At 32.9% G+C, this 57,671-nt stretch carries 48 protein-coding genes and 4 pseudogenes (2 of these 52 cut by a window edge); 46 read left to right on the top strand and 6 right to left on the bottom strand.

What is annotated here, in order from left to right:
* The 16 genes and pseudogenes from CaldiYA01_RS07955 to CaldiYA01_RS07875 form a co-directional block, all read left to right on the top strand.
* Window positions 1-1,498 carry the 3' portion of a DHH family phosphoesterase gene (locus CaldiYA01_RS07955; RefSeq protein ID WP_207178519.1) on the top strand. It extends 506 nt beyond the left edge of the window, so only the last 1,498 of its 2,004 coding nucleotides appear in the window; its start codon lies beyond the left edge, outside the window; the stop codon is at window positions 1,496-1,498.
* Between the two features lie 29 nt (window positions 1,499-1,527).
* Window positions 1,528-1,974, top strand: a complete 447-nt coding sequence (rplI, locus tag CaldiYA01_RS07950) for a 50S ribosomal protein L9 (protein WP_207178517.1) — start codon at window positions 1,528-1,530, stop codon at window positions 1,972-1,974.
* 24 nt (window positions 1,975-1,998) lie between these two features.
* A complete protein-coding gene (dnaB, locus tag CaldiYA01_RS07945; RefSeq protein ID WP_207178515.1) occupies window positions 1,999-3,342 on the top strand; it encodes a replicative DNA helicase in 1,344 nt (447 codons plus the stop codon).
* Between the two features lie 31 nt (window positions 3,343-3,373).
* The gene (locus tag CaldiYA01_RS07940; RefSeq protein ID WP_207178513.1) at window positions 3,374-4,624 is read left to right on the top strand and encodes an adenosylhomocysteinase; all 1,251 of its coding nucleotides are present in this window, start codon (window positions 3,374-3,376) and stop codon (window positions 4,622-4,624) included.
* A gap of 5 nt (window positions 4,625-4,629) precedes the next feature.
* Complete coding sequence (locus CaldiYA01_RS07935) at window positions 4,630-5,916, top strand: amidohydrolase (RefSeq protein ID WP_207178511.1); 1,287 nt, start codon at window positions 4,630-4,632, stop codon at window positions 5,914-5,916.
* A gap of 35 nt (window positions 5,917-5,951) precedes the next feature.
* A complete protein-coding gene (gene murJ / locus CaldiYA01_RS07930) occupies window positions 5,952-7,508 on the top strand; it encodes a murein biosynthesis integral membrane protein MurJ (protein WP_207178509.1) in 1,557 nt (518 codons plus the stop codon).
* 29 nt (window positions 7,509-7,537) lie between these two features.
* Window positions 7,538-8,728 carry a tyrosine--tRNA ligase gene (gene tyrS, locus CaldiYA01_RS07925; protein WP_207178507.1) on the top strand — a complete coding sequence of 397 codons (1,191 nt, stop codon included), beginning with the start codon at window positions 7,538-7,540 and terminating at the stop codon, window positions 8,726-8,728.
* A gap of 365 nt (window positions 8,729-9,093) precedes the next feature.
* Window positions 9,094-9,861 carry a hypothetical protein gene (locus tag CaldiYA01_RS07920; protein WP_238480501.1) on the top strand — a complete coding sequence of 256 codons (768 nt, stop codon included), beginning with the start codon at window positions 9,094-9,096 and terminating at the stop codon, window positions 9,859-9,861.
* Window positions 9,862-9,904: 43 nt separating this feature from the next.
* Window positions 9,905-10,264: a hypothetical protein gene (locus tag CaldiYA01_RS07915; protein WP_207178505.1), complete on the top strand. Its 360-nt coding sequence runs from the start codon at window positions 9,905-9,907 to the stop codon at window positions 10,262-10,264.
* A gap of 501 nt (window positions 10,265-10,765) precedes the next feature.
* Window positions 10,766-11,869, top strand: a complete 1,104-nt coding sequence (locus tag CaldiYA01_RS07910; protein ID WP_238480500.1) for an amidase domain-containing protein — start codon at window positions 10,766-10,768, stop codon at window positions 11,867-11,869.
* 36 nt (window positions 11,870-11,905) lie between these two features.
* On the top strand, window positions 11,906-12,655 hold the full coding sequence (locus CaldiYA01_RS07905; protein WP_207178503.1) for a hypothetical protein: 750 nt from the start codon (window positions 11,906-11,908) through the stop codon (window positions 12,653-12,655).
* Between the two features lie 470 nt (window positions 12,656-13,125).
* Window positions 13,126-16,206: an MMPL family transporter gene (locus CaldiYA01_RS07900; protein WP_207178501.1), complete on the top strand. Its 3,081-nt coding sequence runs from the start codon at window positions 13,126-13,128 to the stop codon at window positions 16,204-16,206.
* Between the two features lie 519 nt (window positions 16,207-16,725).
* Window positions 16,726-17,151, top strand: a complete 426-nt coding sequence (locus tag CaldiYA01_RS07890; protein WP_207178499.1) for a DUF5412 family protein — start codon at window positions 16,726-16,728, stop codon at window positions 17,149-17,151.
* A 313-nt stretch (window positions 17,152-17,464) separates the two neighbouring features.
* Window positions 17,465-17,737 (top strand): annotated as a pseudogene (locus tag CaldiYA01_RS07885) (MMPL family transporter); the annotation flags it as partial.
* Between the two features lie 373 nt (window positions 17,738-18,110).
* The gene (locus CaldiYA01_RS07880) at window positions 18,111-18,287 is read left to right on the top strand and encodes a hypothetical protein (protein WP_207182869.1); all 177 of its coding nucleotides are present in this window, start codon (window positions 18,111-18,113) and stop codon (window positions 18,285-18,287) included.
* A 120-nt stretch (window positions 18,288-18,407) separates the two neighbouring features.
* A pseudogene (locus CaldiYA01_RS07875) lies at window positions 18,408-18,647 on the top strand (IS110 family transposase); the annotation flags it as partial.
* 7 nt (window positions 18,648-18,654) lie between these two features.
* Here the strand turns inward: CaldiYA01_RS07875 and CaldiYA01_RS07870 are convergent.
* Window positions 18,655-19,884, bottom strand: coding sequence for an IS256 family transposase (locus CaldiYA01_RS07870; protein ID WP_207178215.1), 1,230 nt, complete (start codon window positions 19,882-19,884; stop codon window positions 18,655-18,657).
* Window positions 19,885-19,953: 69 nt separating this feature from the next.
* On the opposite strand from CaldiYA01_RS07870, the pseudogene CaldiYA01_RS07865 reads away from it, so the two are divergent.
* The 15 genes and pseudogenes from CaldiYA01_RS07865 to CaldiYA01_RS07795 form a co-directional block, all read left to right on the top strand.
* Window positions 19,954-21,009 (top strand): annotated as a pseudogene (locus CaldiYA01_RS07865) (IS110 family RNA-guided transposase); the annotation flags it as partial.
* 744 nt (window positions 21,010-21,753) lie between these two features.
* The gene (locus CaldiYA01_RS07860; RefSeq protein ID WP_207178497.1) at window positions 21,754-23,361 is read left to right on the top strand and encodes an ATP-binding cassette domain-containing protein; all 1,608 of its coding nucleotides are present in this window, start codon (window positions 21,754-21,756) and stop codon (window positions 23,359-23,361) included.
* A gap of 17 nt (window positions 23,362-23,378) precedes the next feature.
* Window positions 23,379-24,983 carry an ATP-binding cassette domain-containing protein gene (locus CaldiYA01_RS07855; RefSeq protein ID WP_013430691.1) on the top strand — a complete coding sequence of 535 codons (1,605 nt, stop codon included), beginning with the start codon at window positions 23,379-23,381 and terminating at the stop codon, window positions 24,981-24,983.
* Between the two features lie 29 nt (window positions 24,984-25,012).
* Window positions 25,013-26,629: a nucleotidyltransferase family protein gene (locus CaldiYA01_RS07850; RefSeq protein ID WP_207178495.1), complete on the top strand. Its 1,617-nt coding sequence runs from the start codon at window positions 25,013-25,015 to the stop codon at window positions 26,627-26,629.
* A gap of 272 nt (window positions 26,630-26,901) precedes the next feature.
* A pseudogene (locus tag CaldiYA01_RS07845) lies at window positions 26,902-28,114 on the top strand (MMPL family transporter); the annotation flags it as partial.
* A gap of 605 nt (window positions 28,115-28,719) precedes the next feature.
* The gene (locus CaldiYA01_RS07840) at window positions 28,720-29,892 is read left to right on the top strand and encodes an MFS transporter (RefSeq protein WP_127352160.1); all 1,173 of its coding nucleotides are present in this window, start codon (window positions 28,720-28,722) and stop codon (window positions 29,890-29,892) included.
* Window positions 29,893-29,920: 28 nt separating this feature from the next.
* The gene (locus tag CaldiYA01_RS07835; RefSeq protein WP_207178493.1) at window positions 29,921-30,184 is read left to right on the top strand and encodes a PqqD family protein; all 264 of its coding nucleotides are present in this window, start codon (window positions 29,921-29,923) and stop codon (window positions 30,182-30,184) included.
* On the top strand, window positions 30,185-31,291 hold the full coding sequence (locus CaldiYA01_RS07830; protein WP_207178491.1) for a radical SAM/SPASM domain-containing protein: 1,107 nt from the start codon (window positions 30,185-30,187) through the stop codon (window positions 31,289-31,291).
* A 9-nt stretch (window positions 31,292-31,300) separates the two neighbouring features.
* Window positions 31,301-32,386 (top strand): radical SAM/SPASM domain-containing protein, encoded by a 1,086-nt coding sequence (locus CaldiYA01_RS07825; protein ID WP_238480625.1) that lies wholly within the window; start codon window positions 31,301-31,303, stop codon window positions 32,384-32,386.
* 384 nt (window positions 32,387-32,770) lie between these two features.
* Window positions 32,771-33,886 (top strand): polymorphic toxin type 44 domain-containing protein, encoded by a 1,116-nt coding sequence (locus tag CaldiYA01_RS07820; RefSeq protein ID WP_238480498.1) that lies wholly within the window; start codon window positions 32,771-32,773, stop codon window positions 33,884-33,886.
* On the top strand, window positions 33,870-34,337 hold the full coding sequence (locus CaldiYA01_RS07815) for a DUF5412 family protein (protein ID WP_011917022.1): 468 nt from the start codon (window positions 33,870-33,872) through the stop codon (window positions 34,335-34,337). Before CaldiYA01_RS07820 ends, CaldiYA01_RS07815 begins: the two co-directional genes overlap by 17 nt.
* A gap of 25 nt (window positions 34,338-34,362) precedes the next feature.
* Window positions 34,363-34,641: a hypothetical protein gene (locus tag CaldiYA01_RS07810; RefSeq protein ID WP_238480497.1), complete on the top strand. Its 279-nt coding sequence runs from the start codon at window positions 34,363-34,365 to the stop codon at window positions 34,639-34,641.
* A gap of 313 nt (window positions 34,642-34,954) precedes the next feature.
* Complete coding sequence (locus tag CaldiYA01_RS07805) at window positions 34,955-36,154, top strand: hypothetical protein (protein WP_207182787.1); 1,200 nt, start codon at window positions 34,955-34,957, stop codon at window positions 36,152-36,154.
* A gap of 432 nt (window positions 36,155-36,586) precedes the next feature.
* Window positions 36,587-37,378, top strand: a complete 792-nt coding sequence (locus CaldiYA01_RS07800) for a septal ring lytic transglycosylase RlpA family protein (protein WP_207178487.1) — start codon at window positions 36,587-36,589, stop codon at window positions 37,376-37,378.
* Complete coding sequence (locus CaldiYA01_RS07795) at window positions 37,360-38,442, top strand: hypothetical protein (RefSeq protein ID WP_207178485.1); 1,083 nt, start codon at window positions 37,360-37,362, stop codon at window positions 38,440-38,442. Before CaldiYA01_RS07800 ends, CaldiYA01_RS07795 begins: the two co-directional genes overlap by 19 nt.
* Before the next feature lie 128 nt (window positions 38,443-38,570).
* Here CaldiYA01_RS07795 and CaldiYA01_RS07790 read toward each other — a convergent pair whose 3' ends face one another.
* Both CaldiYA01_RS07790 and CaldiYA01_RS07785 read right to left on the bottom strand, forming a co-directional pair.
* Complete coding sequence (locus tag CaldiYA01_RS07790) at window positions 38,571-39,176, bottom strand: FMN-dependent NADH-azoreductase (RefSeq protein ID WP_207178483.1); 606 nt, start codon at window positions 39,174-39,176, stop codon at window positions 38,571-38,573.
* Window positions 39,177-39,257: 81 nt separating this feature from the next.
* The gene (locus CaldiYA01_RS07785; RefSeq protein WP_207178481.1) at window positions 39,258-40,352 is read right to left on the bottom strand and encodes an iron-containing alcohol dehydrogenase family protein; all 1,095 of its coding nucleotides are present in this window, start codon (window positions 40,350-40,352) and stop codon (window positions 39,258-39,260) included.
* 154 nt (window positions 40,353-40,506) lie between these two features.
* Between CaldiYA01_RS07785 and CaldiYA01_RS07780 the strand changes: the two genes are divergently transcribed.
* The 4 genes from CaldiYA01_RS07780 (at window position 40,507) to CaldiYA01_RS07765 (ending at window position 43,944) form a co-directional block, all read left to right on the top strand.
* Window positions 40,507-40,677 carry a hypothetical protein gene (locus CaldiYA01_RS07780; protein ID WP_207178479.1) on the top strand — a complete coding sequence of 57 codons (171 nt, stop codon included), beginning with the start codon at window positions 40,507-40,509 and terminating at the stop codon, window positions 40,675-40,677.
* 158 nt (window positions 40,678-40,835) lie between these two features.
* Window positions 40,836-42,275, top strand: a complete 1,440-nt coding sequence (locus tag CaldiYA01_RS07775) for an NAD(P)/FAD-dependent oxidoreductase (protein WP_207178477.1) — start codon at window positions 40,836-40,838, stop codon at window positions 42,273-42,275.
* Window position 42,276: 1 nt separating this feature from the next.
* The gene (locus tag CaldiYA01_RS07770; RefSeq protein WP_207178475.1) at window positions 42,277-43,539 is read left to right on the top strand and encodes an NAD(P)/FAD-dependent oxidoreductase; all 1,263 of its coding nucleotides are present in this window, start codon (window positions 42,277-42,279) and stop codon (window positions 43,537-43,539) included.
* A 27-nt stretch (window positions 43,540-43,566) separates the two neighbouring features.
* Entirely contained in the window at window positions 43,567-43,944 is a 378-nt protein-coding gene (locus tag CaldiYA01_RS07765) for a DUF1667 domain-containing protein (RefSeq protein WP_207178473.1), read from the top strand.
* On the opposite strand, the gene CaldiYA01_RS07760 is transcribed toward CaldiYA01_RS07765, so the two are convergent.
* The gene (locus CaldiYA01_RS07760; protein ID WP_207178471.1) at window positions 43,933-44,496 is read right to left on the bottom strand and encodes a glycerol-3-phosphate responsive antiterminator; all 564 of its coding nucleotides are present in this window, start codon (window positions 44,494-44,496) and stop codon (window positions 43,933-43,935) included. The two genes, CaldiYA01_RS07765 and CaldiYA01_RS07760, sit on opposite strands and share 12 nt — an antisense overlap.
* 83 nt (window positions 44,497-44,579) lie before the next feature.
* Here CaldiYA01_RS07760 and lon point away from each other — a divergent pair, with 83 nt between their 5' ends.
* From lon to galE, 7 genes are all read left to right on the top strand, one after another.
* A complete protein-coding gene (gene lon / locus CaldiYA01_RS07755; protein WP_207178469.1) occupies window positions 44,580-46,907 on the top strand; it encodes an endopeptidase La in 2,328 nt (775 codons plus the stop codon).
* Between the two features lie 17 nt (window positions 46,908-46,924).
* A complete protein-coding gene (gene yihA / locus CaldiYA01_RS07750) occupies window positions 46,925-47,539 on the top strand; it encodes a ribosome biogenesis GTP-binding protein YihA/YsxC (RefSeq protein WP_207178467.1) in 615 nt (204 codons plus the stop codon).
* Window positions 47,536-47,952 carry a DUF523 domain-containing protein gene (locus CaldiYA01_RS07745; protein ID WP_207178465.1) on the top strand — a complete coding sequence of 139 codons (417 nt, stop codon included), beginning with the start codon at window positions 47,536-47,538 and terminating at the stop codon, window positions 47,950-47,952. Before yihA ends, CaldiYA01_RS07745 begins: the two co-directional genes overlap by 4 nt.
* A 23-nt stretch (window positions 47,953-47,975) precedes the next feature.
* Entirely contained in the window at window positions 47,976-48,851 is an 876-nt protein-coding gene (locus CaldiYA01_RS07740) for a PocR ligand-binding domain-containing protein (protein WP_207178463.1), read from the top strand.
* A gap of 91 nt (window positions 48,852-48,942) precedes the next feature.
* On the top strand, window positions 48,943-49,932 hold the full coding sequence (gene galT, locus CaldiYA01_RS07735) for a galactose-1-phosphate uridylyltransferase (protein ID WP_207178461.1): 990 nt from the start codon (window positions 48,943-48,945) through the stop codon (window positions 49,930-49,932).
* Complete coding sequence (locus tag CaldiYA01_RS07730; protein ID WP_207178459.1) at window positions 49,933-51,102, top strand: galactokinase; 1,170 nt, start codon at window positions 49,933-49,935, stop codon at window positions 51,100-51,102.
* Window positions 51,103-51,134: 32 nt separating this feature from the next.
* Window positions 51,135-52,118 (top strand): UDP-glucose 4-epimerase GalE, encoded by a 984-nt coding sequence (gene galE / locus CaldiYA01_RS07725; RefSeq protein ID WP_207178457.1) that lies wholly within the window; start codon window positions 51,135-51,137, stop codon window positions 52,116-52,118.
* A 56-nt stretch (window positions 52,119-52,174) separates the two neighbouring features.
* Here galE and gltX read toward each other — a convergent pair whose 3' ends face one another.
* Window positions 52,175-53,617, bottom strand: a complete 1,443-nt coding sequence (gene gltX, locus CaldiYA01_RS07720) for a glutamate--tRNA ligase (RefSeq protein WP_207178455.1) — start codon at window positions 53,615-53,617, stop codon at window positions 52,175-52,177.
* Window positions 53,618-53,781: 164 nt separating this feature from the next.
* Between gltX and CaldiYA01_RS07715 the strand changes: the two genes are divergently transcribed.
* Genes CaldiYA01_RS07715 through CaldiYA01_RS07700 form a run of 4 tightly spaced genes read left to right on the top strand, consistent with a single transcriptional unit; the run spans window position 53,782 to window position 56,714 of the window.
* Window positions 53,782-54,897 (top strand): hypothetical protein, encoded by a 1,116-nt coding sequence (locus CaldiYA01_RS07715; protein ID WP_207178453.1) that lies wholly within the window; start codon window positions 53,782-53,784, stop codon window positions 54,895-54,897.
* An 8-nt stretch (window positions 54,898-54,905) separates the two neighbouring features.
* Window positions 54,906-55,268, top strand: a complete 363-nt coding sequence (locus CaldiYA01_RS07710; protein WP_207178451.1) for a GntR family transcriptional regulator — start codon at window positions 54,906-54,908, stop codon at window positions 55,266-55,268.
* Complete coding sequence (locus CaldiYA01_RS07705) at window positions 55,255-55,878, top strand: hypothetical protein (RefSeq protein WP_207178449.1); 624 nt, start codon at window positions 55,255-55,257, stop codon at window positions 55,876-55,878. The genes CaldiYA01_RS07710 and CaldiYA01_RS07705 overlap by 14 nt, the downstream gene beginning before the upstream one ends.
* A gap of 8 nt (window positions 55,879-55,886) precedes the next feature.
* Window positions 55,887-56,714 carry an ABC transporter ATP-binding protein gene (locus CaldiYA01_RS07700; RefSeq protein WP_207178447.1) on the top strand — a complete coding sequence of 276 codons (828 nt, stop codon included), beginning with the start codon at window positions 55,887-55,889 and terminating at the stop codon, window positions 56,712-56,714.
* A 223-nt stretch (window positions 56,715-56,937) separates the two neighbouring features.
* Here the strand turns inward: CaldiYA01_RS07700 and CaldiYA01_RS07695 are convergent, their stop codons facing one another.
* Window positions 56,938-57,671 carry the 3' portion of a hypothetical protein gene (locus CaldiYA01_RS07695; protein ID WP_207178445.1) on the bottom strand. 7 nt of this gene lie beyond the right edge of the window, so 734 of the gene's 741 nt are visible here — the last part of the coding sequence; the start codon falls outside the window, past its right edge; its stop codon occupies window positions 56,938-56,940.

The raw sequence follows: 57,671 nt of genomic DNA, 5'->3' as shown, positions 1-57,671 counted from the left end.
CTTTGTTGATATTACTGACTTTGTTCTTCTTCAAAAGAAATATGAAATACAGAATGTAGTTTTTGGCTATTTGACCATTGACAACTATGAAGATGTTTTAAATTCAGCACCTGAAGTATCTAAATCTTCTATTATTTCTGAGATAGAAAAGCGTATTAATGACTGGTTTTACAATCAAATAAGATCAGATGTGTTTTTAATGAAGTATGAACGAGACAAATACTTTTTTATATGCAATAATGAAGCCTTTTACAAGATGCAGGAAAGAAGATTTAATATTTTGGACCAGATAAAGGAAGTGAATCTGTACAATAAGATAATTCCTACCATAAGTTGTGGCATAGGGATAAGGCAAGATTCGATATTTCAGGCACAAAAGGATGCAAAAACGGCTCTTGACATGGCCCTGAGCCGTGGCGGTGACCAGTTTGTAATATTCTACGACGGCAAGTTTGAATTTTTTGGTGGTAAAACAAAAGAACATGAAAAACGCTCAAAAGTGCGTTCACGTGTCATGGCACAGACAATAAAAGAGATTGTTAAACATTCTGATAAGATATTTATTATTGGTCATCAGTACTTTGACCTTGACTGTTTGGGCGCAGCTGTGGGTTTGAGTAAGTTGTGCCTGAATTTAGGCAAGGAAGTGTACATTGTACTTAATTCCTACAATCCTACAATTAAAAGTTTTCTTCAGATGCTACTTGATGACCCTCAATACCAGAATATAATAATTGACCAGCAAAAAGCTTTGAAGATAAAAACAAAAACCTCACTTTTGTTTGTGGTAGACACTCAGAGAACAAGTTATATAGATATGCCACAGATGATTTTGGAGTTTGAAAAGATAATTGTAATTGACCATCATAGAAGACCTGCCGACTGGATAGAACAGGCTCTTATTTGCTATTCAGAAACATACGCTTCATCTGTATCTGAACTTGTTGCGGAGCTTTTGAGCTATGAAGGGATAAAGCTGAAAAAATTTGAGGCAGAAATACTTTTAGCGGGTATAATGATTGATACAAGAGGATTTACAAAAAATGTTGGTGTAAGGACTTTTGAGGTTGCAACGTACCTCAGAGAGAATGATGCTATGCCGGAAGCTATAAAAGAATATTTAAAGGAAGATTTAGAAAGTTATATTTTAAAAAGTCAACTTATTTCAAGCCTTGAGATTATTCATAACAATATCGCCCTTGTGGTTGATTATTCACAAGTGTGCCGGGATAATGTTATAATAGCAAAGGTGGCGGATGAACTTTTGAATATAAAAGGGATTGATGCTTCTTTTGTTGTGTGCAAAATAGAAAACAGTGTGCTAATTAGCGGTCGCTCGAATGGCAAGATAAACGTCCAGGTTATATTAGAAAAGATTGGTGGTGGAGGTCATTTAGAAACTGCAGGTGCAAGACTTGAAAATGTAACTATTAAAGAGGCAAAAGAGATTCTTTTAAAAGCTATACAAGAATATATTGATGAGAATAGAAACTTTTAATTTAAGCAAAAAGGAGTGGGTATTCTAACATGAAGGTTGTACTTTTGCAAGATGTGAAAGGGCTAGGGAAGAAAGATTCAATAGTTGAAGTAAACGATGGATATGCCAGAAATTATCTGATTCCACGAAAACTTGCAGTTCCTGCAACAGAAGGTTTAGAGAAACACTTAAAAAAGAAGAAAGAATCTGAACAGAAAAAGAAGGAAAAAGAGCTTGAGGCTGCAAGGAATTTAGCAAATAAGCTTGAAAAGAGTCAGATTATTATAAAAGCAAAAGCAGGTGAAAATGGAAAACTTTTTGGTTCTATAACAAACAAAGAGATTGCTGAAGAGATAAAAAAGCAGCTTGGGGTTGATATTGATAAGAAGAAAATAGAGCTTGATGACCCTATAAAGCTTATTGGAAGCTACGATGTTATTATAAGACTATATCAGGGAGTTGTGGCAAAGCTTAAAGTTCATGTGACAGCAAGCTGATTGTTATGAGGAAGTGAGAGAAAGATGGAGCCCGACATTGTTCAAAATCAGGAAAGAATCCCTGAAAGTCGCGAAGCAGAAGAAGCGGTTGTTGGTGCAATGCTTTTGAGCCGCGAGGTAATTTCTGATGTTGCAGAGATTTTGACAGAAGATGATTTTGCAACACCACAGCTAAAAGAAATTTTTGCTTCTATCATGGACCTTTTTGAAGAAGGCAAGCCTATAGATGTCATAACTGTGGCTGAAAGATTGAGAGAGAGAGGGACATTCGATGCAGTTGGAGGAAGTGAGTATCTGACAAACCTTGTGATAAATACCCCAACAACTGCAAATGCTACATATTATGCTAAGATTGTTGAAGAAAAGTCTCTTTTGCGAAAACTCATAAACTCTTCAATGAAGATTATTGAAAAGTGTAAGAGCCAGACAGAGAGAGTTGAAGACATAGTCGATTTTGCTGAAAAGACAATCTTCAATGTTATTTCTCACAAAAATTCAAAAGATTTTTCGCATTTGAAAGAGATTTTAATTGAAACATACAACAAGATAGAAGAACTATATCTCAGAAAATCGCATATAATAGGGGTTCCTACAGGATTTGCCGAATTTGACAAAATGACAGCAGGTCTTCAACCATCAGATCTGATTTTGATTGCAGCAAGACCTGCAATGGGCAAGACAAGCTTTGCGCTAAATATTGTCCAACACGCAGCACTGCGTGCTGGTGTTCCTGTTGCTATATTTTCGCTCGAGATGTCAAAAGAACAGCTTGTAACTCGTATGATTTGCTCAGAAGCAATGATAGACAGTCACAAACTTCGTACTGGTAACTTAGAAGATGAAGAGTGGAAAAAGTTTGCAAAAGCTTTGGCACTATTGTCAAACGCTCCAATTTATATTGACGATACACCTGCTATAACAGTTTCTGAAATGAGAGCAAAGTGTAGAAGGCTCAAGCTCAAAGAGAAAGGGCTTGGTCTTGTGATGGTTGATTATCTTCAGCTTATGACTGCTCGTGGCAGGTTTGAAAGCAAACAACAGGAGATTGCCGAGATTTCAAGGTCATTAAAGGCCTTGGCAAGAGAGCTAAATGTCCCAGTGCTTGCACTTTCACAGCTGTCCCGCGCACCTGAAACAAGGGCTGACCACAGACCGATTCTCTCTGACCTTCGTGAAAGTGGGGCAATCGAGCAGGATGCTGACATTGTTGCGTTTTTGTACAGGGATGAGTATTACAATCCTGACACCGATAAAAAACACATAGCAGAGCTTATAATTGCAAAGCACAGAAATGGACCTACTGGTACAATTGAACTTCTTTTCCTGGACAAACATACAAAGTTCAAAGATTTGGAGAAAAATAGATAAGTAAAATAACTATGAATCGAAAAAGGGTGTGATGCTATTGTCAATTATCAAAGATTATTCTTTGTGGGAAGATGGGCTCAAAAAAATTAATTGGGCAAGAAGGTTTATGCCTATTTTGAATCAAATAAAAAAAGAATACGAAAATAAAAAACCTCTTAAAGGCTTTAATATAGCAATTTCTGTTCATCTTGAGGCAAAGACAGCAAACCTTGCTCTGCTTTTGAAAGACTTAGGCAGTAATGTTTTTGTCACAGGATCGAATCCTTTATCTACTCAAGATGATGTTGCAAGCGCTCTTGTTCATGAGGGCATTGAAGTATTTGCGATAAGAGGTGTGGATACATCCGAATATTTTAATCATCTTGAGAAAACTCTTGAAAATGATATAGACCTTATAATTGACGATGGAGGAGATTTAACATATCTTCTTCACACAAAACGCGAAGATTTAGCAAGCAGAATAATTGGTGGATGTGAAGAGACAACAACAGGTGTAATAAGGATCAAAGCGCTTGAAAGGGAAGGCAAGCTCAAATTCCCAATGATTGCTGTCAATAATGCTTTTTGCAAACATCTTTTTGACAATCGAATTGGAACTGGTCAGTCTACTTGGGATGGGATAATGAGAACCACAAATATAACAGTTGCAGGCAAGTATGTTGTTGTTGCAGGATATGGTTTTTGTGGCAAGGGAATCGCAAAAAGAGCTAAAGGACTTGGTGCAAAAGTGATAGTTGTAGAGGTTGACCCGATCAAGGCTTTGGAAGCGTATATGGAGGGATTTGAGGTAATGAGGATGCAAGATGCTGCAAAGTTTGGTGATATATTTGTTACTGCGACAGGGTGCAGGGACGTAATAAGGTACGAACATATCTTGCATATGAAAGATGGAGCTATCTTGTGTAATAGCGGACATTTTAATGTTGAAATTGATATTGATACGCTTGAGAAAAAGGCAGTCAAGAAGTACGAAGCAAGAAAGAATATCCAGGGATATGTTCTTGAAAATGGCAATGAAGTTTTTGTAATAGCAGAGGGAAGGCTTGTCAACCTTGCCGCAGCAGATGGGCACCCAATTGAGATTATGGATATGTCATTTGCTATTCAAGCACTGTCGAGTATATATGTTGCAAAAAATCACAAGCAATTGGAAAAGAAAGTATATAATGTTCCAGAGGAGATTGACAAATTTGTTGCCAAAGTTAAATTAAGGTCTCTTGGGGTTGAAATAGACAAGCTCACACCTGAGCAGGAAAAATACCTTGAAAGTTGGGAAGTGTAAGTAAAATGGATATATTAATTAAAAATGCTACAATTATTACTTGTAATGCACAAAATGAGGTTCTAAAAGGTGATATTTTTATCAAGAATGGCAGGATTGAAAGGATAGCAGAAAATATAGAACTATCTATTTATGAGCAAGCTTATGTTAAAGTCATTGAAGGAAAAGATTTGATAGCCATACCGGGACTTATAAATGCACATACACATTGCGGTCAGACAATTTTGCGTTCTTTTGCAGACGATTTGCCTTTGTATGAGTGGTTATTTGAAAAGATTTTCCCGGCAGAAGAAAAGCTTACAAAAGAGATGATTTATTTTTCTTCTCTTCTTGGTATTGCAGAGATGCTACAAAGTGGCACAACTATGTTTTTTGACATGTATTTTCATGAAGATATGACAGCAAAGGCTGTGCAAGAGACTGGTATAAAGGCAGTTTTATCGCGTGGACTTCAGACTGATGAAAAAGAAAATCTTAGACTTGATGAGACAAAAGAGCTGATTTATAATTATTCAAGTGACAAAATAAAAGTGTTTTTCGGTCCACATTCCATTTATACGTGTTCATATGAACTTTTAGAAAAGGTTGCACAGCTGGCACAGGAATTTAAAACAGGTGTGATGATACATCTTAGTGAATCAGAAAATGAAGTAGATAGCTGCTTTGAAAAATATGACATGTCACCTGTTAAGTTATGCAATCAGGCAGGACTTTTTGATACAATTTGTATAGCGGCACACTGCGTGTATGTTGATGATGAGGATATCGAAATTATGACAGCAAAAAATGTATCTTGTGTTTACAACCCGACAAGCAATCTCAAGCTTGGCAATGGTTTTGCGCCTGTGCAAAATATGATAAAGTCTGGGGTAAATGTTGTAATTGGCACAGATTCGGCAGCAAGCAACAACAACTTGAATATGTTTAAAGAGATGCATATAGCATCTTTGCTTGAAAAGGGAATGTACAGATTGCCGGATATTTTAAATGCACAGCAGGTTCTGAAAATGGCAACAGTAAATGCTAGTTTGGCAGCAGGTATCAACAACACGGGGGTTATTCAAGAAGGATTTTGTGCTGATATAGTGCTGCTGAAAGCAAATGATTTTAACATGCTACCATGTTATAACCCAATTTCTAATGTTGTTTATAGTAGCAATCCTTCGAATGTGTACGCTACAATAGTGGATGGTCAAATCCTTTACATGGATGGTAAACTTTTTACAATTGATAAAGAGGCTCTCGTGAAAGAGATAAAGAGCATAGAGAGGTTTTTGAAAGAGAGTGTTTAGAAATTTTTTTAAAGCCATGAAAGGAAGGACAAGAATTGCAGTATAAAAAGGCAACAAAAATAGCATTGCAGCTATTTATAGTAACAGTTTTTACAAAGCTTATAGGATTCATAAGAGAGGTGGCATTTGGTGCAAGGTTTGGTACAAGCGTAAAGGCAGATGCTTTTCCACTTGCACTGCAACTTCCGAACATTCTTTTTGCTTCTGTTTTTGCTGCTTTTTCAACCTCATTTATACCGTTTTACACAGATATACGTGAAAAAAAAGGTGAGGATGAAGGGATAAAGTTTACAAACAGTGTAATAAATACATTGCTTCTTGCATCAAGTATTGTTGCGGTATTAGGTTTTATTTTCTCAAAACAGCTAATTCAACTTCAAGTGCACCAAAGTAAAGAACTTCAAATAATGTATGCGTCAAGAATTTTAAAAATCACAATCTTTATGATAATATTTACAAGCTCTGCAAACATACTTCAGGGTTTTTTGCAAGCAAACGGAAACTTTACAAAACCTGTGTTATCAAGTATTCCATTTAATCTGTCTATTTTTGTTGCCATATTTTTATCCTACTTTGAACCATTCAGAAAGTTTGATGTATATATAGTAGCAGTGGGGTTTGTTATCGGATATTTTTGGAGCTTGGTTTACCAGCTTAATAATTCAAAGAAATATGGCTTTAAATTTTATCCTGTAGTCGGGCTGAAGGATGAAAACATAAAAAAAATGATAAAATTTTCTTTTCCGGTTTTCATAAGCAGCAGCATGGCTCAGCTTTATACGTTCATTGACAGATACCTTCTGACAGGGACATCGACCGGTGCTGTTGCAGCTGTTGCCTATGCAGGGAAGCTGAACGATGTGGTGGTTGGAGTTTTTTCTTCCTCAATTTCTGTTTTAGCTTTTTCAACTTTATCTAATTTTCAAGCAAAAGGAGACAAAGAAAATTTTAGGAAATTTTTTGTCTCTGCGGTAAATTCAATTATTTTGATGATGATGCCGTTTGCGGTGGGCGGTATGATTATGGCGAAAGAAATAACAAGGTTAATCTATCAAAGAGGAAACTTTACAATAGAGTCTACCATGCTAACAGCTTCACCGCTTATGTTTTACTGTTTGGGTTTTGTAGGACTTGGTCTTAGAGATATGTTAAATAGAACTTTGTATGTTTTGAAGGATTCAAAAACAGCTGTAAAAAACGGTGTTATTGCTATTGTTTGTAATATTGTACTTGACATAATATTTATTCATAAATTCAAGCACACCGGTGCTGCTATGGCATTTGCATCAGCAAACTATATTGCAGCAGTTTTGTTGTTTATTTCTCTTAGGAAAAAACTTGGGTCAATCGGTTGGAAAAGGATTGCAAGTGTATTTGTAAAAGCGCTTGTTGCAAGTTTGGTTATGGGCATTTTTGTATATGCATTTAAACAAAAGTTTATATATTTAACAATGCCATTTAAATACTTTACCGTTTATACCTCGGCAAGTATTTTGCTTGGAATGGGAATATATGCAGGGCTTATATACCTTTTAAAGGTAGAGGAAGTGGGTTTGATTGTTAAAATGGTAAGAGAAAAATTTGGGATTTGAAAAATACGGAAAGGGGAAGAAACGTCAAAATGGATATCAAGCATCAATTGAAGGTTTTCAAAAAGGGTGCAGCTGAGATAATTACTGAAGAAGAGCTCATTGAAAAGCTAAAGCAAGACAGACCTTTAAACATAAAACTTGGTCTTGACCCGAATGTGCCAGACGTTCATCTTGGACACGCTGTTGTTTTAAGGAAACTAAAACAGCTTCAGGACCTTGGACACAATATAATCTTAATAATTGGCGATTTTACTGCAATGATAGGCGACCCAACTGGGAAGTCTGAAACAAGAAAACAACTTACAAAAGAAGAGGTTCAAAAAAATGCAGAGCCTTTCAAGCAACAGGTTTTGAAGATTCTTGACCCACAAAAGACTACAATTAGATATAACAGCGAATGGCTTGAGCCTATGAATTTTTTAGATGTTATAAATTTGGCATCAAAATACACAGTTGCAAGAATGTTAGAGAGAGAAACTTTCCGCCAGCGAATGGAAAAGAACTTGCCACTTTCAATACATGAGTTTTTCTACCCGCTTATGCAGGGGTATGACTCTGTTGTTATAGAGGCCGATGTTGAGCTTGGCGCAACTGAGCAAAAATTCAATATATTGATGGGAAGGACGCTGCAAAAGGAGTATGGATGCAAAACAATCCAAGTTGCGCTTTTGATGCCAATTTTGGTTGGTACAGATGGTGTTAATAAGATGAGCAAAAGTCTTGGCAATTACATTGGTATAAACGAGCCACCAAACATAATGTATGGAAAAGTGATGTCAATTCCTGATGAGATTATGATTTCATATTATGAACTTACAACTGATTTAGAGCCAGAAGAAATTGAGGAGATAAAGAGAAAACTTGAAGAAGGGACTCTTCACCCAAGAGATGCAAAAATGAGACTTGCAAGAGAGATTGTAAAGCTTTACCATGGCAAAGAGGCAGCAAAAAAAGCTGAAGAGGAATTTATAAGAGTGTTTCAGAAAAAAGACATACCAGATAACATTCCAGAGGTTGAACTTGAGAGCCCCAAGGTTTACCTACCAAGGTTTATGGTAGAAAATAAACTATGCTCCTCTACAAGCGAGGGAATGAGGCTTATAAAAAGCGGTGCTGTTAAACTCAACGGTGAGAAGATAAATGAACTTGACATTGAACTTCAAAACGGCGATGTTTTGCAGGTAGGTAAACTAAAATTTGTGAAGATAAAGCTTTTGTAAAGGTTTTTCCTTTGCAAAAGCTTTTTTATTTTGCATAAAACAATGGTTGTATTTTTGTTACAATATTACAAGCTTCTAAATAAGAATTTAGGCAGTTTGCATATTGTTATTGTTATTGTTATTGTTGTTGTGATATAGTAAAAGTAAATAAATAGTTAAAAAGGTAATATTGTTATAAAAAGTTTTAATTTGAACTAAAGTAAAAGTGTTGCTTGTGGTAATTAAAATTATTATTTTTGCCCTTTGTGGCCTATAGAAGTTATAAGGATTTTGTTATTGGTTAGGTAGGTAGAGAAGAAATTATAATGTAAAAAATAGAAAGGAGATTTGGGGATATAAGAAAAGGCATCTTAAGACTTACAAGTATGATAGCTGTAATACTTGTATTAGTAGGAGTTTTTTGTACAGGAACTTTAGCAAATGTAGCAGATGATTTAAGAGCACAACAAGTTACTAATATTACCCAGAACTATGGCAATGAAATTTTAGGTAGTTCAGATAGCAGTTCTGAAATTAGAGAAATTCAAACTAATAAAGGCGAAGAGAAAATATTAGGAAACACATTACCAAATTATGTTATATTAAATTGGGTTGCAACTGAAGATTCAATTATTTTCGATACAAATTTAGGAATAGATTCAGTAGACTTGGTATATGGTACTGTCGATACTGGGAACACGAAGAAAAGCTTTCAATTTTCTAATGTTGGGATTGGGAAGAACAAATACACTGTAAGTGGAGTTACGCTTTTAACTTGTGAAGAAAGAATTAAAATAACATGGTATGCTAAAGATGGGGGAGAAACTTTTGGAAGTGCCACATCAACAGGAAGTCGTCAAATTCCCCAGAGTTTACTTAATCTATGGGGACCAGGAAGTTTTGGTTCAAGAGCTGAGTGTTTACATTATCATTTCAAAACACACGGTAAAGAAGTAGCAGTATCAAATATATGTGATTATGTAAGAAAGGCTGATGAATTTAGGAAAAGAGTCATTGAATTGAAATTAACGCCACAAAAACTTGTTGATGGTAAAACTCCTAATGTGTACAGATTCAGATACAATGGGTATTATTTAGATGCAGTATGCGTGAACTTAGTTCCAACCGGGGATTTAATTAGTTTTGGTAAATAATAAAGTTGTGTTAATTTATTACATTATGGAGGTGTTTTTATAAATGTACAAAGGTACAATGTGTGAATTTGGTATTATTGACGAGATAGATAGAAACAAATATTATGGTGAGTATGAGCCTGAAAAGTATGATTGTATATATGTGGATAGTGATGTTGTATTGGACTGGTGGGAGATGGGGCTGAGGAGAGTAAAAACCTATGTTGGAGGAGGTTTTGATAAAGAGTTTTATGGTATAGACGTAAATGGAGTTACATTGATACCGCCCAAGTCTCTTCCTGAATTAGAGAAAGTAGTAGAAAGTGACCCGAGGACAAAAGAAGACCAAAGTCTTAAGAAACTTTTGGAGAAGATTAAAAAAGCAAAAGAGGAGAATAAATATATGATTTGTTATGGAGTGTAAGTTTTGAAATTGACATTTAAAAGCTTTGATGCTATACAGCTAAAAGATAAAATTTGTAAAGCCAAAACTAAAGCTTTTGTGAAGGTGAAACCTTCGCAAAAGCTTTTTGTTTTTGTAAAGCTATAAAGCCGAAATTGAGGATATTTAAAATAAGTGGCAATTTTAATTAATGGCAGGTTCAAATTTTTATACCAAATTCTACTTTTTGCCCAATTATATAGATTCCACTGCAGACGATTTATCATTTTAAGTATAATCATATATTTATGACTCTAAGATATGCAACATAAACAGAATGAACATTTTACATTTATTATAGTTTCACAAATACCAAAATTAAAATTTAGGCAGTTTGTATATTGTTGTTGTTGTGCTATATTAAAAGTAAATAAATTACTAAAGAGGTGACATTGTTATGTAAAGCTTTATTTTGTACCAAAGAATAATTTTTAACTGTACTATATCAAATTAAAATTACGAAAGAGTGAGAGTGGTGTTTATTTGATAAAAAGGGTTTTAAAATGCTTATCAAGGTTTTTGGTTCTTTTAATTGTATTTTCATTAATATTTTGGTATAATAAAATTAACAGAGCATATAATGCAAGTATTCCTAATGGTATTCCTTACAAAATGGAGCAAGAAGACAATAATAGTTTTTCAACAGCAAATACTGTAAATGCGAAAAATTTAGTGATTGGGCGCATATATCAAACTACGAATTCAGTGCAGGACAAGGATTATTTTAAGATTTATTTGAATTTGGGCGAAGTGGTATCAATAAGTTTTATTAATGCGCATCAGAATGTAAATTACAATATATATCTTTACAATCCTTCCCAAAGTCTTGTGGCTTCATCTACCAATTCTACAGGTAAGAATGAGTTTATACAATACACTGTTTCAAGTAGTGGATACTACTATATTTTAGTATCAAGCTCATATGGGCATTCAGGCAGTGAGTATTATTACCTTCAGGTTATGAAAACATTATATGACACAGGTAATACAAACACAAGTTATAACAGGAACAAAGCGGTAAATTGGGCAAAGGATAATGCGAATTTTAAAGAAACTTATGTTTGCAATGGAATAACATTTGCTAATTTTTACAATCTTGGTGGGGACTGTACGAATTTTGCATCGATAACGCTTTATGCTGGCGGAATAAGTATGATTTATTCTTCAGCTACGGGGATAGAAAGTAACACAAACTATTGGTTTTACAGAACTTCTTCAAATAGATCGACTTCATGGTCTGGTGCAGAGTTTTTCAAAAGACACTGGGATAATTCAAGCAGTAAGAGGGCATATCAGATAAGGATATATCCTGTGTGGTATGCATATGAGAACTTTAACAGTGTAGTGTTAGGATTTTTAAAAGAAGGAGATATTGTACAGCATATTGATTATGATAGTGATACTTTCAAAGATTGGGTTTCATATCATTCTCAGATAATAGTAAGCAAAACATCTAATGACCTTTTGTATGCGCAACATTCTGTCGATCAAAGTGGTTTTTATTATGGTGGAAGCTTAAAAAATTATTTAAATTATAGGGATCCTAATATTGGTTGGGTAATATTATATAGAATAAGTGCAAATTAGATAAATACTTAGAGTAGTAAGAAAGGAGCTATGGAAATGAGAAGGAGAATTATAATAATTGGAATAATATGCATGTTTATCTTGACAGGCTGTGGGTTGTGTTGGTTTTTTTATGGGGGAAAGACAGAATCGAAGGGGGACACAGTCAAAGCAGGGGAGAAGGTAGTTTTGGCGTCTGAGCTAAATAATAGAGCAGAAAATACTGAAGAAGTGGTAAGTGGAAAGCAGGAAGATAGCAACCAGAGTCAGACCACATGCGATGCTGTTTATACTAATCTTGCAACTGAACTAAATGATCCAATTGCAAGAAAAGTTTTTGATTTAATTTTAATTAGTCATTCAGTTATAGCTGATAGGTATCAAGACACAAACAATATAGATAGTAATTATATGCAAAAATCTTCTTTAGCAGAAGACAGAGATGATGAATTTTATTCAATCAGGAAGAAGAAAAAAGAACTTGATAAAGAGGCAATGGCTTATTATGAATGTTTAATGGATGAACTTAAAAGAAATCCACAGAATTGGAAGAGTGTATGGAAGAGATATAAAGACTATGCTATTGAATATTATGCTAAGGTAAGAAATTTTGATTATGATCCAGAGGTTAAAAAGATAACATATTTAAAGACAGAAGAAGGTAAGGAGTTAGCAAAGCAAGGTGGAATAACCGAAAAAGTCATTGAACAATGGCAGAAGAGGTATGAAGAGGTTAAAGAATACACAAGAGAGGAAGTCAGAAAACAACTTGAGGAATCTGCCAAAGAGGCAGGTATACCAGAATAAGTAATGTATAACAACAATTTAAAAAGGGCTTACGGCAAAATTTGCAGGCCCTTTTATTAATTAAAAACTTTTGCTTTATTCAATTGTGGTGTTGAGACAAAATAAGAAAGTTTTTGAAAAAGCAGAAGTTTGGGCTGTTATATAAAGGATTTTATAATAGTCAATTGTAATACTGATAAGAATGTAGTATAATGATATCAAAAGTTATTCCAAATTTTCATAACCTAAGCTTAGGTTGTACTAATTTTAGTTAACAGAGCGATGATAGGGTTTTTATTAACATTGAACTTCAAAATGGAGATGTCTTGCAAGTTGGAAAACTCAAATTTGTGAAGATAAAGCTTTTGTAAAGGGTATATTCCTTTGCAAAAGCTAATTTTTTAATTTTTAAATTGACTTTTAGTCATTGACGTTTGGTCAGTGCATATGTTAAAATAGGCTGTGTAATATTTTAAAAAGAGGTGAGGTGTGTGAGAGTAATTTTAAAACGTCCGTGGCTGAGCACTATTATATGGGCTATTTTAACAGTAATATTTGTAGTTACTATGCCAGATATAAATAAAATAGTGCGACTCAAAGGTGAACCTAAAATTGGTCATGAATATCCTTCTCAGGTTGCAGCGGCGTTAGAAAAAGAGTATCAGGGAGTACCAAAGGATAAAAAGCTTTCAACAATAGCAATTGTATTTTATGACAAAAATGGTCTTTCGAATAAAGATATTGAAGCAATCAAGAAAATAATTTATGGACTTGGCAATAGCAAAGAAAGATACAACATTGAAAATATTTCATCTCATTTTATGAATCCAGAGTTAAAGAACTACTACGTATCAAGCAACAACAAGGTTGTCCTTGCAAGCATTCAAGCAGACAAGTCAAGAAGAGAAATTATTGAAATAAGAAATGATATTTATAAATTTATAGAATCTGTTCAAAAACCAAAGGATTTAGAGGTGTATCTTACAGGTGGAGATTTAATTACTCAAGACTTTGTAAAAGCTTCAGAAGATGGAGTTAAAAAAACAGATATCATCACTATTGTATTTATAATCATTGTGTTAGTTCTTGTTTTCCGCTCACCTATCACACCAATTGTTTCACTTTTAACAGTTGGTGTTTCGTTTTTAATTTCGCTTAGCATAGTTGGACATTTGGCAGATAAGTTTAATTTTCCAATCAATACCTTTACAAGAACATTTATAGTTGTATCCCTATTTGGAATTGGGACGGATTATAATCTATTGATTATTTCAAGGTTCAGAGAAGAGCTTGCAAATGGGAAAGATGTTGATGATGCAATAATAACAACGTTTAAAACAGCAGGAAAAACAGTGGTATTTAGCTGCCTTGCGGTTTTTACAGGTTTTGCGGCTTTTGCAGCAGCGTCTTTTAACTTTTTCAGGGCAATGTCAGCAATTGCAGTAAGTGTGCTTGTGCTTTTACTTGTGCTTTTGACACTGGTTCCTACTGTACTCAAAATTTTTGGTAAAAATCTTCTCTGGCCATTTAATAAAGAAATACAGCACACCCATAGCAGACTCTGGGAAACTGCTGCAAGATTTTCAACTAAATATCCTTATGTGGTGTTGACAACAGTGATATTAATCTTAATACCTTTTCTCTTATCAGTCAGAGGCGATTTGTCATTCAACACATTAAACGAACTTTCTGAAAAATACAAATCCGTGAAAGGATTTAACTTAATTTCAAAAAACTTCAGCAGCGGAAAGACATTTCCTGTTACCATATATTTGAAATCTAATAAAAGTTTAGCAACTTCTGACGCATTATCTGACATTGAAAAAATAACTGAAATATTAAGTAAGCAAAATGGTATAAAATATGTGTATTCAGTTACAAGACCACAAGGGGAGATTATAAAACAATTTACTTTGTCAAACCAAGCAGATACTGTTATAAAAGGTATTGATAGTTTGAGAGATGGTCTTTTGAAAGTTAACAATGCAATTGAGACTATAAACAAAAATTTAAGTATGTCAACAAAAGAATTTGATGTTCAAAAACTTGTAACTGGTATTTCACAGCTTGAGAATGGTGTATATGAATTGAAAATTTCTTTGGAAAAACTAAATAGTGGATTTGAACAGGGGTTAAATGGTTCTAAGAAGATAAATGATGGTCTTAATAAGCTTTCAATTGGGAGCAGTAAGCTGTCTGAAGGATTTAAAGAGTTTTATTCTGAGTATACAAGATCAATAAATAAGATAAAAATTGAATTACAGGGATTTGATGCAAATCAAATTGAACTTTTATTGACAGGTATTGATACTGCAAATAACAATTTAAAAGCACTTTCAAATAAGTATCCGGAAATCTCAAGGGATATCAATTATATTATGGCATCTGAGATTTTATCAAAAATTGAAACTGAAGCAAATAAGTTTGCTCCAAAGTTAAAAGAGTTTTCTTCTGAATATGAAAAGATTTCAGCCCAGATAAATGAAGCTGACAAAGCTCTGAAGCTTATTTCAAATTCTATTAATAGCATAGCTTCAGCTTCAAAACAGCTTGCTGATGCTCAAGGGAAGGTTCTAAGTGGCTACTATCAAATTGACAAAGGTCAAAGGCAAATAATCTCAGGTGTAAACCTTATGTATTCAAAAATTCAGGAATTTGACAAACAAAAAGAACAGATTCTAAAAAAAGTTGATGAACTTCAGACAGGGTTTACAAGCTTAAAATCAGCGCTTTTGCAGATTTCTGATGCACTTAACAAGATGGCAAATTCTATGAAGAGTATGAAGGGTTATTTTGAAGGATACAAAACAACAAACATCTTTTACGTCCCACCAGAGGCTATAAAAAGCAGTAGCTTCAAAAAGGCTTTAGATTCATATATGAACAAAGATAGAACAATAACAAAGATAATCTTGATTCTTGACACAAATCCGTATACAAACAAGGCAATTGATATTGTTGATAATGTGGAAAAGGTTTTAAATAACTCTTTAGAGTTTATAAACACAAAGTTTGTGTCGGTAGGAGTTGGTGGGATATCATCTTCAAACCATGATTTGAAGAGCATTTATTTTAAAGATTTTAAGACTTTGAGACTAATAATGATAATAAGCATCTTTATTCTCATGTTCCTAATTTCAAGGTCAATCTTTAATGCTGCAATAATGGTAGTGATAGTTTTTGCCGACTACTACCTTGCACTGTCTATCACAGAGATGATTTTCAAAGGAATATTCAAGTACGAAGCACTCAACTGGGCAGTGCCATTTTTCACCTTTGTTGTGTTCTTAGCTCTGGGTATAGACTACAGTGTATTTTTGTTGATAAGGTTTTATGAATATAGAAATTTAGAGCTTTCTGAAGCACTAAAGTTTACCTCAGCAAACATTGGTCATGTTGTAACATCAGCGGTGATAATTTTAGCCGGCACATTTGCGGCAATGCTGCCATCAGGGATTTTGACATTAATGCAGGTTTCAATCTGTGTTGTGATAGGCCTTGTTCTGCTTGCATTTTTCCTTTTGCCGTTTTTGTTCAATAGTTTGATGAGGGTAAAGAGAGATATAGTTTAAAAATGCTTTTAAAAAGCAATTTAGATAGCTGCCTCCAGAGAAGGGGGCAGCTTTTTAATTACATGTAAGTACAAGAAAATTTAAGGTATTTAGAGATATTTGAAGAAAGAGAGAGCTCATAACTGAAAAATGCTAAAAAATTGATTAAAAAAAGTAAAAAAGGCGTTTGACAAAATAAAATTACCAATGTAGAATTTAGGCAAAGATAGTAAGGTGGATATTAATAGATATAACAATTTATACAATGTCTTATCAAAATAATATAGTTTATATACCACCAGGTTGATTTGCTATTTGGTATTAGACCTGTATATGATTAAAATTATTTCTTGAGAGGTTATAGTTTACAATGGCATCAACCTCTCATGGGCGCTCATGATAGGGATGCAAAATAAAATAAGTAATAAGAATTTAAAAAACTTGCTCAAATATTAACTGGAAATTTTAAAATTTCTTGGAATAATAGCTATTTTGATGATCCGAAAGATCAAGAAGCAATTAGGAAAGGGATATCATGGTATGAGCAAGGTTTATAAATCTAATGGTTCAGCTGAAGTAAACAAAGGTTCTTTTAAAAGAATATTAATCAAATTATTGATGACAATATTAATGCTCATATTATTATTTACTTTATTTGTCTGCTGGCGATTTTTTGATATGAACATGCTTCCGCATGGCGAATTTTTAAAGGAATCTTTATCCCCTGATGGGAAATATAAAATTAAATTTTACTTAATCAACGGCGGTGCAACAACAGCATATGGAGTTAGAGGAGAGCTATGTTATAAAAGTGGCTTAAAAATTAGAAACATATACTGGGATTACCCGGAAGATAGAGCTGATGTTAGATGGATAAATAATCATGTAGTTATAATTAATGGTCACAGATTAGACATTTTTAAAGACTCTTTTGATTGGAGAAAAGAACCTGTAAAAAGGCGATAGAACAATTTTGAATAAAAAACAAAAATCTCAGGGAAAGTGAGCAGAGTATTTTTTCGCTATAGAATTTTTCTTAAGCTTAAATAGCCTGCAATCCTTTATTTTCAAAGATTTGCAGGTTATTTTTATTTCAGCAATCTACAAAAGTCCCTTTGTAAAAATAAAGGCGATTTTTTCTTTTTTTGTAATATAATTTTATGGGTAAATTTGATAAAATGTATAGATACGTAAAGGAACAAAAATTAGGCTCTATGTCATAATATGATTGTATTTAAGGATAAATGGATAGAGAAGGAAAGGAAAAGTATACTTTAGAATAAACTGCAGTGTGTTCTTGCTGATAAGATTTTATGAATATAAAGACTTGGAGATAAACAAAGCACTGAGACTTACCTCGACGAACATCGGGCATGTTGTAACATCAGCGGTGATAATTTTAGCCGGCACATTTGCGGCAATGCTGCCATCTGGGATTTTGACATTAATGCAGGTTTCCATCTGTGTTGTGATAGTTCTTGTTCTGCTTGCATTTTTCTTTTTGCCGTTTTTGTTCAATAGTTTGATGAGGGTAAAAAGGGATATAGTTTAAAAATGCTTTTAAAAAGCAATTTAGATAGCTGCCTCCAGAGAAGGGGGCAGCTTTTTGTTTGTGAAAAAACAAGAGAGAATTTAAGAAATTTAGAGATATTAAAAGAAAGAGGGAGCTGATAGCTAAAAATTGCATAAAATTAACTAAAAAAAAAAAACGAAGTTTGACGGAATAAAAATTGGTAGAGTAAAATTGAGGTGAAAATGCCAAGGATAAAATTAGTAAATATAGCAATCTGCAAGATTACAGGAGCATTAACTTCATTAAGAGTACTAAAGAGGAGATGGTATGTGAATATGTCGTAGAAAATATAAATTTAGTATCATTAGCAAATATTAGTAAAAAAAGTATACTGACAGGAGGGGAAAAGCAAATGATTGCTGAGAATTTAAAAAAGTTATACAATAAGATTGTGATATCAATTGCCTTAATTATTTTAATCGTAATTTCTTCTTTGTCAACCATTGCCTATTCTCACGAATTGTATTATATAAACGGTCAGAAATATCCTGTTCGGTGGTACTGGAAAATTACAGAAGCATTCCTGTAATGAACGAAAATGAGTGAAAATGAAGAGAAAAGAGATTTGAAAAGATAAGGTACCTCCTGATAAAATTAATAAAGTAAGTTGTACAACTTACGAAAAAACACAACAAAGGAGGTACCCTCTTTGAAGTATACACAAAATGAAAAGATATTACAAGTCACAGAAAGAACTTTAGTTGTAGGAGTAGATATAGCAAAGGAAAGGCATGTTGGCAGAGCATTTGATTTTAGAGGAGTGGAGCTTGGCAAGAGAATAGAGTTTGAGAATAGAAAAGAAGGTATGGAGAAATTTTTGGATTGGGCAAATAAGATAATGAAAGCAAATGGCAAGGAGAGTATGATAGTTGGGATAGAACCTACAGGGAGACTTGTCAAGAATTTTGTGTTTCCAATTTATAACGCAAGTTGTAAAGTTGGGTTATGTTATTGATGCATTTTCTAATACTGGGAACTCCATTTTTCCATTTTGTACGGCGTAAGTTCTCTCGCTGTAAGTAAATATTAATTTCTAAGACTTCAACAGACTGAAAGTATCCACCTGAATTTACTCTAATCTTTTCAATCATGCTATTTACACTTTCAACGGCGTTTGTGGTGTAGATATGCTTCCTTAATTCCTCAGGGTATTTCATATGGGCAAGATAAAACTCTGCTTTTTCTGATATTGCTTTAATAAATCGAGGATATTTTGAAAGGTATCCATCGCAAAGTTCTTTAAATTTCAGTACAGCTTCGTCAAAATCGGAGGAAGAAATTCTAAGTCTGTCTAAACTCTTGTTAAAAGCTGAAGCATCCTCTTTTGTCATATGTTTTCTGACATTACGTTGGAGGTGGACAAAACACAGTTGATGGTCAGCAAGAGGATAAGCAAGTTTGACAGCATCTATAATACCAGGGAAGTCATCACTTATGACAATTAGAATCTCTTTTAGCCCTCTTGTAATTAAGTCTTCAAATACTTTCATCCAATCAGCCTTATTTTCTTTGCCGAAGAAAGTGTAGACACCGAAAATGTCTTTTTTACCTTCTAAGTCGATACCGAGGACAACATAACAAGTAGCTTGTTTAACCTTAGAATTATCCTTAACTTCACAATGATAACCATCGATGATGAGAGCAAAAGCACTTGTTGGTAGTTCTCTTTGTTTGAATAACTGAAGCTCATTTTTAAGGTCTTCTTTGATTTTTAGTATTTCATTTTCGGAATATGGAAGATTCAAAGCTTTCAAAGTCTGGACAAGGGAACTTTCGGAATAACCATTGACGACTAAAGACATAAGCAGGTCAGTGTATGAACTATCAACTCTTTTGTAGCGGTCAGGGAGGATAGAAGGTCGGAAATTACCAGTACGTGTGCGAGGGACAGAGATTTCAAGACTGCCAACAGGTGTTGCAAGTTTTCTATCGTAAAAACCATTGCCTTTGTCATTGTCATTTTTAGCAAGGTACACTGATCTTTCCGATAACATAAAGCAATCGAGCAAGTTTTCTAAGAGTTGCTTTAGAGCTGGGCGGTTAGGATCATCTTTGGAGCAATACATATTTAATACTTGCTCTACAGCCATGTTTTTAGCAGTCTCAATAATTTCGTTTTTATTCATTTTAAGTAGCCCCCTTGATAATTATTTCAATACTAATTATACAGTGGACACAATTTTATTTTAACTCCCCCTACAGGGCATTACTGGCTGTGCTTTGAGCAGTACTTAAGAGAGAATGGCATAAAAGTGGTATTAGTGAATCCTTTTCACGTGAAGAGGAGCAAGGAGCTTGATGATAACACGCAAACTAAGAGTGATATAAAGGATCCGAAGACGATAGCAATGCTTGTGAAGGATGGAAGATATACAGAGCCAAATATACCCGAGGGTATATATGCTGAGATGAGAGTAGCGATGAACATATATGAAAGGCTACAAAAACAGCTGAACGTTTTAAAAAATCGAGTAATCAACTGGCTTGATATCTATTTTCCAGAGTTTTTAGAGGTATTTTCTGATTGGGAAGGCAAGGTAGCGCTATTGACCCTAAAAGAGATGCCATTGCCCTGTGATGTAGAGGAAAAGGAAGTAGAAGGGATTATAGAGTACTGGTGTGACAAAATAGATAGGCGAGCGATTAGTCGCAGGAGGGCAATGGATTTAGTGGAAGCTGCCAAAAGGAGTATAGGTAAAAAAGAAGGGAGAAAGCTGGCAAGACAAGAGATGAGATATTTGCTTGAAGAATATGAGCTTTTAAACAAGCAAGTAGAAGAGATAGAAGCCGAGATGGCAGAGCTTTTGAAAGATGTACCGAATGGCGATAAGCTTCTTGAAATAAAAGGTGTTGGAATAAAAACGGCAGTTGGGTTTATTTCTGAGGTTGGAGATATAAGGAGGTATGAGGATGCGAGACAGATCCAGAAATTAGCTGGTTTTAATATAATTGAGAATAGTTCTGGCAAGCACAGAGGTCAGACGTGTATAAGCAAAAGAGGGCGAGGGCGGCTTCGAAGTAGTTTGTTCAGGGGCATGATTACAATAGTAGCAAAGAATGAAGAATTTAAACAGCTGCACATGTATTACACAACGCGGCAGAACAATCCATTGAAGAAGAAGCAATCGTTGATAGCACTGTGTTGTAAGTTGATAAGGATATTTTATGCGATTTTGAAAAAAGGGATAAAGTATGATGGTAACAAGATGTTGAGCGATATAAAGAGAGAGGCTTTAGCAAGGACAGCGTGAAGTGAAGCGAAGAGAGAAAAATTGTTTGAACATTCTTAGTTTAAAGTAGGAGAAATAGTTTGAGTGATTCACATCTTGAGGGGGTAAAGAAATTCTTAGCTTTGCGAGGAGATTAAGTCATGTCGAGTAGCAAAGCGCCCCTTTTAATAGTAGTTCACATCTTAGAAAATATATTGATGGTTAAGAAATGAAGGAGAAAGGATTAATTGATTTTTTATAGAAAGTAGATTGAAAAATGTGAGCGGGTGGTCAGAGTACATCCTCCATACGGGCGAAGACCCTGCATACGAGCATAACTGGCGTCCACGCCATGGTAGATGGGACGAGGGAATTGAGGGCAAATGAGAAAAGACCCTGAGAGACATGAGAGGGTAAACACCATGGTTATTGTGGATAGAAACCCGCCGTAATATGGTAGAGCAACAAGATAAATACAATAGAGAGGCTGAGTCTAAGCTGGGTATGGTAGAATAAAGCAATAATAACAATATCAAGAACAAAATTATTTGTTTCGATAGCGAAATTTAAAGAAATCGCGAGATATTTTGAGAAAATCAAAGGTATATTGAGAGAGAAGCTTTCTAATAAATGTACCTATTACAGATTACTTTTGCCAGATTGGAATTTAGAAGAAAAAGTGATTGATTCAAAAGTAACATGTAATTGGTTATTAGATAATTTATATAACAATACAAAGTATAATTATTGAATAAGCTTATATTTATTGGGGAAAGGTGCAAAAGGATGAATTTTAAATACTATGTAAAAATAGTATTGTTATTACCTACTATTTTCATTGTTTTTATAAATTTAATTGAGGGTATCATAAACATATATATTTCTAATACCTTTGCTAAATTATTTTCATTAGCTATCCAAAAAGATATGGAGGTTTTTATATGTAATGTAGTTACCTTTCTTTTAATTTATCTTATTATTATTTCTGGCAAATTATTTTTTTCATTGTTAATTGAATTTTTTAAAGAGAATAGAATTATTGAACTAAAGAAAAAGTTATTTATGTTGTTTTTAAATAACAAATATTCATTAGTAGAAAAATATGGACAAGGTGAGATTTTAAATAGATTAGAGCAGGACTTTAATGATATAGTAAAGTGTTTTTATGTTCATTATTCTTCAGTTTTTTCAGCCTTAATATGTTTAGCAGGTTATTTTATTTTTTTGGGTCTAAAAAATTTTTCTCTTTCAGTTATTTTTTTTGGTCTTTGGATTTTACCTATATTTCCACTGTTTTTTACAATAAAATATATGAATAAAATAGTTGAGGAAAGTCATCGTGCAGATGATGAGTTAACAGGTTTTATTAAACAGTCTTTTGAAGGAATTGAAGTAATAAAAGCATATAATCTTTATGAATGGGCCTCTTTAAGATTTCTTTCCTTGGAAGAAGTCAGTAAAAAATGTGCAAATGAAATGGAAAAAGTAGGAACAATTGAAGATATACTTTACAACTTATGCAACAATATAGCAAAATTTGGTACATATATCATGTTAGGTTTATTTTTATATAAAAAATTAATAACTCCTGATTTGGTTGTAGTGTTTATATCACTTTTTCCTATTGTAATTGATAATTTTAAAGTAGCAGCAAAAGGTTTTCAAAATTTGAGGGTTGAAAAAAGTTCTTTTGAAAGAATTAGTGAAATACTAAATTTTGATATAGAAAATCAATATGGGAATATGATACAAATAAATGAAATTGAAAATATTGTGTTTAAAAATGTTTCGTTTTCCTATGAAAATTATAAGAGTATCTTCAACAAAATAAATTTTCGTATCAACAAAGGAGATAAAATATTGATTATGGGTTCTAATGGAAGTGGAAAAACTACTCTTTTGAAGCTTATAATGGGGCTTTATGAATCTTTTAAAGGTGATATTCTTATTAATGGTGTACCACTTTCAAAAGTAGATTTTAAGAGTTTCAGTAAACACATTTCATTTATTCCCCAAAATTTTACTTTCTTTACACAGGATATAGATAATAACCTTAATATGGTGATTCAAGGCAATTTGGAAGATAGAAAAAGAAGTTTACTGCACTTGTTTGGTTTGGATGATATTTTATCAAAAAAAATTAATCAACTTTCAGATGGGCAAAAACAGAAAATATCAATAATAAGAGGGTTGTTGAAAAAGTCTTCAATCTTAATAATTGATGAACCGACTAATTATCTTGATACTAAAAGTATAGAAATTTTGAAAGATATTCTTTGTAAAAGTGAAAAAACAATAATAATTGTTTCACATAATATTGAATTGACAAGTTGTGTAAATAGAATTTGGAGAATCGAAAACCAATCAGTAAACGAAATTGCTGAAATTTATTAACAGTGAGGTAGTATTTTATGGTGATTAAAGAAAAAAATAAATTAGTTAAAGATTTTTTGGTTAAATATTGGTATGTATTGTTGTGTGATATAATTATTTTCTCTCTACAAAATATTGTAGACATATATTTGGTATCAAAATTAGGAGTTTATATGGATGCAGCATTAAAAAGAGATTTTTATTTATTGAAAAACAACATAATTAATCTTCTATTTATTCTGTGTATTGTTATTTTTGTTTTGCCGTGCATATCTTCTATATATAGAGCTTTATTGTTTGGGAAGGTAGTAGTCCTACACGATACTAATATCTACAAAAAATTTTTGTGTCAAAAGCTTTTGAAATTAAGTAAATTGACAGTTGGTGAAGTGCTGACAAGATTTAATGATGATATAAGATTATTTAGATTTGCAATTTTGGATGTTGTTGAAATTTTATTTTCTTGTATATTCATACTTTACGTACTATATGTAATGATAAAAATAGAAATTTTTTATTCAATATTATCTTTTATATTAGTTTTACTTCCTATAATAGTTCCTCTAATCACAAAAAAACAAAACCAGAGAATTACAAAATATGGTCAGGAGAGGAAAGATGAATTAAGAGAATTAGAAAATCAAGTTGTTCAAAGTTTTATGTATATCAAAGTTCATTCATTAGAAAAGGAAATAGAGGAAATGATAAAAAAGTGCTACCAAGACTTTATTGAAAAGTATGTAAAAGAGAAGATCAAAACTTCAGTTATTTTAAAGACAATGGATGATACTTTCTCTCAGATTTCAATGCTATTTATGTATATTTTGGGCAGTTATTTTATGTTAAGAAATAAAATTTCCTTGGGAGATTTTATAAAAATAGCTGGATATTCAATTTTGATAAAGGGAATGATAAATTACATCATTAATACGATTAACCAGTTTTATAAACTTAAAATATTCTCAAAGAGGATATTAGATTTAATAAACTCTCCAGAAAGACATGGAGGAAAAGTACTAACAAAGGATATAGAAATTGTAGAGATAAAAAATATAGGATATAGGTTTGATAAAGATTATATTTTCAAGAATATTTCTCTTGACATAAAAAAAGGAGATAAAGTAGCAATAATAGGTGAAAATGGGTCTGGAAAGACTACTTTTTTAAAAATTCTTTTGGGTTTCTATGAGGACTATGAAGGTGAAATTTACATTAATGGGATTGAACTCAAGGAAATAAATTTAGAGAGTTTAAGAGAAAGTATTGGGTATTGTTCTCAACAGCCATTTATATTTAACTTTTCAGTGGAAGATAATATCAAGATGGTGAAATTCAACAAAGAAATAAATACTTTAGAGAGCGTTATGAAAAAACTAATGTTGGAAGAAATAAAAGACAAACGTGCGGGTGATAATGGAATTTATTTATCAGGTGGGCAAAAACAACGAATTTCTCTTGGGAGAGCAATGCTCAAAGGGAGGCAATTTTATTTGTTTGACGAAGTAACTGCAAATTTAGATGAAGAGGGGAAAAAAGTTATTTCCAGTCTGCTAGAAGATCCAAACACTACTATTATTATGGTTACTCATGAAAGGAACTTATTGAGATATTTTAATAAAATTTATCAAATCGATTTCAATTAAATTTTATTTTAGGAGGAGAATGGTATATAATGAAAGTATATGAGGTTTTATATAATTACTTGATAAATTATATAAAAGATGAGAGTCTTCTATATAAATTTGCTGAAAGTTACGAACTAGATAGAGTATTATTTTCAAAATATAATTTAGATGACGAAATCTTAAATAGAACAACCGCAAAAATAAAATTTCAAAAATTTATCAATGATATTATATTTAACGAGATGTTAAATATAAATGAAATTTGTTCGAAGATAAAAGTTTTGTTTTTGAAAGGTATTTTACTAAGCTATGATTTATATAAATACCCAGAAATTAGAAAAACAAGTGATATAGATATTTTAGTTACTTGTGACGATTTACCAGTATTATTAGACCATTTAGGTAAGTTAGGATATAAAGATGAAAAAGGATTACATGTAGGTGATAATTTAATTAACGTTTATGATTTAAAACTACGAGGACATAATCATTTACCTTCTATGAACAAACAATTAATTATTGGAAGTATGCTAGTTAATGTTCCGATAGAAGTTCATTTAAAATTTACATGTAACTGGGATGATGAAAATAAGTTTATAAAACAATTGATAAATAAAGCAGAACAATATAAAGTTAAAGGGAAAATTTTCTATCGGTTAGATGTTAACAATAATTTTTTATATTTATTATATCATTTTTCAAAGGATTTTATCTTGGATTATTATTCTATGTTAACAGAAGGGAAGGAGCCATACTTAAGATTATTACTACTTATAGATATTTTACTTTTTGAGAATAAGTATAGAAATAAGATTGTTTGGGAGGAGATATTAAAAAATGCCGAAAAACTAAATATAGTAGGTGAAGTTCTATTTGCATTAAAGTTAATTTCAGAAATATTTCCTAAAGGAATGTATCAAAAATATATAGTTGAACTCCAAAATGTCTATCATAACTCTCTTCATAATGTAAAAGAAGGTTTTAGAAAAAAAGTTATTAAAGAGTTATTGAAATATAATGCTTCAAAGCTTATTTTTAGTAACAAAGCAGACATAATAAAAACAGCTATTTTTAAATTGAGAGAAGATATATTTCTTATTTGCCCATATAAAATTAGAAAATCTTGCGAAAATATATTATTTTATAATTTGAAATGTTGTTTGTTAAATACAGAAACATATGAAAGGAATGAAATAATTTTAAATGGAGAAAATATTTCTATTGGAGTTAGCTGGGACTATAGTTTTTTCATTATTGTAATAAAATTACCATCATCAGAATTAGAACATTGGTATAAAAAAGATATGGAAATTATTTTAAGTTTTTACAATTATCAAATATTAAAGATGATAGATATTAAAATCAAAGATGTTAGTGGGGAGAAAAGAATAATTGAAGGTGAGTATAATGTTAATCAAGATAAGATGTTAGAAAATATACTTGATAAAGTACAAATAACAAAAAACGATGATAGCTTTTTACTTCAGCTAAAAATTCCTTGGAATGTTATATTAATTAATCCAAAACAGGGCAACAGATTTTTATTTGATATTCAAGTTAATGAAAAAGTAGATAAAAATATTGATAAAATAAATTATTTGGGTTGTTGGTTTTTAGCAATAAATGATCCTACAACAATGGCAGAAGTAATATTAGTTAAATAAAGATTTGTTTTGTTATATCTATGAATTAGAGCGATGAATTAGATTGATAGAACGATGACGAAATATCAATAGTAGACTCAATTTTTATAGAAGTTAGATTTATTTTTTTGCGCAAGGGTATATTTATTGTTGGTTCAATGTTGGGTAAAATAGATAATAACAAAGCATTACCGGTAATATAAAATGTGCATTTTCAGCAAAGAAAGTAGTTTTATTTAAAAACAAAAGAAAGTTGAAAGCATCCATAAATTTATGTAAATTTTGCAAGCGAAAAGTGTATCAATTATATTATGGCTGCAGAGATTCTATCGAAGATTGAAAGTGAAAGCAGCAAACTTGCCCTTAAGCTAAAAGAATTTTCATCTGAATGTGAAAGGATTTCATTACAAATTTCAGAGGCAGATAATTCTTTAAAACTTTATCTCAAATTCGATTGACAGTATTGCTGTAGCTACCAAACATCTTGCAGATGCTCAAGGAAAAGTTGTAAGTGGTTATAACAAAATTGACAAAGGTCAAAGGCAAATAATCTCAGGTGTAAACCTTATGTATTCAAAAATTCAGGAATTTGACAAACAAAAAGAACAGATTCTAAAAAAAGTTGATGAACTTCAGACAGGGTTTACAAGCTTAAAATCAGCGCTTTTGCAGATTTCTGATGCACTTAACAAGATGGCAAATTCTATGAAGAGTATGAAGGGTTATTTTGAAGGATACAAAACAACAAACATCCTTTACGTCCCACCAGAGGCTATAAAAAGCAGTAGCTTCAAAAAGGCTTTAGATTCATATATGAACAAAGATAGAACAATAACAAAGATAATCTTGATTCTTGACACAAATCCGTATACAAACAAGGCAATTGATATTGTTGATAATGTGGAAAAGGTTTTAAATAACTCTTTAGAGTTTATAAACACAAAGTTTGTGTCGGTAGGAGTTGGTGGGATATCATCTTCAAACCATGATTTGAAGAGCATTTATTTTAAAGATTTTAAGACTTTGAGACTTATAATGATAATAAGCATTTTGATACTCATGTTCATTATTTCAAGGTCAATCTTCAATGCAGCTGTGATGGTAGTAATAGTTTTTGTCGACTACTACCTTGCACTCTCTATAACAGAGATGATTTTCAAAGGAATATTCAAGTACGAAGCACTCAACTGGGCAGTGCCATTTTTCACCTTTGTTGTGTTCTTAGCTCTGGGTATAGACTACAGTGTATTTTTGTTGATAAGGTTTTATGAATATAGAAATTTAGAGCTTTCTGAAGCACTAAAGTTTACCTCAGCAAACATTGGTCATGTTGTAACATCAGCGGTGATAATTTTAGCCGGCACATTTGCGGCAATGCTGCCATCAGGGATTTTGACATTAATGCAGGTTTCAATCTGTGTTGTGATAGGCCTTGTTCTGCTTGCATTTTTCCTTTTGCCGTTTTTGTTCAATAGTTTGATGAGGGTAAAGAGAGATATAGTTTAAAAATGCTTTTAAAAAGCAATTTAGATAGCTGCCTCCAGAGAAGGGGGCAGCTTTTTGTTTGTGAAAAAACAAGAGAGAATTTAAGAAATTTAGAGATATTAAAAGAAAGAGGGAGCTGATAGCTAAAAATTGCATGAAATTAACTAAAAAAAAAAAAACGAGTTTGACAGGATAAAAATTAATAAAGTAAAATTGAGGTGAAAATTCCAAGGAGAATATTAATAAATATAGCAATTTACATATTGCCTCTCGTAAATGAGATAGATTATATGCAAATAGGATGGTATACCAGGGAATATAAAAAAGAAAATATTAAAACATGCTTATATATAATTATTGAGGTTCAATTTTATCTTACAAAAGAATGATTTGACACTTGATCATCTAAACTATTACATAAAACGCTCATAATGAGCGTTTTATAACATTACAAAATATTCTAACAAGAGAGGAGGTGCTATTTAACGATGAAAAATTACTCTAAACCTGTTGTTAAAAGGGTAGTTAGAGGTTTAGTAGTAATGGGCGGTCACAAAGTTTAAATCATTAGTGGCAAGTCACTTTTAGTGACTTGCCAATACTAACAAGAAACGCGAGGGGATTTTATGTTAGCTTATTATGTAACAATTTTTTTAAAAGGCACTGCAAAAGGGTTATTTTTTCCTATTTGGATATTGCATATGTCAAACAACAAAATTTCTTTGTTTTTTATTGGTATATTAGGTACAGTTTTGGAAACAGTTAGGTTTATCACAGAAATTCCTCTTGGGGCATTTGCAGATAAATATGGTAGAAAAGTTTCATTATTTTTATCAGCTTTTTTATATTTTATAGCTTTTTTCTTATTTTCATTGGGAAATACAATTTATATGTTTGTATTTTCAGTATTAATAATGGGATTAGCTGATTCTTTCGAATCTGGAGCATTAGAGGCATGGTTAGCTGATCATTTGATTCTGAAAGGGAAAGTCGATAAACTTGAAAATGAGTTGAGAAAAATGTACATTATTTTGATTGCTGGAAGTATTATTGGAGCAATTTTTATAACCTATTTGTACAAAATGAATACTATTATGCCATTTTTAGTGTCAGCAGTATTATATTTAATTGCTACCTTAATAACATGTATTTTTGTACCTGAATCGTTGCCAGTATCTCATAATTCGAATATCAATAAGTCAATAATAAATAAAATAAAATTATCTGTTTCTTATGTGATGTCAAGTAAAACTCTATTGTTATTGTCATTAGCAATGTTTTTATTTGCAATAGGATTTGATGGTATAGAAAGATTTTATCAGACATATTTAAAATATAGAAAATTCAACGTTTTTTGGATAAGCAATATATATATAATTAGTGCTATTTTTGGTCTTGCATTTATGTTTTTACAAAACATGTTGATTAACAATAAAAAGAATGATTTATTAATAATTGGCAATCTAAAAATTTCAATGTTTATAATACTAACTGTTGCTATCTTTATAAACTTAAATATTATCTCGTACTTATGTTTAGTGTCCTTTTTTGTATTAGAAGTTATTCTTAGACCTTATCTTCAGAGCTATCTAAATAAATTTATTGATTCTGAAATAAGGGCTACTACATTATCTTTTTTTCAATTTGCAGAGGCTAGCGGCGAAATTTTAGCAGGTATAGGAATTGGTTACTTTATAAAGGTTTTAGGTATTTCATATGGTTTGTTTGTAAGTGCTGTATTTATTTTAATTTCGGGTTTAGCAGTTTTTGTTTTGTTATTTTTTGAAAGGATATATTGAAATACTGATTAAAATGGGGGGTGTTTAGATGTCTAAATATAAACAAGTAAAAGTGGATTATAGAATATTTAAAAATGGATATTTATTTAGTAATGGAATTGCTTTAAACAAAACAGCTTTTGAAATATGGGAATGTTGTAGAGAACCTGTAGATGAGAATATAATTGTAAAAAAGTTCTTTGAAAAATATACGCCTCAATCTGATGAAGATAAAAAAATGATTATTGAAGATATAAAAAATTGCCTGAATTTATTGATAGAAGGGAATCTTATCGAAAGGATTGATAAATAAATGGAATTAGTGGATACTTCTATTGGAATTAAGGAGATATTAGGTGATATACCAATACTTGCTGCTTCAATAAGAGTAACTAAAAGATGTAATGCATTTTGCAAACATTGCTATGGTAACTCAGGTGAACCATTTAATAATGAGTTAACTACTCGAGAAATTAAGAAGCTAATAGACGTTTATAGTGATGAATTTGGAGTAAAGAAAATCTTTTTTACAGGCGGTGAGCCATTTGCAAGAGGAGATATAGTAGAGATATTACAATATGCGTACTATAAAAATATGGAAATATTAATAAGTACTAATGGTTCTCTACTCACAAAAGATATACTAAAAGAAATACAAAATATAAACTTTTCTATGTTTCAAATTAGTATTGATGGACCTAAGGAAATTCATAATAAAATTAGAGGTGATGGGTTTTTCGAAAAAGCAATAAATGCTTTAAAATTATTAAAAGAGTTGAATTTTAAAAATGTGACAATAGCTACTTGTCTTATGAAAGAAAATTATGATCAAATTAATAAAATAATTGATATTGTAGTTGAATATGAAGTTGATATATATTCTTTAGTTTTACTTTTAGTAGCTGGTAGAGCTAATAGTGAACTAGATGTAACTTCGCAAGAATTAAAATTAGCAATTAATGATTTGTTTAGTGCTTATAGAAAATATAAAGGAAAATTCAAGTTAGCAGAAAATAGTATTATTCCGCCAGCTTTAGTACCTGCCAATTTACGAGAAGAAGGTCTGCATAAGCAATTTGAGGTATGTTGTGCATTTCCTAATATCATAGGTATTGAAGCAAATGGTGATGTTGCTCCATGTGATGGTTTTTTTACTTTTCCTGAATATATTGCAGGAAACATAAGAGAATCTTCTGTCTTGGATATATGGGAAAGGTCTAATGTATTTTCAAAGTTGTCCGAACTAAATAGATTAGATATTAAAGGTGTTTGTAGTAAATGTATATTTCTAAGTACATGTGCAGGTAGTTGTCGTGCCTCAGCGTATGCGTATTATAAAGATATACATGCACCATTTCCAACGTGCCAAAAACTATATGAAGAGGGTCTTTTCCCGCCGGATTGTATAGTAGGAGAGTGAATTTTGAAAATGTTTGTAAATAGTGAAGATATTTTCAGTAGCATACCCATATTATCTGCTTCGGTTAAAGTTACTCGTAAATGTAATTTAGCTTGCAAACATTGTTATGTAGCAAATAAAAATTTTGATTATCAAAGTGAACTTTCTGTTAACGAGATTAAATTGATAATTGAACAGTTATATGAGGCAGGTTGTTTAGACTTGTATTTAAATGGTGGAGAACCTTTTCTAAATGAAAACATATTAGAAATTTGTGAATTTGCACATAATAAAGGATTGAGAATTTCAGTGAGTACTAATGGAATTACTATCGACGAAGAAATAATAAAAATATTATCAAAATTTAATTTGAAGATTTTTCAAGTTAGTATAGATGGATTAGAAGAAACACATGATAAAATAAGAAATAAAATAGAAGCTTTTAGAGAAGGAATAAAAGCATTAAATTTAGCAAAGAGATATTTTAAAAATTCTGATACTACAGTGATAATGGCAACGACATTAATGGAAGATAACAAAAATCAAATTTTCAAGTTATATGATTTAGCTTGTGAATTAAACGTTGATACATATGCATTAATTCCATTACTTCCAACAGGAAGAGCTTGTTCTGCAATAGATGTATCAGTAAAAGAAAAAATGGATATTTTTAGTAATATAGCAGAATATTTTGTAAGTAAAAATACTTCTACCGAGCTAAGTCTTATTTTACCACCTGGTTTAATACCAAAAGTATTATCAACAAGAAAGTATGGGAAAGGTTATTACTGTACATTTCCAAACATAATAGGAATTGATTCTAATGGGAATATAGCACCATGTGATGGTTTATTAAATATAAATGAATTAATTATTGGGAATATTAGAGAAAAAACTATAGAAGAATGCTGGTACAGTTTTGTTATGGAGGAAATAAGAAATATCAATGTAAATCAATTAAAAGGAGTCTGCTCAATGTGTAAATTTCTCTCTACTTGTAGAGGTGGCTGTAGAGCTTATGCATATATCAAAACAGGTAGTTTTTATGCTTCTGATCCATTATGTCAAGAAATTTACGAAGCTGGTTTATTTCCTAAAGAATCTTTAAAGACATAGTTTATATTTTTTTATTTCGTTGGCAAACCAAATGTTTCCATAAACTGTACTTTTATTAAGAATTTTAGCTTTGATAGAAGTTTATATCTGCATTGTAATAGAGTTAGTTCTGCCTGCATTTTTCCTACATCCGTTTTTGTATAGTACTTTAATAAGAGTAAAAAGGGATATAATATAAAAGGAACTTCGAAAAAATTTGAAAGCTGCTTCCAAGAGAAGGGGGGCAGCTTTTTGTTTGTGAAAAAACAAGAGAGAATTTAAGAAATTTAGAGATATTAAAAGAAAGAGGGAGCTGATAGCTAAAAATTGCATGAAATTAACTAAAAAAAAAAAAAAAAACGAGTTTGACAGGATAAAAATTAATAAAGTAAAATTGAGGTGAAAATGCCAAGGAGAATATTAATAAATATAGCAATTTGCATATTGCCTCTCGCAAATGAGATAGTTTATATGCAAATAGGATGGTATGCCAGGGAATATAAAAAGAATATATTGCAACATGTTTATGTTTGTTACCATTATTTGTCTATTTGTTTATTATACTTAAAAGATTTCAAGTTACAATGGCATCAACTTCTCATGGGCGCTCATGAGAGGATGCAAAATAAAATAGGTAGGAGGAATGGGAATATGAAAAGCAGTAAAAAGAAGTTAGCTTTTTTAAGTATCATGACGATTTTTGTATTTATATTTAATGTATTTAACTTCTCTTTGTCATATGCTGAAGATGAAAAATATAAGATAGTTGGCAACTATACATTGCAAGATAGTAAATTGATAGAAAGTTTGCTCAACATTAATAGTCTTGTGCTAAAAAGTCCCAAAAATTATTTAAGGATTAATGATGATGGAAGTATTACTGTCAATGAATCAATAAAAGATATAGTCAAAGACGATAATTTAATATTGAAGTATAAAGAATGCATAAAATACCTTAACTTAGCTATAGAGGAAGGAATTATAGAAGTAAAAGATGATTTTAGTATACAGCTTTCAAAAAATATACAACTAAAAAATAAAAGTGTAAAAAGCGATAAAAATTCAATTGTTATTCAGCGTGATCCAGATGAGCCAGAGCGTGTATATTTGATAGAAATGTGCAGAGCTAATGTAAATGAATTGAACGGTATTTATTTATCAACATTAATTATTAGTGGAAATGCTGCCTTAGCGTATTCTGCAAAAGTTGCATATTGGACATCTAAAGTAAGAGAAGGTGGTGATTGGGATTACAAAAGAATATATGGATGGAATAAATTATATAAAATCGTTGTTGATGGTAAGATAGAGTATATACATGGAGAAGATATTGGTAATATTCATTATGGATATACAGGTAGATCATTACCTCTTCCAGCAGAAGTTTTATGTGCAGCTGCTGGACTTGTTCAAATATTATCTGGAACATGGGATATTTCTTACTATAAAAGCTATTTTGATGATCCGAAAGATCAAGAAGCAATTAGGAAAGGGATATCATGGTATGAGCAAGGTTTATAAATCTAATGGTTCAGCTGAAGTAAACAATGGTTCTTTTAAAAGAATATTAATCAAATTATTGAAAACAATATTAATGCTTATATTATTATTTTCTTTTTTTGTCTACTGGCTATTTTTTGATATAAACAGACTTCCGCATGGCGAATTTTTAAGTGAATCTTTATCCCCTGATGGAAAATATAAAATTAAATTTTACTTAATCAATGGTGGTGCAACAACAGCATATGGAGTTAGAGGAGAGCTGTGTTATAAAAATGGCTTGAAAATTAGAAACATATACTGGAACTACCCGGAAGATAAAGCTGATGTTAAATGGATAAATAATCATGTAGTTATAATTAATGGTCACAGATTAGACATTTTTAAAGACTCTTTTGATTTTAGAAAAGAATCTTTAAAAAGGCTGATAGAAAAACTTCGAAGTAAAAAACAAAAATTTCACGGTAAGTGATTAAGACGGTGATGTTTTTGTATTGTTGCCGTGTGAAAAGAATGTATATGTATTAAAAGTAAATTTATGGATGACAAGTGAGCAGTATATCAAATATAAAGAATCATTGAGAAGTAATGAAAATTTAATTGAAAACAAGAACTATGCTACACAGTTTAAAGAGCAATCTACTAAATATAGCATAGGTACTTCTAGTCTGACAAGAGACCAAATAATGTCTATTGCTTACCAGTACAATAATTACAAATGGTATTGTTTGAAACAAAATTATGATGGTACAAAGGTAGCAAATCCTAATTTGTAGCGAAGACCAGGTTATGATCAAGTTATTCATCGCGCGCGAAGTAAGTCTGATGTAGAAAGTTTATATAGAGCATACAAATGTCCTTTTGTATCGAATTAAGTATATTTTTGTTGATTGCATTATGCATGATAGTGATGCCTCTCTTGTGGTTATATATTTAATTGACCACAAGAGAGGATTTTCATATTTCTTGTCTTTAAATTTATTAAGATTGTGATGTTAAGCAAATCTACTAAAAACGTATTGAATAAAAGTTAGTATTAAAGTAAAATATAGTTAAGTTTTATAACAATAAAGAAAAGGATGTGAATAAATAAAGTCAACTAATAAATTTGCAATGAAAAAATTTCTTTTTGCTGGACTGACATTATTTGCAATAATATTAGTAGGATTTTTGTATGCATATTTTCTTCAATTAGGTATTGAAAAAATAGGATATGTAAAAGTATTAAATAACAAAAATCGAAATATATTATACGGAACCACGTTTGAGGAAAGACTTGTTGATAGCAAAGGGAATGATAAATTATTGTTTAAATTTAAAACATCCAATGCAGAGATTGACCAGAAATTAACGTTTTTCCTGCGCAGATTTTTTTCATGGGGAAAAAATCATGTGGCTTATACGCAGAATCTTAAAGAAGTAATTCTGGTTGATTATAAAACCGGAAGAGAAGTGTATAAACAAAGACTAAATGAGAGGGTTGAGTTTATTAATGTAAACAAGGTTAAAGAAGAATTTGTAATAGCTACTGAAAAAGCACTGTATATACTGAAATATCAGAATAAACAAGAAAATGATAAAAAATTCCCGTTCATATTGGAGCGTGTAGCAGAAGGTAAATTTTGGTTTCCTTCAATTTCAAGTGATTCAAGGTATATAGTGTGTGGCGAAATAGCGAGTAATAATATTTTAGCTACATCGCTTGTCTTGTTTGATTTGTTGAATAATACTAAGAAAAAGCTTATCTCTGAAAAAATGGGTAATTTACCATTAACAGTAGATCATAGATTGATATATTCTACTGCTATAAGCAAAGAAAATAAGTGGGTTGTAATTAGCACTTCTTCATCGGGAACTCCACCTTATAGATATCTAACGGCTATAAATTTAAAAAGCGGATTAGTAAAAGAATTTGGTTCAAATACAGGGTTGTGCAACTCTCCAGGATGTTTTGTTTCAAGTGATAAATATATGTTTACACAGGGTGAACCAGAATACAGAGAATTTGGTGATTATTCTCCCATTATAGAACCTTTTAGGTCTAAACCAGTAATTGTTGACCTAAATACTGGGAAATTGGAAATTGTTAATAATGTACCAAAAGACACAAATATTTACTGGCCTATATATAAAAATGATAAAACAATTTATTTTATCGACAGAAAATACTATTCATTTGTTCCGAATAAGATTTTTGACACCAATATTTATAGACTAAAAAATAAAAAATTTGAACTACTATTTCAGATAAAAGGCGGCATTGTAAGCTATGATGTGATTTCAAAATAGAGTTTTTGTGTTAATTAATGGCCTATCATTTTTTTATAACAGTTATGATAGAATAATTAGGTGAAACATCTTTATATTATAGAAAAATGCAATAAATTTATGAAATTTAATGAAAGAAAGAGCTAATAACTAAAAATTGCTTAAAATTGGCTTTAAAAAACGAGTTTGACAGGTTGAAAATTAATAATGTAAAATTAAGGTGAATTTGCTAAAGGAAATTTTAGCGAACATAGCAATATGCAGATAAACTTTTATAAATAAGACGGTTTTTATGCAAATCGAGAAGTAAACCAGAGGATATAGAAAAATATAGTGACCTGTTTATATTGTAAGCTGTTTATATAACTTAGAAGATTTTAGTTTACAGCGGCATCAACTTTTTAAATGGGCGCTCATGAAGGTATGCAAAATAAAATGGGAGGTGGATGGTAGATGTTTACCAAAAAAATGTTTAGAATGAACTTTGACAAAATCATTGCTTTTTGTTCAGTTTTGCTTTTAGTGTTAAGTAGTTGGAATTCTTTAGCTGCAACGGCTTTGAATAGTAACGAAATAGATAAAAGCCATAATAAAATACCATCTTATATGAAACCAGGCACGATTATTACATTTGATGAAAATGGAAAATTAATTGTTTTGTCTGAAGGCAGTGATAATCTAGTTTCTTTATCAAAAGAAGACAAAAAAATAGCAGAAAATTGTAAACCGCTACCTGAAGAGGATTTACCTGAAGTAGAGCCTGGAATGATAGTTGTATATGACGCATTAGGTGCACCAGTTGTTATTCATCAGGGGCAAGAAGAACCTTTGAAAATTGATTTAAAAGAAGTGAAATTAGATGAAATCAAAACTAATGATAGTAAATCAGAAAAAATAGAAAATAAAGCAAACAATGATGAAAATAGTAATAACATTTTGCAACAGGGTGCTACAAAGTTGAATACAGAAACAGGTTATATTTCATGGTATAATGGTGAAGGAAAAAAAGGAGCAGCAGGAGTTATATTGGATAGCGAAAGTGCTGCACATAAGACAATTGAATTTTGGACAAGGGTAAAAGTAACCAGTCTTGAAAATGGCAAAAGTACAATAGTAAAAATATTAGATAGAGGTCCATATGTGCAAGGTAGAATATTGGATATGGTAAAAACAGCATTTTCAAAAATTCATAATCCAAGCAAAGGAATTTTTAGGGGGAAAATAGAATGGCCTATTCAAAGTTAAAAATAGAAGTAATAAGGATAGTAGCAATTTTATTGCTACTATCCTTATCTTTAGGAATTTATAATAAAGGGGGAGCCAGCAAAGAAGAGGTAGTGGAAAAGTTACTTATCTCAGTATATGATAAAGATGGAAAGACTCATATGTGGAAGGTTATACCTAAAAAGAGAAAGGAAGAACTAATTCTTAAAAACAGGGAAGTTATGACCTTTGGAGATATTTCTACAAATGAGGAATGGCTTGCGTATGCTGATGCAATTGGAACTGGGCCTTGGGAGTTGTTTGTAAAGAATTTACAAAATCGAGAAGTATTTCAAGTAACTAATAATGATCAGGCTGGAGAAATAGATATTGAAATTCTCAGTGAAAAACCTTTGAAAATATGTGTATCAAGAGTTGGATTGAGTTCTCCAATACCAAGAATATGGATTTTTGATGTTGAAAAGAAAAAAGCTCAAATGGTAAAACCTATAAATTCTGATATGGTATTTGACGAAATTGAGGTGATTGATAGTAATCACATTTTGACTGTTGCTTATTCATATAAGGATGAGAAAAAGATGTATGAGGATAATTCCTCTGTTGATTCAATAAAACATACTTTTTACATCATTGATTTAAAAAATCAAAAATATACGAAAATTACTGAACTCAAAGCAGGATCAATTGGAGCTTTAGGTTTTGTACCAAAGAGTAATATTATTACTTTTAGTGCAACCAATATTTATCTAAACTCTACCAGAAAAAAGGGAGAAACGGGCATATACAAGTTAGATCTAAAGTCAAAAGTAATAGTACCAATACTAACTGAAAGTATGCTAAAAAAAATAAAAGATACACCTGTTGAGGAGTTTTCCTCTCCGATATCAGGTTATTTAAGTAATGATGGGAAAAAACTCTGGTTTATCGGTATTCCTAAAGATGCAAAGAGAATGTTTTTTGGCGAAGGGATTGAAGCTTATCCAAGCGCTGTTTTTGAATATGATTTAAGAGAGAAAAAGGTGCGAAAAATATTTGAAAAAAAGAATACTTTTATAACAAGGATGACAGTTTCATATGGGAAATAAAAATAGTGTTAAATCTAATTACTGTATCAAAGTATTAAATAAACAAACACTTTGTATTGCAAGAAAGGGGCTATCAAATTGTCTTTTTTTGACAGCCCCTGTTTTAATCTGTCCCCAAAATTTTCTTTTTAAAATCCTTTTGCTATCTCCTCAGCCTCTTTCAACGCAGTGAACATAATCTTTTCTACATCCTCACCTACGATGTCAAGCCGCTGAGCTGTTATCGTCTGAAAATCCTCAACTCCCATAAAACCCAAAATTGTTTTCAGGTACCTGTTTGCCATCTCAAAGTCCGAAAATGGTGGTGTTTTGTACTCTCCGCCTGTTGCCATGATATGAACTGCTTTTTTACCACGAAGAAGACCCACAGCCCCTTGTTCTGTGTATTTAAATGTTATTCCAGAGACTGTGATATAGTCTATATATGCCTTGAGGATTGCGGGAATGCCCAAATTCCACATAGGTGCAGCAAACACATACTTGTCAGCCTCAAGAAACTGATAGGCATACTTCAAAATATGGTGATGCTTTGATGCCTCAGTCTTTGGAGCAAAGATATCGTTGATGTCCTCTTGAGAAAGAAAATGAATTCCTTCTTTGTAAAGGTCTAAAGTGATAATCTGGTCATTTGGATGAAATTCTTTGTATACCTTTATAAAATGTTCCGAGATTATAAATGTTCTTGAACTTTGGTCGCTCTTTGGATTAGCCTTTATATACAGTAACTTTGCCACAATAAACTTCTCCTTATAAGTAATTTTCCTGATTATATTATACCCTTGTAAATCGATTATATAACTATGGTTTATTTAGAATTATTCAATGGAACCTTTCAAAACATCTATCATTTCATCAAGCGAGACTGTATGTTTTAAATTTGCTACATTTTTAGACTCAAGTGCTCTTTTTGCATAATATTCCATCCTGTCACTTGACAATTTTGGAATAGATTCTTTAACAAAAAATCTTACAAACTCAGAAAATTCATCTATGCTTTCAAAGTCCATGTTGTTTAAAACAAAGTTTACTTCTTCTTTTAAATATTTGCTTTCAAGCCTCAAAAAGCTTGAAAGTAAAATTGCATTGGCTCTTCCGTGAGGGATGTCATGGTAATAAGTAAGGTTGTAACCTAAAGGATGAACAATTAAAGTACCTGTTTGTGCAATAATTATTCCACCAATCAATGATATCCATGCAAACTTTTCAAGGTCAGTTTCTTTTAGATGGTTTTCTTTTAAATTACCTTTTGAGCTTGCAAACAGGCTCAATGCTTTTTTAGCGTAAGCTTCAATTATATGGTCTGAGGATTTTGAAAGGTAGCCTTCTATCACATGAGAAAGAGCATCAAAGAGGGTATTTACAATAACGTTATATGGCAATGTTAAAAGATATTTATAATCCACAATTGCTATTTTCGGGAAAATCAATTCTGAAGAAAAACTTTTCTTGTTTTCGATGGTTTTCAAGGTCAAGATTGAATATGGCGTAACTTCGCTTCCAGTACCACATGTTGTTGGTATTGCAACAATAGGTAAGCACTTTTCGAATTTTGAGTCAAAAAGGTCCTGAGCTTTTAGATTTTTTTCAGCACACAACACTGCCACTGCCTTTGATGAGTCAAGAGGAGAACCTCCGCCGATTCCAATTATAAAGTCTGGGGAAAACTCTCTTGCCAAGTTTGAAACTTCATCTATCTGTTCTACACTTGGGTTTTGAGCAATTTTGCTGTATATTGAATATTCAATTGAAAGTTCCTTTAATACAGTTGTTACATCTTCTAAAGAACCGTTCATCAGAGAAGATGGAGATGTCACGATGAAAGCTTTTTTACCGAGCCTGAAAAGGTCTTTATTTTTTAAAACACCATCTTTTTCAAATATGACCTTTGTTGGCATGAAAAATTTGCTCATTTTCAAGGCCTCCTTCATGGTAAGATACTATTTACGCTTTAAGATAAATTATAGCACATATTTTGTGCTAAAGATGTATAAAAGACCATCTTAGCAGGAAAAGTTATTTATTATAGAAAGTATTTTGAGACTAAACAAGGGGTGGTAAAACAACATGGCAAGCAAAGAACAGCAAAGAGCAGTTGCAAAACTCTGCCCAGAATTTAACGATGGGGGTTACTCTCATAAAGGCGATATAAGCTGTGATGTCTGTATTCACTGGGACGGGAAAAGGTGTAATATAAACTATTTTGATAATGTTCTGACCAGCATGGATCAGACATAAGGTTTTATAATGATATTTGAAAAATTTTTATTGATTTTTTGATTGAATTATCTTAAAATAAAGCTTGGCAAGAGATGTGGAGAGCCTGCAAATAGCTTCATTTAAAAAGGAGCTATTTGCAGGTTTTTTATTTACCATATTTTGAAAAGGGTGATAATATGAGTAGAATTTATGACGTTACTGTAATAGGAGCAGGGATAGTTGGCATGTCAATTTTAAGAGAGTTAACACGTTATAGATTGAACGTGTGTTGCCTCGAAAAAATGGAAGATGTCGCAGAAGGTGCGTCCAAAGCAAACTCCGCAATAGTTCACGCAGGTTATGACCCAATTGAAGGAACCAAAAAGGCAAGATTCAATGTTGAGGGGAACAATATATTTGCAGATATTTGCAATGAACTTGATGTTGAGTATAAGATGGTTGGGTCACTTGTGGTTGCATTTGATGATTATGAGATAAATGTGTTGGAAGAACTTTTGCAAAGAGGAAAAAGAAATGGTGTTAAAGGACTTGAGATAAAAAGTCAAGAGTGGGTTTTTGAAAATGAGCCGAATTTGAGCAGAAACATAAAAGCAGCACTTTTTGCTCCTTACTCGGGAATTACAAATCCGTATAAATTAACAGTCGCCCTTTTTGAAAATGCTGTTCAAAATGGAGCAGATATAATATTTAGCTTTGAAGTCTGCAAAATAGAAAAAGATGGAGACTATTTTGTGGTTCATTCAGCGGACAGCCGCTTTATAAAAACCAGGGTTTTGATAAATTGCGCAGGAGTGTATGCAGATGAAATAAGTAAATTGGCAGGAGCAAAGCTTTTTAAAATATATCCAAGACGCGGACAGTACTACATCTTAGACAAGCCAGATAAGATGCCAGTTACCAGAGTCATTTTCCAGGTACCCACAGAAAAGGGGAAAGGGATTTTAGTTGCCCCGACTGTAGATGGAAATGTACTTATTGGACCAAACTCTGAGTATATAGATGACAAGGATGACACAGCTACAACCCAAAAGGGGCTTGATGAGGTATTTGAAAAGGCAAAGAAAGTATTGCCAAGCCTGAGCAAGAGAGATGTAATAACAACCTTTTCTGGAATCAGAGCAACACCGGATAATCATGACTTTATCATTGAAGAAGATGAGAATGTTGAAAACTTCATAAACGTTGCAGGAATTGAGTCACCAGGTCTTACCTCATCAGTGGCGATAGGAAGGTATATTGCTGAAAAGGTTAGCAGCAAACTTAACGCAAAAAGGAATCTTAATTTTAATCCTTATAGAGAAGATATAAAAAGGTTTTTAAAACTTTCTGATGAAGAAAGAGTAAGAATGATTAAGCTTTATCCGAGCTTTGGAAACATTGTATGCAGATGTGAGCTTGTGTCTGAATACGAAATTCTTGAGGCAATAAAAAGAGGTGCAAGAACCATAGATGGTATTAAAAGAAGAACAAGAGCTGGTATGGGAAGGTGTCAGGGCGGTTTTTGTTTACCTCGTGTGATAGGTATTCTTTCAAGGGAGCTAAAAATTGACAAAACCAAAATAACAAAGTTCGGGAAGAACTCTTATATTCTGACCGAGAAAAGGTGGGAAGAGTGAGATGGAAAAATACAAAGTAGTTGTAATAGGTGGGGGACCGGCTGGTCTTGCGGCAGCTTTGGAAAGTTTTAAAATCTTGGATGATAAAAAAGTGCTGATAATAGAGAGAGACAAGTTTTTAGGAGGAATTTTAAACCAGTGTATTCATCCTGGCTTTGGACTTCACTATTTCAAGGAAGAACTAACAGGGCCTGAGTATGCCCACAGATTTGTTGAGCAGGTAGTAGAAAATCGGATAGAGTATCTTACCGAAACTCATGTGATAGACATAACTCCAGAAAAGGAAATAGTAGCTGTCAATAAAAAAGGACTTAAGAGGATAAAAGCAGATGCGATTGTGCTTGCAATGGGATGTAGAGAAAGAACAAGAGGTGCTATAATAACACCTGGAACAAGACCTGCGGGGATTTTCACAGCAGGCCAGGCACAGAGACTTATAAATATTGAAGGGTACAGGATTGGCAAAAAAGCGGTAATTGTTGGGTCTGGGGATATAGGTCTTATCATGGCAAGACGTCTTACTTTGGAAGGGATAGAGGTAAAGGCAGTGGTGGAGATAATGCCCTACTCTACAGGGCTTAGAAGAAACATTGTTCAATGCTTGGACGATTTTGGAATACCTCTTCTTTTATCACACAAGGTTGTAAAGATTCATGGTAAATACAGAGTTGAAGGGGTTACAATTGCAAAAGTGGATTCTCAGCTTCAAGAAATTCCAGCAACAGAAAGGTTTATCGAATGCGACACTGTGCTATTTTCTGTGGGGCTGATACCTGAAAATGAACTGAGTAAAAAAGCTGGAATTGTTCTTGATATCAAAACAGGAGGTCCAGTTGTTGACAATACATTTTCAACTTCGCAAAAAGGTATATTTGCCTGTGGAAATGTTCTTCATGTTCATGACCTTGTTGACAATGTTACATTAGAGGCACAGATAGCAGGAAGGTATGCTGCAATATATTCTCAGCACCCTGAGCTTTTTGAAAACAATATTCATGTAAATATAGTGGCAAAAGAGGGTATAAGATATGTTGTGCCGCAAAAGCTAAACAAGAACTTTGTCCAGCCCTTTGTTCTCAGATTTAGGGTAGATAATTTCTATAAAGATGCTATTGTGACTGTTTCCAATGCAGGCAAGGTTCTTGTTGAGTACAAAAAAAGCATTCTAACACCTGGGGAGATGGAGAGTATAGAAATTTCACAAAAGATTCTCTCTCAGCTGGATTTTTCTAATGATATTGTGGTGAGCTTACAAAACATTTAAAGGCAAAAAAGGAGAGAAGAAGCCAAGATGCAGAAAAATAAAGTCACATGCATTCTTTGCCCGAGAGGCTGCATAATTGAAAAAAAGGAGCAAGGCGGTACTTTTGAGTTTGTCGGATTTGGGTGCACAAGAGGGATGAAGTGGGCAAAAGAAGAGTTTACAAACCCTAAAAGAATTCTTACAACCACAGTCCATGTTAAAAGTGGTGAGATAGAGTTTGTACCTGTTCGAACAACCAAACCTATTCCTAAGGAGAAGATTTTTGAAGCTATCTCTATCTTAAAAGGCATAGAGGTTTTAGCACCAGTTGAGATAGGAAGTGTGATTGTGAAAAATATTCTTGATACTGGTGCTGATGTTGTTACAACAAGAAGAGTTGGTCAAAAAGAATCATTAGATAATTGAAAAAAGAGTATGTTTGCTTGTTGAGATTGCTACAGCTCCTGAAGACAGAGCTTGAATTATCTCATCTTTTGTCTCAATCATTCCTCCTGCGATGATAGGGACTGTGGTAGAAATGGCCAGCCTTTGTATTGCTTTTGGTATTACACCTGGTAGCACCTCAATTAGTGTTGGCTTGGAGTTTTCAATTATCTTAAGACCGGATGTTATTGACTGAGAGTCTATCAAAAATATTCTTTGAACACAGGGTATAAAAAGAGAAGCGGCATAGTTGATTAAGTTTTGTCTTGTTGATATAATACCATCAGCACCGCAGTTTATTAAAAACTCGATCCCTTTTTCATCTTTTCCCACACCTTCAATTAGGTCTATGTGGACGAAGACTATTTTGTTTTTCTGTTTTATCATATTAATTTCATCTTTAATGGTTAAAATAGATGAGTGAAGAAGAAAAACGATTTTGCACTCAGAGTTTATTGCATATTCAAGTATTGCTTTGTCTCTTATAGCTGGTATAATAGGATTTTGAATAAGTTTGTCTATCAAGTTTTCCATCATGGCAATTAGCTCCTTTTAAAGAGTTTTTAATATAATTATACACCCTGAAATAAAATTATAAAAACGGAGGCAGATAAAATTTGAGCAGTACAGTATCTACAAGAACAATACCAGTGATTCCTCTGCGTGGGCTTGTGGTTTTTCCATACATGATGCTTCACTTTGATGTTGGAAGACAAATTTCTCTTAAGGCATTAGAACAAGCCATGGAAAACGACCAGCTTGTTTTACTTCTTTCTCAAAAAGACCCCAAACAAGAAGAACCAGCACCAGATGATATGTATCAGTTTGGCACAGTTGCAAAGGTAAAGCAGATGTTAAAACTGCCAAGCGATACTTCAAGGATACTTGTTGAAGGGCTCTATAGAGCACGTGTAATAAAATATTTGTCAACAGACCCATATTTTTTAGTTGAGGTTGAAGAGTACAAAGAAAGTGAGGTTAAATTAGAAGATGACCCTGAATTAGAGGCACTCATAAGAAATGTGGTTGGAGCATTTGAAGAGTTTGCAAGACTTACAAACAAAATTCCTCCTGATGCTATTTTGTCTGTCACCACAATTCAAAGCCCTGACCAGCTTGCAGATGTTATAGCCGCAAATGTTGTTGTAAAGCTTGAAGATAAGCAGCTTTTGCTTGAAAAAGTTGACTTGAAAGAAAGACTTGCAAAGCTATATGAGACGTTATTAAAAGAAAAAGAAATAATTGAGATTGAAAGGAAAATTGCTATTAGAGTTAAAAAACAGATAGATAAGACTCAAAAAGAATATTACCTGAGAGAACAACTTAAAGCAATCCAGAGTGAACTTGGGGAAAAAGATAGTCTTTTTTCTGAGGCAGAGGAATATAGAGAGCAGGTCAGAAAACTTGGACTGAGTCAGGAAAGTCTTCAAAAGGTGTTCAAAGAAATAGATAGGCTTGAGAAATTGCCTCCAAACTCGCCTGAGGTTGGGGTTATAAGAACGTATCTTGACTGGATTGTTGACCTTCCATGGAATGTAAGAAGTGTTGAGAAAATTGATATAAATGTGGTCAAAAATGTGCTTGATGAAGACCATTATGGACTTACAAAAGTTAAAGAGAGAATACTTGAGTATATTGCTGTAAGGAAACTAAAAAACGATATGAAAGGACCTATTTTGTGTTTAGTGGGACCACCTGGTGTTGGAAAGACATCAATTGCAAAGTCGATAGCACGTGCAATTAACAGAAATTATGTAAGAATCTCACTTGGTGGTCTTCGGGATGAAGCAGAGATACGAGGACATAGGAAAACCTATGTTGGGGCAATGCCAGGAAGAATTATTTATGCTCTTCGTCAGGCAAAGACAAAAAACCCTCTTATACTTTTAGATGAAATTGACAAAATGTCACACGATTTTAGAGGTGACCCTGCATCAGCACTTTTGGAGGTTTTGGACAGTGAACAGAACTTTGCATTCCGCGACCATTATATTGAAATTCCTTTTGATTTATCTGAGGTAATGTTTATTGCGACAGCAAACACACTTGAAACAATCCCAAGACCTTTGCTTGACAGGCTCGAAGTGATTGAGATTACAGGATATACTGAAGAAGAGAAGCTTGAGATTGCAAGAAGGTATCTTTTGCCTAAACAGATGGAACAAAATGGGCTCAAAAAATCTCAGCTAAGATGTGAAACAGAAGCTATTAGAGATGTAATAACATTCTACACGCGCGAATCTGGTGTAAGAAACTTAGAAAGAGAAATTGCAAGACTTTGCCGACGAGTTGCTAAAGAGATTTTAGAAGAAAACAAGAAAATTGTAAGAGTTACTCAAAAAAATTTGGAAAAGTATTTAGGTGTTCGAAAGTACAGAAGAGATGAGCTGATTGAGCAAGACAGAGTTGGAATTGTGACAGGTCTTGCATGGACACCTTTTGGCGGAGAGACGCTCTATGTCGAAGCGCTTGTGATGCCTGGGAGTGGCAAATTGGAGCTCACAGGCCAGCTTGGAGATGTCATGAAAGAGTCAGCAAAGGCAGCTGTGAGCATTATAAGGTCAAGGGCCAAAGAACTTGGGATTGACGAAAACTTTTACAAAGAGTGTGATATTCACATTCATGTTCCAGAAGGTGCTATTCCAAAAGATGGACCGTCTGCTGGAGTAACAATGGCAACTGCAATGGTTTCAGCACTTTCACAGAGAAAGGTTAGATACGATATTGCTATGACAGGAGAGATTACTTTAAGCGGCAGAGTACTTCCAATTGGCGGTGTAAAAGAGAAGGTTTTAGCAGCAAAAAGAGTGGGTATAAAAAACGTTATTCTTCCTTTTGAAAACAAAAAGGATGTGGATGAGCTTGAAGACTATGTGAAGAAAGATATGAACTTTATATTTGTAAAGACAATTGATGAGGTATTTAATATTGCGATTGTAAAGTAAAGGGGGTGAAAATTAATTTGAAAATCAATCTTTCAAATGCAAGGCTTGAAAAGGTTGCTGTGAAAAAAGAAGACTATCCGCCGATTAAAATGCCAGAGATGTGCATATGCGGAAGGTCAAACGTGGGGAAATCTTCTTTTATAAATGCCGTGTTCAAAGACAAGCTTGCAAAGGTTGGGTCAACCCCAGGTAAAACCCGAACAATCAATTTTTTCAATATAGACAACAAGTTCAGGGTTGTAGATCTTCCAGGTTATGGTTATGCCGAGGTTTCAAAAGAGGAAAAACGAAGATGGAAAACAATGATTGAGGAGTACTTGCTTGAAAGGCAGGAGCTAAAACTTTCTGTTTTACTTTTAGATTCAAGACATCTTCCCACAGAAGATGATAAAATAATGCTTGGCTTTTTTGACAAAAAAGAAATTCCAATAATGATTGTTCTAACAAAGTGTGATAAACTTTCGAATAATGAACTTGCAAAAAATACAGTGCTTATTTCAAAAGAACTGGGGATTGAAAAGGAACTATTTTACCAATTTTCTGCCAAATCTGGTATGGGAGTAAAACAGGTCCAGTATGCTATAATTAAGTTTATGGAAGAGGCAATATTGCAGGAGAAGGGTAAAAAATGAGGTATGCGATCATCAGCAGCTGTCTTATAGGTCTTAACACAAAATATGATGGGACAAACAATTTAAGAGAAGAAGTTGTTGAAAGATTGAAAAATGAGTACATTCTTATTCCCATTTGTCCTGAACAGCTTGGTGGACTTCCAACACCACGAAATCCCTGTGAGATAAAAGATGGCAGGGTTATTGATTTAACAGGTAGGGATTTTACCAATAATTTTTATAAAGGTGCGTATGAGGCTTTAAAACTTGCAAGGTTTTTCGGTGCACAGATTGCATTTTTAAAGTCTAAAAGTCCTTCTTGTGGCTGTGGCAAAATCTATGACGGAAGCTTTTCAAGAAAACTGATTGAAGGGAATGGCATCACAGCAGATATTTTCATGCGAAATGATATCAAAGTGGTCTGTATTGATTAAGATTATAGAGGGTGTAAATTGGTATGGATTATAAAGAGATTATCAAGTATGACGATTTGATTTCGGTTTTAGACAACTTTTCTTACATCACAGGAATCTCAGCAAACTTTTTGACAGCTGACAACAATTGGGTTGAGAATAAAAAGAAAGGCACGTGCGAGTTCTGCACCATTATGAAAAACTATTACAAAAATGGTGAAGCGTGCAGAGAATCTGATATAAGTGGTGCCCAGACTGCTCAAAAGAAAAAAGGTATTTATGTTTATAAGTGTCACATGGGACTTATTGAGGCTGTTATTCCTCTGTTTTTCAACACAAGCTATATAGGTTCACTTTTTATTGGTCAGATTCTTTTAGAGCCGCCATCAGAAAAGATGTGGGAACAAATTGCAAAGAAATTAGACGGTCAACCAGTTGATGTACAAAGAGCAAGAGAGAGTTTTTTCAAGCTAACTTTCATAGACCAGGAAAAACTGAAAAGTGTACTTGATATGATGCACATAGTGGCAAAATACATTATAGACTCAGAGATGATAAGAATTTCTTCTCTTTCGTCAATTGAAAGGATAATAGAATATATCAAAAACCATTATATGGAGGAGATAACACTTGACGATTTGGCAAAAATGGTGTACTTGTCACCAACTTACTTAAGTTATCTTTTCAAAAAGCAACTTGGTGTAACATTTAAGGAATACCTAATCAATATAAGACTCAAAAAATCAAAAGAGCTCATAGAAACAACAGACCTTCCAATTGGAGAAATCTCAAAAATGGTTGGAATAGAAGATCAGAACTATTTTAGCAGATTGTTTAAAAGAAAGTATGGAGTGTCTCCTATGAATTACAAGAAGGATAAATATATTTATGATACACCTAAAAAAAATGCTAATACATAAAAAAGAAGTGCATTTAAATTGCACTTCTTTTTTTTTAGAATGAAAATTAGAAGGAAATAAGAAAAAATTTTATTTGATGTGGGGGAGAAAAATGGCAGAACTCAGATGGAATCCTCTTTTGCGTGACTGGGTAATGATTGCATCTCACAGACAGGAAAGACCTCAGATGCCCAAAGATTGGTGTCCGTTTTGCCCTGGTTCTGGCAAGGTTCCAGAAAGTTATGATGTTTTAGAGTATGATAACGACTTTCCAGCTTTAATGCAAAATCCACCACAACCAGATGATGTTGCTACATCTTTTTATAAGGTTGCACCTGCATATGGAAAATGTGAGGTGATTTTATATTCTCCAAATCATACCATAACACTGCCTGAGCTTGAGATCTCTCATATAAGAAAGCTTGTGGATCTGTGGGTTGAAAGATTTGAAACCTTAAGGAAAGATAAAAACATAAAGTTTATATTCATCTTTGAAAACAGAGGCGAGGTAGTGGGTGTAACAATGCCGCATCCACATGGTCAGATATATGGATATTCATGGATACCACTAAAAATCTTGCGTGAACTTGAAAGTGCTAAGATGTACTATGAAGATCATGGTGAGTGTTTAATCTGCAGGATTGACAGAGAAGAGATGGAGTTTAAAAAGAGAATAATCATAGAAAACGACCATTTTGTAACATACCTACCTTTCTTTACTGAATATCCTTATGGTGTGTTTATATCTCCAAAACGACATGTGGAGGTTATTTCTGGCCTTACAGAAGAAGAAAAAGACAGCTTTGCAAAGATATTAAAAGAGACAACAGGAACATTGGACAGTCTTTTTGACTATCAGTTCCCGTACATGATGTGTATGCATCAGCTTCCTGTCAATGTCGATGAGGATTATTCAAAGTTTTATCATTTTCATGTAGAGTTTTACCCGCCCATGCGGTCAAAAGATAAGCAAAAGTTCAATGCATCGAGTGAAACAGGGGCATGGGCACCGTGTAATACCACCTCGCCAGAGGAAAAGGCAGAAGAGCTGAGACAGGCTTATAAAAGATTTTTGCAAAAGATGCAAGGAGGAATCAAGTAAATGAAGATTGAAGAACTTTTGAAGATGTTCAAAGATGTATATGGTGAAAATAATGAGCCTATCAGGTGTTTTTTCTCAAGTGGGAGAGTAAACCTAATCGGTGAGCACACAGACTACAACGGTGGGTATGTTTTCCCTGCGGCACTTAATGTTGGTACCACCGTTCTTGCCAGAAAAAGAAACGACAGAAAAGTTCGCTTATATGCAACAGACCTAAAAGAGCTTGTTGAAGCAGACATCGATAAGATTGATGAGTATAAAAATATCAGGTGGGGGAACTATCAACTTGGGGTTATAAAGGAGCTAAAAGAGGCAGGATATGAAGTTGGAGGTCTTGACATGCTCTTTCACGACACTGTACCGCACGGAGCAGGGCTTTCATCATCTGCTGCAATTGAGTGTGCAACTGGAATTGCAGTTTACTCCCTATTCAATAACAAGCCAATTGACAGGCTCAAGCTTAGCTTTATATGTCAGAGGGCTGAGAACAGGTTTGTAGGGGTAAACTGTGGTATTATGGATCAGTTTGCTTCAAGTCTTGGGAAAAAAGACCATGCCATTTTTCTCAACACACGCACCATGGAGTACAGGTATGTACCTTTAAAACTTGGTGATTACAAGATTGTCATCAGCAACACTAACAAGAAAAGAAGTCTTGCAGAATCAAAATACAATGAAAGAAGGTTTCAGTGCGAAAAAGGGCTTGAACTTTTGAAAAAGGAACTTAACATTTCGTGCCTTGGCGAGCTTGACGTTGAGACGTTTGAAAAGTACAAAGATTTAATTGATGATGAAATAATCCTAAAAAGAGTGAGACATGTTGTGTACGAAAACGACAGAGTTTTAAAATCCATTGATGTTTTGCAGAAGGGAGACCTTGAAGGTTTTGGCAAGCTTATGATACAATCTCATATATCGCTAAGAGACGACTATGAGGTAACAGGACTCGAGCTTGATACACTTTTTGATGAAGCTCTGAAAATAGAGGGTGTAATTGGTACACGAATGACAGGTGCTGGTTTTGGTGGTTGCACAGTTTCAATTGTTCATAAGGATGCTATAGAAGAGTTTGTAAGAAAAGTAGGGGAAAATTACCGTGCAAAGACAGGTCTCAAAGCTCACTTTTACACATTTGAGATTGACGATGGAGCTAGGGAGATAGAAATTTAAAAATTCTTTAAAAAAGAAAGGATTGATAAGAAATGATTTTGGTTACAGGTGGAGCAGGGTATATTGGAAGCCATATGGTTTGGCTTTTGATTGAAAAGGGATATGATGTTGTGGTTATTGACAATCTTGAAAAAGGTCACAAGAAAGCTGTTTTAGGTGGAAAGTTTTATAATGGGGACCTCAAAGATAAAGAATTTTTGGAAAAAGTATTTGCTGAAAATGACATCTCGGCAGTTATCCATTTTGCTGCGTCTTCTTTGGTGGGAGAGAGCGTTCAGAATCCTATAAAGTATTACTATAACAATGTTTATGGTACTCTTAACCTTGTTGACACAATGATAAAACACAATGTAAAAAAACTTGTGTTTTCTTCAACAGCTGCCGTCTATGGAGAACCGGAAAACATCCCCATACTTGAAGAGGACAAAACCCAGCCTACAAATCCTTACGGTGAGACAAAACTTGCAATTGAAAAGATGCTAAAATGGATGGATATTGCCTATGGGCTAAAATTTGTCTCACTGAGGTATTTTAACGTTGCAGGTAGCCACCCCGACGGGATTATTGGAGAAGACCACAATCCTGAGACACACCTTATTCCAATTGTGCTCCAAACAGCGCTTGGTATTCGTGAAAAGGTTATTGTATATGGTAATGATTACAATACAAAAGATGGTACTTGTATAAGGGACTACATTCATGTTGTTGACCTTTGTGATGCGCATCTAAAAGCTATGGAGTATTTGGAGAAAAACAATAAAAGTGAAATATTTAATTTAGGAAATGGGATGGGATTTTCTGTGATGGAGGTAATTGAAAAGGCAAGCGAAGTTGTTGGCAAGAAAATCCCATATGAAATTGGACCAAGACGAGCAGGCGACCCCTCAATTTTGGTTGCATCATCACAGAAGGCCCAAAAGCTTCTTGGGTGGCAGCAGAAATATAATAGTTTGGAGACAATAATATCTACAGCGTGGAAATGGCATTCAACACATCCCCATGGATATGAAGAATAAACAAAGAAAAAGGGTTGGAAGAAGTTGTGCATTTTTCCTTCCAACCCTTTTTGTATTTACGCAAATATTTTAAGTGTTTTTTCTATTCTATTTATTACTTCATCTTTACCGAGAACTTCCATCATCTCAAAAAGACCAGGTGTTACAGTTCTTCCGCTTATGCACATCCTTATTGTATGAATAAGATTTGCAGCTTTTGTATTAAATTCTTCAGCTTTTGACCTCACAAGTTTTTCAATTTCTTCTGCTGAAAAAGGTTGTACATTTTTTAAATCACCAAGAAGAAGTTGAAGGCATTTTAGGTTATCAGCCGTAAAATATTTTTCTACACCCTTTTGTTCATATTCATAGTTGGGATCAAAAAAGTAAGTGCTTGCACTAACTACTTCAACAAGTGTTTTGACTTTTTCGCGCACCAGCTTTAAAACAGATTTTACATATTCTTTATCAAAGCTTGATATATCAATTCCTTTTTTGGAATAAAAATATTTCATTCTCTCATACAAATCATCAAGATCTGTTTCTTTAAGGTAATACCCGTTTATCCAGGTTAGCTTATTTATGTCATAAATAGCTGCATTTTTTGAAACCTTTTCAAGTTCAAACTTCTGTATAGCTTCCTCGAGGGAGATAATGGTTCTGTCTTCGCCAGGTGACCAGCCAAGGAGCAAAAGGTAATTGACAATTGCTTCTTTTAAGTATCCATTCTCAAAAAACTCTTCAACTGAAGTTGCACCGTGTCTTTTGCTCAGCTTGCTTCTGTCAGGTGCTAAAATCATTGGAACATGTGCAAACTGCGGCGGCTGAATATTTAAGGCTTCATATATTATTAGCTGTTTTGGGGTGTTCGAAAGATGCTCTTCAGCCCTTATAACATGCGATATTTTCATAAGATAATCATCAATTACGCACACAAAGTTGTATGTTGGATTTCCATCAGACTTTAAGATTATAAAGTCATCTAACTGGTCATTTGAAAATTCAACATCTCCACGAATGATATCATGCACAACTGTTGTTCCTTCTACCGGTGCTTTTATTCTAACAACTGCTTTTTCACCGTTTTCGATTCTCTTTTTTGCTTCTTCTAAACTGATATTCCTGCACTTTTTACTGTACTTGTACGGTATCTTTTGCTGCCTTGAAATTTCCCTTTCTCTTTCTATCTCTTCCTGTGTACAAAAACAGTAATAAGCCTTTCCTTCTTCTAAAAGCTTTTTAATGTATTCTAGGTAGATTTCCTTTCTCTGAGATTGAAAGTACGGTCCAAAGTCACCGCCCACATCAGGACCTTCATCCCATTCAATTCCAAGCCACTTTAAACTTTTCATAATACCTTCTGCCCACTCTTCTCTTGACCTTTCTAAATCAGTATCTTCTATACGTAAAATAAATTTTCCATTGTGTTTTTTGGCAAATAGATAGTTAAAAAGTGCTGTCCTTGCACCACCTATGTGAAGCTGACCTGTTGGACTTGGTGCAAATCTAACTCTTACCATCTTTTTACTCCTTTCATTTAAAGCTTTATTTTGGTTCAGTGTTAGTTTTGTGACAGATTGTATTATAACATAAAAATAAAAAGTAAATACATCTTCTTGACAAACTCAAATCATAGTGTTATATAATTATATAACACTATAAAAATCAAACAGGAGGGTAGATTATGCATTTCAATCAAAATGTTTTAGGACTTATTGGTTTGCTGGTGGTCATTTTTTTCATTGTACTTGGGCTTTTCTATCTTATATCCAAAAATAGCTCTAACATATTTCAGATTAAAAAATTTCACACAAGCCAAACAGTGAGACTTGTTTTATCACTGCTTTCAATTTTATTTGCATGGATTTTTCCATGGACTGCATTAAAGGTTTTATTTGTACTAAGTTGCATTTTGTTTTTATTTAGTATTTTTCCAATAAAGAAAACCTCTTTTGGAATGGTTATTGCTGTAGCCTTAGTCACATTGGTTATTGTTGGTTTAATTATATCTCAACTTCACTACTATTCTTCTGATAAGCAAGATTATAAGTTTTCTGGGTTATCAAAAAGTATTTCACAAATAATTTCTGATGTGATTACCAGCAGCGGCTTTATTGAGGTTTATCATTTAATTACTTATTCTGCAGACCAGGATATGTCAATTAAGAATTTTGATGAAATTGTAATTACCTGTTCAGGCGGAATAGATTTAGAATTCATTGATGATGAAGATACCATCTATTTTCCTTCAGTGCTCAAAACAAAAGTTTCAGGAAAAACTTTGAAAGTCTTTGACAGAAATACAGAATTTGATACAACATATGAAATAAGACTTGGTACAAAATCTTTGAGAAATGTAAAAATTTCCTGTAGAGGGCTAAAAACAAGAGGTGATGGGAAGTTCAAAAATCTAACAGTAAATTCAGATGGCAGCTTTATTCAAGGGCAGATTGAAGCAACAGATGATATCTCTATAGACTGTGCAGGGCTTGAGCTGAGAGCTGATTTTAAGGGGAAGACTTTGAAGATTGATTCTTCTGGAGCAGATATAAATTCACAGTTGATATTTGACAAAATTGAAATTGATTCAACAGGATTGAATATCAGGGCAAAAGCAAGGTTTGAGGAGTTTGATATTAATGCAACAGGATTGAATGGCTCAATTAATATTTTAAATAACGAAAATGAAAAGGGCATTTTGAACATTGAAGCAACAGGTGGTATTGTAAAAATCAATAACCTTTACAGTGCACCTGTTACAACCAAAACTTCAGGTTATGTAAAACTTATGAGAGAGTGATGATTAAAATGCTGAGAAAAGTTGATAAACACAGCGGTGTTCCTGCATACGTGCAGATTGTCAACATGATTAAATCAGAGATAATACTTGGAAATATTCAGCAAGGTTCACAGCTTCCAACTGTGAGAGAACTTCAGGCAATTTTTGATGTGAATATAAACACAGTCTTAAAAGCACTGGAAAAACTAAAAGCCGAAGGTTTTATTGAAGCAGAACAGGGGATTGGGTATTTTGTGAAGAAGGATATTGATGTTGATAAAAAGATAATTGAGATAATAAAAGAGTGTGTTAGGGAACTTAAAAGTCATCAAATAGATTTTTACACAGCCATGATTTTATTTGAGGAGGTGTGGAAAAATGAAGAGGTTTGAATTTTCAAGAATTTTAAATTTTAACATTGAAGAAAGTCTAACAAAAATGGATATTTACATTGGAAAGGAACTAAAAGAAAAAACAGGTCAAATACTATTTTTCACGCTAATATTGTTTATACCGAGTTTTACCATAAGAGTTATTGGCATAATACTTCTATGTTCTGCAATGCTTGTAAATGATATTAAGAATAAAAATGTTGAGCTTTTGTATTTTTTGCCGTTCTCAAAAAGAGAGCTTTTCCTATATAATCTAATGTTTTTAGTTCTTATAATTTCAATAACATCAGCAGCTGATAAAATATACTATAACCTGACCATTTTAGAAGGGTTATTGGTTATTTTAAAAACAATCATTGCGCTTTTAGCAATTTACGGGATAAGTATGTTATTCACGACATTAGGACATGATGGTTTTATTTGGAGTATTGTAATAACAATTTCAGATGCTTTGCTGGGAGATTTAGGCTCAACTAATTTGAATGCAGCTGATTTTAATCCATATAGTTTAATAAGCTTTACAAAGCAGGAAAACATAGTTTTAGCCTTTTTGTATGCTGCTCTGATTTGTTTTTTTGCTTATTTTGCATATGTAAAAAAAAGGTGGTGAGAACTGAAATGATGGTAGTAGAAGTCAAAAATTTGAGCAAGAGAATAGGTGACAAACAAATTTTATCTGATGTGAGTTTTACTGTACAAAAAGGTGAGATATTGGCTCTTGTTGGACCAAATGGGGCTGGTAAGACGACAACTCTAAAGTGTATAATAAATGCAGCTTCCAGAGATACCGGAGAAATTTTGATTTTTGGCAAGCCTTTTGAGCCTTCTTTAAAGAAAAACATAGCATTTGTTTCCGAGCACAAAAAAGTTTTTTCAAAATTGACATTAGATGATTACTGTAAGATGTATCAAGCCTTGTATCCAAATTGGGATGATTTATTTTTCAAAAATTTTCTTTCGCGCTATGGGTTTAGTACAAATCAAGAACTTTCTAAATTTTCAATGGGTCAAAGAACGCTTATCCTTGTTATCTTAGCATTGGCAACAAATGCAGAGCTAGTGCTTTTAGATGAACCTACTCAAAACCTTGACCCAACTGTAAGATTTGAGTTGATACAACTTATAAAACAATATGTTCAAGAGAAAAATATAGCAGTTATTGTGTCTTCACACGAGATTTTTGAACTTGAAGAGTATGCAACAAATATTGCGATAATCAAAAATGGCAGAATTTTGTACTGCGATTCAATTGATGATGCTAAACAAAAACACAGAATAGTCTCTTCAATGGCAAACTTGAAGGATGCAGAAGTTATAGGTTTGCTTGACGGTGAGGTTTTAGCAAGAACTGAGAAGGATATGGGAGAATATCCCCGATTAAATCAAATTATAATTGGCTATTTAAGAGGAAAAGAAGGTATGCAGGAAATTAAAAGTGGTTATTGACAGATAACGGATTTAAATTCTGTATAATATACCTTAAAATTACTGAAATGTTCGGCTCACTTTGCTATTGTGTCTTAGGATAAAATTACAAAGATTGTTCATAGCCATTAAAGAATTTCTGCCAATATTCCTTGTATTCTCATCCAATTTTTACTAATATAAAATTGTGTTTTTAAGGCTAACTAAAAGGTGGGAAGCTAAAACTTCCCACCTTTTAGATATTTTATTTTTCTGAAGAGCTTTTAGTTTGCGATTCAGATTCTGCTTCGTAGTACTTTTCCCATATCTCTTTTGGGACATCATCATACATAGGAACATTTTCAAGTTTATCTATTCTTTTGAACTCTTCTGATAATTGATCTAAGGTTATATTAAAATATTTCTTCTTATATCGTTCATCATACCACCAACAAGCAGGATATACGGTATTGTTGCTGTTCACTTTGAATATAAACCTATTGGGACAATTTACATACCAGGTATTAGGCCTTGTGTTTTTTCCTTTTGTCAAAACAAACACAAATTTTTCACCAGGATTCATTGCAAAAAGATCAGAGTGATTTTGCGGATCAAAGACTACAAAGCCTACATCGATTTGTTTTTCATCTAATTTGCCTTTAAGAACCTTTTCAACTTCAACTGTAACATAAAGTCTTGGCAGGGTCTTAACAAAAGGTATGCCTGCTGCTTTCGCAACTCCATATTCATTTGTACCAGGTTGTGCAGTTATTGTTTCTTCTACTTGTTCTTTTTTAATAACTTTTCCAACGATAATAAGCTCTGAATATTTTGCGCAAAATTCAAAATTAAGAAATCTTACAGAAGACATAGGCTCAATATAAATTTTAGGTTTCTCATATTGAATTGTTGTGTGTGTATTTTTAAATCTGATAAGCATGTAAGGTAGTAATAACAACAAAAAAATACAAAGAATTAGAATACCTATTTTAATTCTTT

Source organism: Caldicellulosiruptor diazotrophicus, from assembly GCF_017347585.1.
Classification (GTDB): Bacteria; Bacillota; Thermoanaerobacteria; order Caldicellulosiruptorales; family Caldicellulosiruptoraceae; genus Caldicellulosiruptor; species Caldicellulosiruptor diazotrophicus.
This window is presented reverse-complemented; position numbering and strand designations above follow the sequence as displayed.

Excerpts from the sequence above, each read along its gene's own strand:
- rplI (WP_207178517.1), top strand. The coding sequence starts at position 1,528 with ATGAAGGTTGTACTTTTGCAAGATGTGAAAGGGCTAGGGAAGAAAGAT.
- dnaB (WP_207178515.1), top strand. The coding sequence starts at position 1,999 with ATGGAGCCCGACATTGTTCAAAATCAGGAAAGAATCCCTGAAAGTCGC.
- CaldiYA01_RS07940 (WP_207178513.1), top strand. The coding sequence starts at position 3,374 with ATGCTATTGTCAATTATCAAAGATTATTCTTTGTGGGAAGATGGGCTC.
- CaldiYA01_RS07935 (WP_207178511.1), top strand. The coding sequence starts at position 4,630 with ATGGATATATTAATTAAAAATGCTACAATTATTACTTGTAATGCACAA.
- tyrS (WP_207178507.1), top strand. The coding sequence starts at position 7,538 with ATGGATATCAAGCATCAATTGAAGGTTTTCAAAAAGGGTGCAGCTGAG.
- CaldiYA01_RS07920 (WP_238480501.1), top strand. The coding sequence starts at position 9,094 with ATGATAGCTGTAATACTTGTATTAGTAGGAGTTTTTTGTACAGGAACT.
- CaldiYA01_RS07915 (WP_207178505.1), top strand. The coding sequence starts at position 9,905 with ATGTACAAAGGTACAATGTGTGAATTTGGTATTATTGACGAGATAGAT.
- CaldiYA01_RS07905 (WP_207178503.1), top strand. The coding sequence starts at position 11,906 with ATGAGAAGGAGAATTATAATAATTGGAATAATATGCATGTTTATCTTG.
- CaldiYA01_RS07890 (WP_207178499.1), top strand. The coding sequence starts at position 16,726 with ATGAGCAAGGTTTATAAATCTAATGGTTCAGCTGAAGTAAACAAAGGT.
- CaldiYA01_RS07880 (WP_207182869.1), top strand. The coding sequence starts at position 18,111 with ATGATTGCTGAGAATTTAAAAAAGTTATACAATAAGATTGTGATATCA.
- CaldiYA01_RS07870 (WP_207178215.1), bottom strand. The coding sequence starts at position 19,884 with ATGAATAAAAACGAAATTATTGAGACTGCTAAAAACATGGCTGTAGAG.
- CaldiYA01_RS07860 (WP_207178497.1), top strand. The coding sequence starts at position 21,754 with ATGAATTTTAAATACTATGTAAAAATAGTATTGTTATTACCTACTATT.
- CaldiYA01_RS07855 (WP_013430691.1), top strand. The coding sequence starts at position 23,379 with ATGGTGATTAAAGAAAAAAATAAATTAGTTAAAGATTTTTTGGTTAAA.
- CaldiYA01_RS07850 (WP_207178495.1), top strand. The coding sequence starts at position 25,013 with ATGAAAGTATATGAGGTTTTATATAATTACTTGATAAATTATATAAAA.
- CaldiYA01_RS07840 (WP_127352160.1), top strand. The coding sequence starts at position 28,720 with ATGTTAGCTTATTATGTAACAATTTTTTTAAAAGGCACTGCAAAAGGG.
- CaldiYA01_RS07835 (WP_207178493.1), top strand. The coding sequence starts at position 29,921 with ATGTCTAAATATAAACAAGTAAAAGTGGATTATAGAATATTTAAAAAT.
- CaldiYA01_RS07830 (WP_207178491.1), top strand. The coding sequence starts at position 30,185 with ATGGAATTAGTGGATACTTCTATTGGAATTAAGGAGATATTAGGTGAT.
- CaldiYA01_RS07825 (WP_238480625.1), top strand. The coding sequence starts at position 31,301 with ATGTTTGTAAATAGTGAAGATATTTTCAGTAGCATACCCATATTATCT.
- CaldiYA01_RS07820 (WP_238480498.1), top strand. The coding sequence starts at position 32,771 with ATGCCAAGGAGAATATTAATAAATATAGCAATTTGCATATTGCCTCTC.
- CaldiYA01_RS07815 (WP_011917022.1), top strand. The coding sequence starts at position 33,870 with ATGAGCAAGGTTTATAAATCTAATGGTTCAGCTGAAGTAAACAATGGT.
- CaldiYA01_RS07800 (WP_207178487.1), top strand. The coding sequence starts at position 36,587 with ATGTTTACCAAAAAAATGTTTAGAATGAACTTTGACAAAATCATTGCT.
- CaldiYA01_RS07795 (WP_207178485.1), top strand. The coding sequence starts at position 37,360 with ATGGCCTATTCAAAGTTAAAAATAGAAGTAATAAGGATAGTAGCAATT.
- CaldiYA01_RS07785 (WP_207178481.1), bottom strand. The coding sequence starts at position 40,352 with ATGAGCAAATTTTTCATGCCAACAAAGGTCATATTTGAAAAAGATGGT.
- CaldiYA01_RS07780 (WP_207178479.1), top strand. The coding sequence starts at position 40,507 with ATGGCAAGCAAAGAACAGCAAAGAGCAGTTGCAAAACTCTGCCCAGAA.
- CaldiYA01_RS07775 (WP_207178477.1), top strand. The coding sequence starts at position 40,836 with ATGAGTAGAATTTATGACGTTACTGTAATAGGAGCAGGGATAGTTGGC.
- CaldiYA01_RS07770 (WP_207178475.1), top strand. The coding sequence starts at position 42,277 with ATGGAAAAATACAAAGTAGTTGTAATAGGTGGGGGACCGGCTGGTCTT.
- CaldiYA01_RS07765 (WP_207178473.1), top strand. The coding sequence starts at position 43,567 with ATGCAGAAAAATAAAGTCACATGCATTCTTTGCCCGAGAGGCTGCATA.
- CaldiYA01_RS07760 (WP_207178471.1), bottom strand. The coding sequence starts at position 44,496 with ATGGAAAACTTGATAGACAAACTTATTCAAAATCCTATTATACCAGCT.
- CaldiYA01_RS07745 (WP_207178465.1), top strand. The coding sequence starts at position 47,536 with ATGAGGTATGCGATCATCAGCAGCTGTCTTATAGGTCTTAACACAAAA.
- CaldiYA01_RS07740 (WP_207178463.1), top strand. The coding sequence starts at position 47,976 with ATGGATTATAAAGAGATTATCAAGTATGACGATTTGATTTCGGTTTTA.
- galT (WP_207178461.1), top strand. The coding sequence starts at position 48,943 with ATGGCAGAACTCAGATGGAATCCTCTTTTGCGTGACTGGGTAATGATT.
- CaldiYA01_RS07730 (WP_207178459.1), top strand. The coding sequence starts at position 49,933 with ATGAAGATTGAAGAACTTTTGAAGATGTTCAAAGATGTATATGGTGAA.
- galE (WP_207178457.1), top strand. The coding sequence starts at position 51,135 with ATGATTTTGGTTACAGGTGGAGCAGGGTATATTGGAAGCCATATGGTT.
- gltX (WP_207178455.1), bottom strand. The coding sequence starts at position 53,617 with ATGGTAAGAGTTAGATTTGCACCAAGTCCAACAGGTCAGCTTCACATA.
- CaldiYA01_RS07715 (WP_207178453.1), top strand. The coding sequence starts at position 53,782 with ATGCATTTCAATCAAAATGTTTTAGGACTTATTGGTTTGCTGGTGGTC.
- CaldiYA01_RS07710 (WP_207178451.1), top strand. The coding sequence starts at position 54,906 with ATGCTGAGAAAAGTTGATAAACACAGCGGTGTTCCTGCATACGTGCAG.
- CaldiYA01_RS07705 (WP_207178449.1), top strand. The coding sequence starts at position 55,255 with ATGAAGAGGTTTGAATTTTCAAGAATTTTAAATTTTAACATTGAAGAA.
- CaldiYA01_RS07700 (WP_207178447.1), top strand. The coding sequence starts at position 55,887 with ATGATGGTAGTAGAAGTCAAAAATTTGAGCAAGAGAATAGGTGACAAA.